Source organism: Parerythrobacter aestuarii (assembly GCF_030140925.1).
Taxonomy (GTDB): Bacteria; Pseudomonadota; Alphaproteobacteria; order Sphingomonadales; family Sphingomonadaceae; genus Parerythrobacter; species Parerythrobacter aestuarii.
On the sequence record NZ_JARBWD010000002.1, the window covers coordinates 168462 to 222328 of the forward strand.

58 protein-coding genes, 1 tRNA gene and 1 pseudogene (2 of these 60 cut by a window edge) are annotated in these 53867 nt (G+C 63.3%); 21 read left to right on the forward strand and 39 right to left on the reverse strand.

Going from position 1 to position 53867, the window contains the following annotated elements:
• The 3 genes in view from trpS to secB are tightly spaced (at most 31 nt apart) and all read right to left on the reverse strand, a layout consistent with a single transcriptional unit that may run on beyond the window.
• Window positions 1-620: the 5' portion of a tryptophan--tRNA ligase gene (trpS, locus tag QPW08_RS13900; protein WP_284126512.1), read on the reverse strand. 436 nt of this gene lie to the left of the window's left edge; the window shows 620 of its 1056 coding nt (coding positions 1-620); it begins with the start codon at window positions 618-620; the stop codon falls past the left edge of the window.
• A gap of 31 nt (window positions 621-651) precedes the next feature.
• Window positions 652-2223 (reverse strand): murein biosynthesis integral membrane protein MurJ, encoded by a 1572-nt coding sequence (gene murJ, locus QPW08_RS13905; protein ID WP_284126513.1) that lies wholly within the window; start codon window positions 2221-2223, stop codon window positions 652-654.
• 27 nt (window positions 2224-2250) lie between these two features.
• Window positions 2251-2787, reverse strand: a complete 537-nt coding sequence (gene secB / locus QPW08_RS13910) for a protein-export chaperone SecB (protein ID WP_284126514.1) — start codon at window positions 2785-2787, stop codon at window positions 2251-2253.
• 251 nt (window positions 2788-3038) lie between these two features.
• Between secB and QPW08_RS13915 the strand changes: the two genes are divergently transcribed.
• Genes QPW08_RS13915 through QPW08_RS13925 form a run of 3 tightly spaced genes read left to right on the forward strand, consistent with a single transcriptional unit; the run spans window position 3039 to window position 5490 of the window.
• Window positions 3039-3695, forward strand: coding sequence for a Tim44/TimA family putative adaptor protein (locus tag QPW08_RS13915; protein WP_284126515.1), 657 nt, complete (start codon window positions 3039-3041; stop codon window positions 3693-3695).
• A gap of 41 nt (window positions 3696-3736) precedes the next feature.
• Window positions 3737-4933 carry a murein transglycosylase A gene (gene mltA / locus QPW08_RS13920; protein ID WP_284126516.1) on the forward strand — a complete coding sequence of 399 codons (1197 nt, stop codon included), beginning with the start codon at window positions 3737-3739 and terminating at the stop codon, window positions 4931-4933.
• Window positions 4930-5490, forward strand: coding sequence for a Smr/MutS family protein (locus QPW08_RS13925; RefSeq protein ID WP_284126517.1), 561 nt, complete (start codon window positions 4930-4932; stop codon window positions 5488-5490). The genes mltA and QPW08_RS13925 overlap by 4 nt, the downstream gene beginning before the upstream one ends.
• Here the strand turns inward: QPW08_RS13925 and QPW08_RS13930 are convergent.
• Window positions 5474-6046 carry a DUF2306 domain-containing protein gene (locus QPW08_RS13930; protein ID WP_284126518.1) on the reverse strand — a complete coding sequence of 191 codons (573 nt, stop codon included), beginning with the start codon at window positions 6044-6046 and terminating at the stop codon, window positions 5474-5476. The two genes, QPW08_RS13925 and QPW08_RS13930, sit on opposite strands and share 17 nt — an antisense overlap.
• A 158-nt stretch (window positions 6047-6204) precedes the next feature.
• Between QPW08_RS13930 and QPW08_RS13935 the strand changes: the two genes are divergently transcribed.
• A complete protein-coding gene (locus QPW08_RS13935; protein ID WP_284126519.1) occupies window positions 6205-6993 on the forward strand; it encodes a LytTR family DNA-binding domain-containing protein in 789 nt (262 codons plus the stop codon).
• Here the strand turns inward: QPW08_RS13935 and QPW08_RS13940 are convergent.
• The 3 genes from QPW08_RS13940 to aroC all read right to left on the reverse strand — a co-directional run bounded on the left by QPW08_RS13940 (window position 6990) and on the right by aroC (window position 11179).
• Window positions 6990-7607, reverse strand: a complete 618-nt coding sequence (locus QPW08_RS13940) for a Pr6Pr family membrane protein (protein WP_284126520.1) — start codon at window positions 7605-7607, stop codon at window positions 6990-6992. The genes QPW08_RS13935 and QPW08_RS13940 overlap by 4 nt on opposite strands.
• Before the next feature lie 110 nt (window positions 7608-7717).
• Window positions 7718-9931, reverse strand: a complete 2214-nt coding sequence (gene katG, locus QPW08_RS13945; RefSeq protein WP_284126521.1) for a catalase/peroxidase HPI — start codon at window positions 9929-9931, stop codon at window positions 7718-7720.
• Between the two features lie 180 nt (window positions 9932-10111).
• The gene (gene aroC / locus QPW08_RS13950; protein WP_284126522.1) at window positions 10112-11179 is read right to left on the reverse strand and encodes a chorismate synthase; all 1068 of its coding nucleotides are present in this window, start codon (window positions 11177-11179) and stop codon (window positions 10112-10114) included.
• Window positions 11180-11257: 78 nt separating this feature from the next.
• Here aroC and ruvA point away from each other — a divergent pair, with 78 nt between their 5' ends.
• Genes ruvA through QPW08_RS13965 form a run of 3 tightly spaced genes read left to right on the forward strand, consistent with a single transcriptional unit; the run spans window position 11258 to window position 12788 of the window.
• Window positions 11258-11860, forward strand: coding sequence for a Holliday junction branch migration protein RuvA (gene ruvA, locus QPW08_RS13955; RefSeq protein ID WP_284126523.1), 603 nt, complete (start codon window positions 11258-11260; stop codon window positions 11858-11860).
• Window positions 11857-12240, forward strand: a complete 384-nt coding sequence (locus tag QPW08_RS13960) for a hypothetical protein (RefSeq protein WP_284126524.1) — start codon at window positions 11857-11859, stop codon at window positions 12238-12240. Before ruvA ends, QPW08_RS13960 begins: the two co-directional genes overlap by 4 nt.
• Entirely contained in the window at window positions 12237-12788 is a 552-nt protein-coding gene (locus tag QPW08_RS13965; RefSeq protein WP_326521314.1) for a DsrE family protein, read from the forward strand. Before QPW08_RS13960 ends, QPW08_RS13965 begins: the two co-directional genes overlap by 4 nt.
• Window positions 12789-12825: 37 nt before the next feature.
• Here QPW08_RS13965 and QPW08_RS13970 read toward each other — a convergent pair.
• A pseudogene (locus QPW08_RS13970) lies at window positions 12826-13206 on the reverse strand (GIY-YIG nuclease family protein).
• Between QPW08_RS13970 and ruvB the strand changes: the two are divergent.
• Together ruvB and QPW08_RS13980 are read left to right on the forward strand one after the other, a co-directional pair.
• Window positions 13182-14255 (forward strand): Holliday junction branch migration DNA helicase RuvB, encoded by a 1074-nt coding sequence (gene ruvB / locus QPW08_RS13975; RefSeq protein WP_407674571.1) that lies wholly within the window; start codon window positions 13182-13184, stop codon window positions 14253-14255. The pseudogene QPW08_RS13970 and the gene ruvB overlap by 25 nt on opposite strands.
• A gap of 230 nt (window positions 14256-14485) precedes the next feature.
• Window positions 14486-15679 carry a PEP-CTERM sorting domain-containing protein gene (locus QPW08_RS13980; RefSeq protein WP_284126526.1) on the forward strand — a complete coding sequence of 398 codons (1194 nt, stop codon included), beginning with the start codon at window positions 14486-14488 and terminating at the stop codon, window positions 15677-15679.
• A 78-nt stretch (window positions 15680-15757) separates the two neighbouring features.
• Here QPW08_RS13980 and QPW08_RS13985 read toward each other — a convergent pair whose 3' ends face one another.
• Complete coding sequence (locus tag QPW08_RS13985; RefSeq protein ID WP_284126527.1) at window positions 15758-16261, reverse strand: rhodanese-like domain-containing protein; 504 nt, start codon at window positions 16259-16261, stop codon at window positions 15758-15760.
• 80 nt (window positions 16262-16341) lie between these two features.
• Window positions 16342-19017, reverse strand: a complete 2676-nt coding sequence (gene acnA / locus QPW08_RS13990; RefSeq protein WP_284126528.1) for an aconitate hydratase AcnA — start codon at window positions 19015-19017, stop codon at window positions 16342-16344.
• Window positions 19018-19220: 203 nt separating this feature from the next.
• On the opposite strand from acnA, the gene QPW08_RS13995 reads away from it, so the two are divergent.
• Window positions 19221-19379, forward strand: coding sequence for a hypothetical protein (locus QPW08_RS13995; RefSeq protein ID WP_284126529.1), 159 nt, complete (start codon window positions 19221-19223; stop codon window positions 19377-19379).
• A gap of 138 nt (window positions 19380-19517) precedes the next feature.
• Here the strand turns inward: QPW08_RS13995 and QPW08_RS14000 are convergent, their stop codons facing one another.
• Window positions 19518-20402, reverse strand: a complete 885-nt coding sequence (locus QPW08_RS14000; protein WP_284126530.1) for a DMT family transporter — start codon at window positions 20400-20402, stop codon at window positions 19518-19520.
• Window positions 20403-20558: 156 nt separating this feature from the next.
• Between QPW08_RS14000 and QPW08_RS14005 the strand changes: the two genes are divergently transcribed.
• On the forward strand, window positions 20559-21959 hold the full coding sequence (locus QPW08_RS14005) for a L,D-transpeptidase family protein (protein WP_407674572.1): 1401 nt from the start codon (window positions 20559-20561) through the stop codon (window positions 21957-21959).
• 3 nt (window positions 21960-21962) lie between these two features.
• Here the strand turns inward: QPW08_RS14005 and QPW08_RS14010 are convergent, their stop codons facing one another.
• Genes QPW08_RS14010 through QPW08_RS14035 form a run of 6 tightly spaced genes read right to left on the reverse strand, consistent with a single transcriptional unit; the run spans window position 21963 to window position 26497 of the window.
• Window positions 21963-22679 (reverse strand): murein L,D-transpeptidase catalytic domain-containing protein, encoded by a 717-nt coding sequence (locus QPW08_RS14010; RefSeq protein WP_284126532.1) that lies wholly within the window; start codon window positions 22677-22679, stop codon window positions 21963-21965.
• A 13-nt stretch (window positions 22680-22692) separates the two neighbouring features.
• Window positions 22693-23610: a histone deacetylase family protein gene (locus QPW08_RS14015; RefSeq protein ID WP_284126533.1), complete on the reverse strand. Its 918-nt coding sequence runs from the start codon at window positions 23608-23610 to the stop codon at window positions 22693-22695.
• 33 nt (window positions 23611-23643) lie between these two features.
• Window positions 23644-24186: a thioredoxin family protein gene (locus QPW08_RS14020; protein WP_284126534.1), complete on the reverse strand. Its 543-nt coding sequence runs from the start codon at window positions 24184-24186 to the stop codon at window positions 23644-23646.
• Entirely contained in the window at window positions 24176-24442 is a 267-nt protein-coding gene (locus QPW08_RS14025; RefSeq protein ID WP_284126535.1) for a hypothetical protein, read from the reverse strand. Before QPW08_RS14025 ends, QPW08_RS14020 begins: the two co-directional genes overlap by 11 nt.
• 1 nt (window position 24443) lies before the next feature.
• On the reverse strand, window positions 24444-25592 hold the full coding sequence (gene ispG, locus QPW08_RS14030; RefSeq protein ID WP_284126536.1) for a flavodoxin-dependent (E)-4-hydroxy-3-methylbut-2-enyl-diphosphate synthase: 1149 nt from the start codon (window positions 25590-25592) through the stop codon (window positions 24444-24446).
• A 53-nt stretch (window positions 25593-25645) separates the two neighbouring features.
• Window positions 25646-26497 carry a LytTR family DNA-binding domain-containing protein gene (locus QPW08_RS14035; protein WP_284126537.1) on the reverse strand — a complete coding sequence of 284 codons (852 nt, stop codon included), beginning with the start codon at window positions 26495-26497 and terminating at the stop codon, window positions 25646-25648.
• A gap of 47 nt (window positions 26498-26544) precedes the next feature.
• On the opposite strand from QPW08_RS14035, the gene QPW08_RS14040 reads away from it, so the two are divergent.
• Window positions 26545-27780 carry an acyltransferase family protein gene (locus tag QPW08_RS14040; RefSeq protein ID WP_284126538.1) on the forward strand — a complete coding sequence of 412 codons (1236 nt, stop codon included), beginning with the start codon at window positions 26545-26547 and terminating at the stop codon, window positions 27778-27780.
• Here QPW08_RS14040 and QPW08_RS14045 read toward each other — a convergent pair.
• Complete coding sequence (locus QPW08_RS14045; RefSeq protein ID WP_284126539.1) at window positions 27755-29536, reverse strand: DUF885 domain-containing protein; 1782 nt, start codon at window positions 29534-29536, stop codon at window positions 27755-27757. The genes QPW08_RS14040 and QPW08_RS14045 overlap by 26 nt on opposite strands.
• 114 nt (window positions 29537-29650) lie before the next feature.
• On the opposite strand from QPW08_RS14045, the gene QPW08_RS14050 reads away from it, so the two are divergent.
• Window positions 29651-30658, forward strand: coding sequence for a CorA family divalent cation transporter (locus tag QPW08_RS14050; protein WP_284126540.1), 1008 nt, complete (start codon window positions 29651-29653; stop codon window positions 30656-30658).
• Window positions 30659-30670: 12 nt separating this feature from the next.
• Here the strand turns inward: QPW08_RS14050 and QPW08_RS14055 are convergent, their stop codons facing one another.
• Genes QPW08_RS14055 through QPW08_RS14070 form a run of 4 tightly spaced genes read right to left on the reverse strand, consistent with a single transcriptional unit; the run spans window position 30671 to window position 32626 of the window.
• Complete coding sequence (locus tag QPW08_RS14055) at window positions 30671-31312, reverse strand: DUF1109 domain-containing protein (protein ID WP_284126541.1); 642 nt, start codon at window positions 31310-31312, stop codon at window positions 30671-30673.
• Window position 31313: 1 nt separating this feature from the next.
• Window positions 31314-31844, reverse strand: a complete 531-nt coding sequence (locus QPW08_RS14060) for a sigma-70 family RNA polymerase sigma factor (protein ID WP_284126542.1) — start codon at window positions 31842-31844, stop codon at window positions 31314-31316.
• A gap of 24 nt (window positions 31845-31868) precedes the next feature.
• On the reverse strand, window positions 31869-32318 hold the full coding sequence (locus tag QPW08_RS14065; RefSeq protein WP_284126543.1) for a DoxX family protein: 450 nt from the start codon (window positions 32316-32318) through the stop codon (window positions 31869-31871).
• A 23-nt stretch (window positions 32319-32341) separates the two neighbouring features.
• Window positions 32342-32626, reverse strand: coding sequence for a BufA1 family periplasmic bufferin-type metallophore (locus QPW08_RS14070; protein WP_284126544.1), 285 nt, complete (start codon window positions 32624-32626; stop codon window positions 32342-32344).
• Between the two features lie 184 nt (window positions 32627-32810).
• On the opposite strand from QPW08_RS14070, the gene bufA2 reads away from it, so the two are divergent.
• From bufA2 to QPW08_RS14085, 3 genes are all read left to right on the forward strand, one after another.
• The gene (gene bufA2, locus QPW08_RS14075; RefSeq protein ID WP_284126545.1) at window positions 32811-33098 is read left to right on the forward strand and encodes a BufA2 family periplasmic bufferin-type metallophore; all 288 of its coding nucleotides are present in this window, start codon (window positions 32811-32813) and stop codon (window positions 33096-33098) included.
• 88 nt (window positions 33099-33186) lie between these two features.
• On the forward strand, window positions 33187-34029 hold the full coding sequence (gene bufB / locus QPW08_RS14080; RefSeq protein ID WP_284126546.1) for an MNIO family bufferin maturase: 843 nt from the start codon (window positions 33187-33189) through the stop codon (window positions 34027-34029).
• A complete protein-coding gene (locus tag QPW08_RS14085; RefSeq protein ID WP_284126547.1) occupies window positions 34026-34796 on the forward strand; it encodes a DNA-binding domain-containing protein in 771 nt (256 codons plus the stop codon). The genes bufB and QPW08_RS14085 overlap by 4 nt, the downstream gene beginning before the upstream one ends.
• On the opposite strand, the gene QPW08_RS14090 is transcribed toward QPW08_RS14085, so the two are convergent.
• From QPW08_RS14090 to QPW08_RS14100, 3 genes are read right to left on the reverse strand one after another with little or no spacing between them, the layout of a single operon-like run.
• Entirely contained in the window at window positions 34786-35754 is a 969-nt protein-coding gene (locus QPW08_RS14090) for an SDR family NAD(P)-dependent oxidoreductase (protein WP_284126548.1), read from the reverse strand. The two genes, QPW08_RS14085 and QPW08_RS14090, sit on opposite strands and share 11 nt — an antisense overlap.
• Window positions 35755-35777: 23 nt before the next feature.
• Window positions 35778-36302: a GNAT family N-acetyltransferase gene (locus QPW08_RS14095; RefSeq protein ID WP_284126549.1), complete on the reverse strand. Its 525-nt coding sequence runs from the start codon at window positions 36300-36302 to the stop codon at window positions 35778-35780.
• Window positions 36303-36341: 39 nt separating this feature from the next.
• Window positions 36342-37496 (reverse strand): mechanosensitive ion channel, encoded by a 1155-nt coding sequence (locus QPW08_RS14100; RefSeq protein ID WP_284126550.1) that lies wholly within the window; start codon window positions 37494-37496, stop codon window positions 36342-36344.
• Window positions 37497-37652: 156 nt separating this feature from the next.
• On the opposite strand from QPW08_RS14100, the gene QPW08_RS14105 reads away from it, so the two are divergent.
• Window positions 37653-38762, forward strand: a complete 1110-nt coding sequence (locus QPW08_RS14105) for an isoaspartyl peptidase/L-asparaginase family protein (protein ID WP_284126551.1) — start codon at window positions 37653-37655, stop codon at window positions 38760-38762.
• A gap of 7 nt (window positions 38763-38769) precedes the next feature.
• Here QPW08_RS14105 and QPW08_RS14110 read toward each other — a convergent pair whose 3' ends face one another.
• From QPW08_RS14110 to QPW08_RS14150, 9 genes are all read right to left on the reverse strand, one after another.
• Window positions 38770-39654: a fatty acid desaturase gene (locus tag QPW08_RS14110; protein WP_284126552.1), complete on the reverse strand. Its 885-nt coding sequence runs from the start codon at window positions 39652-39654 to the stop codon at window positions 38770-38772.
• Window positions 39651-40565, reverse strand: coding sequence for a fatty acid desaturase family protein (locus QPW08_RS14115; protein WP_284126553.1), 915 nt, complete (start codon window positions 40563-40565; stop codon window positions 39651-39653). The genes QPW08_RS14110 and QPW08_RS14115 overlap by 4 nt, the downstream gene beginning before the upstream one ends.
• 71 nt (window positions 40566-40636) lie before the next feature.
• Window positions 40637-41554 (reverse strand): RDD family protein, encoded by a 918-nt coding sequence (locus QPW08_RS14120; protein WP_284126554.1) that lies wholly within the window; start codon window positions 41552-41554, stop codon window positions 40637-40639.
• Window positions 41551-42615, reverse strand: a complete 1065-nt coding sequence (locus QPW08_RS14125) for a stage II sporulation protein M (protein ID WP_284126555.1) — start codon at window positions 42613-42615, stop codon at window positions 41551-41553. The genes QPW08_RS14120 and QPW08_RS14125 overlap by 4 nt, the downstream gene beginning before the upstream one ends.
• Window positions 42612-43940 (reverse strand): DUF58 domain-containing protein, encoded by a 1329-nt coding sequence (locus tag QPW08_RS14130; protein WP_284126556.1) that lies wholly within the window; start codon window positions 43938-43940, stop codon window positions 42612-42614. The genes QPW08_RS14125 and QPW08_RS14130 overlap by 4 nt, the downstream gene beginning before the upstream one ends.
• Before the next feature lie 9 nt (window positions 43941-43949).
• Entirely contained in the window at window positions 43950-44912 is a 963-nt protein-coding gene (locus QPW08_RS14135) for an AAA family ATPase (RefSeq protein WP_284126557.1), read from the reverse strand.
• On the reverse strand, window positions 44909-46315 hold the full coding sequence (locus QPW08_RS14140; protein WP_284126558.1) for a DUF4350 domain-containing protein: 1407 nt from the start codon (window positions 46313-46315) through the stop codon (window positions 44909-44911). The genes QPW08_RS14135 and QPW08_RS14140 overlap by 4 nt, the downstream gene beginning before the upstream one ends.
• A complete protein-coding gene (locus tag QPW08_RS14145; RefSeq protein WP_284126559.1) occupies window positions 46315-46944 on the reverse strand; it encodes a hypothetical protein in 630 nt (209 codons plus the stop codon). Before QPW08_RS14145 ends, QPW08_RS14140 begins: the two co-directional genes overlap by 1 nt.
• A 57-nt stretch (window positions 46945-47001) precedes the next feature.
• On the reverse strand, window positions 47002-47907 hold the full coding sequence (locus QPW08_RS14150; protein ID WP_284126560.1) for a prephenate dehydratase: 906 nt from the start codon (window positions 47905-47907) through the stop codon (window positions 47002-47004).
• A 177-nt stretch (window positions 47908-48084) separates the two neighbouring features.
• Between QPW08_RS14150 and QPW08_RS14155 the strand changes: the two genes are divergently transcribed.
• Window positions 48085-48762, forward strand: a complete 678-nt coding sequence (locus tag QPW08_RS14155; protein ID WP_284126561.1) for a c-type cytochrome — start codon at window positions 48085-48087, stop codon at window positions 48760-48762.
• A 25-nt stretch (window positions 48763-48787) separates the two neighbouring features.
• On the opposite strand, the gene QPW08_RS14160 is transcribed toward QPW08_RS14155, so the two are convergent.
• Window positions 48788-49450: an RlmE family RNA methyltransferase gene (locus QPW08_RS14160; protein ID WP_284126562.1), complete on the reverse strand. Its 663-nt coding sequence runs from the start codon at window positions 49448-49450 to the stop codon at window positions 48788-48790.
• Window positions 49447-50682: a Ppx/GppA phosphatase family protein gene (locus tag QPW08_RS14165; RefSeq protein ID WP_284126563.1), complete on the reverse strand. Its 1236-nt coding sequence runs from the start codon at window positions 50680-50682 to the stop codon at window positions 49447-49449. Before QPW08_RS14165 ends, QPW08_RS14160 begins: the two co-directional genes overlap by 4 nt.
• Window positions 50683-50881: 199 nt before the next feature.
• Here QPW08_RS14165 and QPW08_RS14170 point away from each other — a divergent pair.
• The 3 genes from QPW08_RS14170 to QPW08_RS14180 all read left to right on the forward strand — a co-directional run bounded on the left by QPW08_RS14170 (window position 50882) and on the right by QPW08_RS14180 (window position 52556).
• Window positions 50882-50955 (forward strand) — tRNA-Gln (locus tag QPW08_RS14170).
• Between the two features lie 113 nt (window positions 50956-51068).
• Window positions 51069-51626 (forward strand): PepSY domain-containing protein, encoded by a 558-nt coding sequence (locus QPW08_RS14175; RefSeq protein ID WP_284126564.1) that lies wholly within the window; start codon window positions 51069-51071, stop codon window positions 51624-51626.
• Window positions 51627-51674: 48 nt separating this feature from the next.
• Window positions 51675-52556, forward strand: a complete 882-nt coding sequence (locus tag QPW08_RS14180; RefSeq protein ID WP_284126565.1) for an LOG family protein — start codon at window positions 51675-51677, stop codon at window positions 52554-52556.
• A 6-nt stretch (window positions 52557-52562) separates the two neighbouring features.
• Here QPW08_RS14180 and thiD read toward each other — a convergent pair whose 3' ends face one another.
• The 3 genes in view from thiD to glmM are tightly spaced (each overlapping or abutting the next) and all read right to left on the reverse strand, a layout consistent with a single transcriptional unit that may run on beyond the window.
• Entirely contained in the window at window positions 52563-53324 is a 762-nt protein-coding gene (gene thiD, locus QPW08_RS14185) for a bifunctional hydroxymethylpyrimidine kinase/phosphomethylpyrimidine kinase (protein ID WP_284126566.1), read from the reverse strand.
• Complete coding sequence (locus QPW08_RS14190; protein WP_284126567.1) at window positions 53321-53545, reverse strand: DUF1272 domain-containing protein; 225 nt, start codon at window positions 53543-53545, stop codon at window positions 53321-53323. The genes thiD and QPW08_RS14190 overlap by 4 nt, the downstream gene beginning before the upstream one ends.
• Window positions 53545-53867, reverse strand: partial view of a phosphoglucosamine mutase gene (gene glmM, locus QPW08_RS14195; RefSeq protein ID WP_284126568.1) — the final stretch only. It continues 1015 nt past the right edge of the window; only the last 323 of its 1338 coding nucleotides appear in the window; the start codon falls outside the window, past its right edge; the stop codon is at window positions 53545-53547. Before glmM ends, QPW08_RS14190 begins: the two co-directional genes overlap by 1 nt.

Sequence of the window (53867 nt, forward strand, 5' to 3'; positions counted from 1 at the left end):
AGGCTCATGATCCGCGCGGCCTGCGGCGGGATGTAGGGATCGGGCAGGGTGAAGACGGGATCGTCTTCGCTGGCAAAGTCATTGTTGAACTTCTGCGCGATATCGCGCGCCAGCTCGAGATGCTGTTTCTGGTCCTCGCCCACGGGCACATGGGTGGCCTGGTACAACAGTACGTCGGCCGCCTGCAGCACCGGGTAGGTAAACAGCGCGACCGACTGGCCTTCACGGTTCTTGCCGGCCTTGTCTTTCCACTGCGTCATGCGGTTCAGCCAGCCCATCCGCGCAGTGCCGCCCAGCAGCCATTGCAGCTCGGCATGGGCGGGGACCTGGGCCTGGTTGAACAGGACGCTCTTGTCCGGGTCGATCCCGCAGGCGACCAGCGCTGCGGCCATTTCCAACGTGGCCTTCCTCAGCTCGACCGGATCATGCGGCATCGAGATCGCGTGAAGGTCGGCGAGGAAGAACAGGCATTCGCCCTTTTCTGCGCTACCGCCTGCCGCTGCTTGAGCGCTGGTATCGCTCTCCATCTCCTCCTGCATCCGCACCCAATTGCGGATCGCTCCCAGGTAATTGCCGAGGTGGAGATTGCCGGTGGGCTGGATGCCGGAAACGACGCGCATGATCTGTCCTGAAAGAATCGAAGAGGGAGAATTAGGCTTGGCGGCGCATTAGGCGCTGCACCGTTGCCTTGTCGAGCACGCCGAATACCACCGCCGCACCGCCATAGGCCAGTGCGCTGGTGCCGAGGATGGCAGCAATGCCCAGCGCCTTGTGGATCGCGCTGCCGGTGAACCACGGGTCGATTGCGCTCATCAGCCACCACAGCGCTGCGCCCATCACTGCCGATGCCACCGCCATGCGCAGCACGCGCGAGATTGTCAGGGCTGGCAGGCGGTAGTGCCCTTTGCGGGCCAGGATCGCCGTCAGCAGGATGACATTGGCCCAGGCCCCGACCGATCCCGCTACGGCTAGGCCCAGCACGCCGATCCGCGGCACGAGCACGATGTTGAGTCCGATAGTGACCACCAGCGAGACAGCGGCAGTGTAGACCGGGGTCCTGGTATCCTTGCGGGCGAAGTAGTTGGGGGTCAGCACCTTGACAAGCACATAGGCCGGCAGGCCGATGACGAGGCCGGAGACGACCGTGCCGGTCACCAGTGCATCCTCCACAGTGAAGGCCTGTCCGGCCATGAAGGCACGCACGAAAGCGCTGCCCGTAAAGAACAGCGCCACCGCGCAGGGCAGCGTCAGCAGCATCGCCAGCTCGATCGCATTTGATTGCAGCCGCGCGGCTTCCTCGCCTTCGTCGCGACCGAGGTAGCGCGAGAGCGCCGGCAGGATCGCCGTGCCCAGCGCAATCCCGATAATGCCCAGCGGCAGCTGGTTCCAGCGATCGGCCATGGCAAGGTAGGTGTAGCTGCCGACTTCCAGCGTGGAGAGGAAGAACAGGTCGACGAAGCGGCTGATCTGGTAGATCCCGGCGCCGAAAATGGCCGGGACAACGAGAATGCCCAATTCCTTGACTCCGCTCGTCACCCGCGGCGCGACGAGGCCGAGGCGGAATCCCGCGCGACGCATGAAGCCATAGAGCCACAGGACCTGGACCAACCCTGAAAGCGACAGGGCCCACGCCATCCATTGTGCCGTTTCACGCCGGGCTTCGAGCCCTTCGCCGAGCGTCAGGCCATAGGCGAGCGCCACAATGAGGCAGATGTTGAGCCAGATCGGGGCGGCGGCTGCAGCCGCGAAACGCGACAGCGAATTGAGCACAGCGGCGACCAGTGTCGCAAGGCTCATGAACAGCAGGTAGGGAAAGGTGACCCGTGCCATGAAGATGGCGATGTCCAGCGAGTCGCCGTTCTCCGCCAGACCTTCGGGCGCGAAATACTCCACCACCCACGGCATTACGATCAACGCCAGCGCGCCGAACACGATCAGGATCGGCAGCAGGATCGACAACACGCTCTCGGCGAATCTCCGCGCCTCGGAAATGTCGCCGTCTTCTTTCATCCGCCGATTGAACAGCGGCACGAAGGCGCTGGCGAAAGCGCCTTCGGCGAACAGCCTGCGGAAGATATTGGGCAGCATGAAGGCGAGCTGCCAGGCATCGCCCATGGCGGTTGCGCCCAGCACGCGCGCGATCAGAATGTCGCGCACGAAGCCGAACACGCGGCTGACGGCTGTCAGCCCGCCGATCGTTCCCACGTTCTTGAGCAGGCTCATCGTGCCTCGCCCGCTATCACGGAGTGCTTACGCGTCGCCTGCCGGGGCATCGCCGCCCTGTGCTGCCGCTTCTTCGGCGGCCTTCTGCTGCAGGCGCTGCATATAGAGGCCGTTGAAGTCGATCGGATCGAGCATCAGCGGCTGGAAGCCCAGGTCGCGGGTCGCATCGGCAATGACGCGGCGGGCGAAGGGGAACAGGATACGGGGCGCTTCGGCGTAGATGAACATGTGCGCCTGGTCTTCGGGCATGTTGCGGATACCGACGAGCCCGGCATAAACCAGCTCGATCAGGTACAGCGCGCCGCTGTCGGTCTTGGCCTCGACGTTGATCTTCAGCTCGACTTCGCTGACTTCTTCGTTGACCGCATTGGCCCCGATGTTGAACTGCAGATCGACCGCTGGCTGCTCGTTCCACTGGTACACGGCAGGGGCATTCGGGTTTTCGACCGACATGTCCTTGATGTATTGCGAGATGAAACCGGCGGTCGGGCGAGTGTCGGCGCCATTTGCCCCGGCAGCCGGGTCAAGATTGAGATCGGTGAGAACGTCGCCTTCGTCGGCCATGATGTTTACGTCTTTCGTCTAGCTTGTGAATAGGTGCCCGGATCTGCATCCGGTATCAGCGCGCGCGCCTAGCACTCGTGCGGCCTGCCCGCAACGCCGGTGACGCTCTGCGATAAAGCAGGGCTTGGCCTGACCGAGGCGGGGCGTTGTGGATTTGTAATGGGTCCCTATGTAGGGTTAGGGCGTTAAGCATGGGACTTGGGCAGCAAAGCATGCTAGGATCGCGACGCTGCAGATAGGTGAAACCACACGTGATTTTCGAGATTGTCATCCTCGCCATGATCGCCGCTTTCCTCGGCATGCGGCTCTATTCCGTTCTCGGCCAGCGCGCCGAGCATGAGGAAGAGGTGATTCCCAATCGGTTCGATTCCGGCGAACAAGCGCAACAGCAGGCGGAGGCACGTCCGCAGCCGACCGCGCAGGTGATTGACCTGCCGCGCAACCCGAACCTGCATCCTTCGGTCGAGCAGGGCGTGCGCGCGATTGCCGCAGCCGATCGCAGCTTCGACCTGCTGTCTTTCATCGAAGGGGCCAAGGGCGCCTATGCCATGGTGCTGGAAGCGTTTTGGAAAGGCGACAAGGAAACCCTGCGTGAACTGTGCGATCTCGACGTGTACCGGAGCTTCGCCGGTGCAATCGATGCCCGCGTGGAAGCCGGGCACACGCTCGACAACAAGTTGATCCGGATCGAGGATGCGACCGTTCGCGATGCCGAACTTGATGGCCGCACTGCGCGCGTCACCGTGCTGTTCGTATCTGACATCGCCGCCGTGACCCGCGATGCCGAGGGCAACCTCATTGCCGGTTCGCTCGACGACGCGATCGAAAGTCGCGACATCTGGACTTTCAGCCGCCAGGTCGATGCTGCAGGGCCCGACTGGATCCTCGACGAAACCGACGAAGGCTGAGCGGGGCCAGAGGGCCCAACGCTCAGCGCAAGGAGACAGCAATGCGCCGCTGTATCGTAGCCATAGCGGCGCTTGTGCTTCCTGCCTGCACCATCATTCCCGATACCAAGCCACCGAGCCCGCTTGAGCCGGTGCCGGAAGCGACCGTCGAAAGCGCTGCCTTCCTCGGGATTGAGCGTGGGCCGCGTATCGTTGACCTCAAGCTGCAGCCGCAGGATGCAAACCTGGCGCTCGCGGCATTTGTCGAGAGCTGCGACTGGCTGACGGTCAAGGATGACCGCAGCGGGCTGACCTTCCCTGCCGATTGGCAGGAGCCGTGCGACATTGCCCACGGCTGGCCCGCCACGCGCGGGGTCGATTTCTTCCTGCAAGTGTTCGAGACCGCCCGAATCGGCAGCGGCGAGGCTTTCGCCACTGGCTACTACGAGCCCGAAATTGCCGGCACCCGCGAGCAGCGCGCTGGCTACGCCGTCCCGGTGTATCGCGTGCCGGACGATCTGTTGCGCGGCTGGCCCGACGACGTCCCCGAAAGCGAGCGCACCGGGCGGGCACCGCTTGGCCGGATCGACGAAAACGGCAAGCACGTACCCTACTACTCGCGCGCCGAGATCGAGCGGGGGGCGCTGGCCGGGCGTGGGCTGGAGATCGCCTGGGCGGCGGACTACATCGACATGTTTTTCCTGCAGATCCAGGGCTCCGGCCTGCTGCGCCTGCCCGATGGGCAGGTGATGCGGATCGGCTACGCCGGGCAAAACGGGCGCGGCTATACCGGCATCGGCGGCGTCATGCGCGAACGCGGCCTGCTGGGCGATGGGCCGGGCCAGTATGCCGGGAGCATGCAGGGCATCGTCCGCTACCTGCGCGAGAATCCCGAGGATGGGGCCGACCTCATGCGCATGAACGAAAGCTGGATCTTCTTCCGTGAGCTGACGACCGATGGCCCGCTGGGATCGCTTGGCGTGCCGGTGCGGCGCGGCAGCAGCGTGGCGGTCGATCCGCGCTTCGTGCCTTATGGCGCGCCGGTCTGGCTCGATCTGGACCGCGACGTGGCTGACGGCCTTTGGATTGCACAGGATACCGGCGGCGCGATCAAGGGCGCCAACCGCTTCGACACCTTCTGGGGCAATGGCGGCGATGCGGCAGAGATTGCCGGCGGGATGAGCGGGCGCGGGCAGGCGCTGGTGCTGCTACCCATCGGAACGGTTGACCGCCTCTTGGCGGGCCGGCCGCAGCCATGACTCACCCTCGCGGCCTGAGCGAGGACGAAGCGGCGGCGTGGGAGAAACTCTCGGCGACGGTCGAGCCGCTGCACCATCGGCGGCCACCGATACGAAGCGTTGCTCCAACCCGCAGCCCGCCATCTGCGACACCGAAGCCAAGACACATGCCGACGCAGCCGCGCAACCCGGTTCAACCCTTACCGCCATCGGCTCGCAAGGTGGCTGCTCCCGGCAATCTCGATTCGCATTGGGATCGCCGCCTCAAGGCAGGCGATATCGCGCCGGACTTTTCGCTCGACCTGCACGACCATGGGACCGACGCCGCATATCAGCGCCTCATGAACGGGATGGAGCAGGCCCGAAGCGTCGGAGCACGCGTTGTGCTGGTGATCACAGGCCGATCGCGCCCGGTCGATCCGGCCGACCGGGCGACGCGGCGCGGTGTGATCCGGGCCAAGATCCTCGACTGGCTGGCAGCCAGCGAACATGGCGAAGCCATCGCTGCCATCCGCAAGGCGCACCGCCGCCACGGGGGTGAGGGCGCACTGTACATCGTGCTCAGGCGAAGCCGATAGGCCAGCCAAAGGTCCAGACATTCATCAGCCGGCCAGGCAAGAAGAATGCGAACAGGCCGGGGACCACCAGCGCCCCCAGGTACAGCCCGACGATCTCCTTGCGGTGTGTCGCCATGTCGCCGCGCCGGGCGGAAGCGACCACTTTCCACGAGGTCAACAACACCAGCGGCACGAACAGGTGAATCCAGCTGAAGCTGCCGCCGGGGCGGATGAACAGGGCGCACAGCGCTGTGATTGTCATCAGGCCGATCCAGATCCGACCGAGCAGCTTGTGCAGCGACGTGCCTTTGCGGGCGATCAGCAGGTAAGCACCCAGCGGAACGGTTGGCAGAACCGTCGCAACATGAATGGCAACGGCTAGGTGGCGGATATTGGGATGCGCGGGGGCGATGCCGGTTGCCCCTCGAATGGTTGCGTAACTGGCCAACAGGGTCATGCCGATCCCGGCGCACAGAATCACCATCCGCAGGACCGGTGGATATTCGACGGGGCCGGGCTTGGCCTTGGTGAAGGGCATGAGGAGGGCGAGGGTAGGCATGCTGGACAGGCTGGACATGGGTAAACTCCGTTTCTGTTCTATCGGGAGCCATGCTGGCGCTGTCCCATTCGCCGGCAAGTATGGTTGCGCGGGAGGGCACCAGGCTTCGTGAAAGGCGCGCAAACCTGCCTGCCTGACACTTTACGATGCGCGAACGGGCGCTAGTCTGACAGGCGATGGACACCGAGAAACCCAATCGACATCGGCCCGTGCTCCGCCGCATTGTGATCGACCTGGCGATCATGTCGGTCATCGGGATCGTGCTGGCGCTTATCGGGCCATTCGGCAGCTTCAACGATCCTTTGCCGATCCGGCTGATGGTGTGGCTGGGCTTCAGCTATTTGGGATATGCCCTTTACAGCCCGATGGGCTTCTTTGTGGACAAGCTGCACGCGTTGCTCGACCTCCCCCGCGCGGGGCTATGGGTCGCTGCGTGCATGGTTGCGACCATCCCAATGTCGCTGGCCGTATGGAGTCTCAACTTCGTCTTTCGCCCGTTCGAATGGCCAACGGCCGAGCAAGCGCTGGTCACTTACCTCTATGTGCTCGTAGTCGGCGGCGGCATCACTGTTCTGTTCCAGGTAATCGGGCATCACCAGGATCATCCGGGGCGGGGCGCAGCAGTTGCCGACAATGACGCACCGCGACAATCGCCCAGCCGGTTCCTTGATCGCCTGCCGCCCGCACTGGGGACCGACCTGCTCGCTCTTGAGATGGAAGATCACTATGTCCGCGTCCACACGGCGCTTGGATCGGATCTTGTCCTGCTGCGCCTGCGTGATGCGATTGCGGAGCTCGATGGGCTGGAGGGAATGCAGGTACATCGCAGCTGGTGGGTTGCCCGCCATGCGGTCGCCGATGTGAAGCGCGAAGGGCGCAATGTCCGGCTGATGCTGGAGGGCGGGCTGGAAGCGCCGGTCAGTCGCGCCAATGTCCAGCCGCTGAAAGACGCCGGCTGGTTCTAGCGGCCGCGCCAGATGGCCCTCTTGATGGCCACCAGCGTAGCTCCGAGCATACCGAAGAATGCCGCCAGCAGGGCATTGCTGATAAGGAAATTGACCCAGCCCATGCGCGGCAGGTCGAGGAAGAAGTAGGCGTAGAAGCCGGTGAATTCTCCGAGCAGGTACGCGAAAGCGCCATAGGCCAACGGCGGAACCATGATGGCTGGAACCATGGGCAGGATCGCCGGAGCTGGCTCAACGAAGCGGAACCACCAGACCAGCACTGCGACCGGCACAATGGTGTGAAAGACCTGGTTGGTATAGCGGTCCAGCCCGACCGGGTGATGGTCGGTTGCGAGCAGTGTCCAGTAGACCACTGCGACAACCGTCAGCGCCGTGACCAACGCAGCCAGTACGCCGCGCGGGATCGCCCGTCCGCTGGCTGCCAATGCCATCACGACAGCGGTTCCGATATTGCTCCAGATGGTGAAGAATCGCGCCAGGCCGGCGGCGTTTTCCGGCACGCTGCCATCGCCGAGCGTCGTCTGAACAGCGAGGGCGCCAAATGCGGTAAGCGCGACAATACCTGCCAACACACGCGGCTGCATCGGGTCTTGCGAAGGGGCGATGGTTATCATGCGCGCCCCTTGCCGCATTCAGCCGACGCTTGGCAAAGGAAAACCCCCGACATTGCTGCCGGGGGTTTCCTGCAACCAACAGGGCCAAGCGGCCCTGGTGCCCGAAGGACTTAGTGGTTGTACTTGGCGTAGCTGACGTCGAAGCGGTCGGCGTCCATGACCTTGGTCCAGGCCTTGACGAAGGTGTCGAGGAAGACCTGCTCGTTGCCGCTTTCCGCGAAGACTTCTGCCTGCGCGCGCAGCTGCGAGTTCGAACCGAAGATCAGGTCGGTGCGGGTACCGCGCCACTTCTCTTCACCGGTCTTGCGGTCGTGGCCGACATATTCTTCATCGCCGCTGCCATCGACCGGGGCCCACTTGGTGCCCATGTCGAGGAGGTTGGTGAAGAAGTCCGTGGTCAGTTGGCCCGGACGGTCGGTGAGCACGCCGTGGCCGGTGTTGCCGGTGACTGCGCCAAGGGCACGCATGCCGCCGACGAGGGCCGTCATTTCCGGCAGGCTCAGGCCCAGCAGGTGCGCCTTGTCGACCAGCATGTCTTCCGTCTTCACCGAAGCCTTGGTCTTCAGGTAGTTGCGGAAGCCATCGGCGAAGGGCTCAAGCGGTTCGAAGCTATCGACATCGGTCTGCTCTTCGGTCGCGTCGCCACGGCCGCCAGTGAAGGGCACGGTCACGTCGTAACCGGCATCCTTGGCGGCCTTCTCGATCGCTGCGACACCGCCCAGCACCACCATGTCGGCCATGGTGATGTTATGCCCGGTGCGGATGTCATCGAGCTTGGCCAGGACCTTGCCCAGCTCTTCCGGATCGTTGGCCGCCCAGTCCTTCTGCGGGGCGAGGCGGATGCGGCCGCCATTGGCGCCGCCGCGGTGGTCGGAGTTGCGGTAGGTAGAAGCCGAAGCCCAAGCCGCCTTGACCAGTTCGCTAACAGTCAGCCCGCTGTCGAGAATCGCTGCCTTCAGCTCACCCAGCTGGGCATCGCCAAGCGGCGGGAACTCGTTGGCGGCAACCGGATCCTGCCAGATCAGGTCTTCGCTCGGTACTTCCGGACCCTGGTAACGGACCTTCGGACCCATGTCGCGGTGGCACAGCTTGAACCATGCACGGGCGAATGCATCGTCGAGCTGTTCCGGGTTCTCCAGGAAGCGCTCCGAGATCTTGCGATATTCCGGATCCATCTTCAGCGCCATGTCGGCGGTGGTCATGATGGTCGGGACCTTCTTATTCGGGTCGCGTGCGTCCGGAGCCATGTCTTCCGGATCGGGGTTGACCGGGGTCCACATCTTGGCGCCGGCCGGGCTTTCCGTCAGTTCATAGTCGTATTTGAACAGCAGGCGGAAATAGTCGTGGCTCCACGAGGTCGGGTTGTTCGACCACGAACCTTCGATACCCGAAGTCGTGATGTTGCCCTTGGCAATTTCTTCCTCGTCATTGAGCCAGCCGAAACCCTGCAATTCCAGCACTTCGCCTTCCGGCGCGCTGCGGAATGTGTCCGACGGGGCAGCACCGTGCGCCTTGCCAAAGGCGTGGCCGCCAGCGGTGAGGGCGACGGTTTCCTCGTCGTTCATCGCCATCCGGTCGAAGGTTGTGCGCATGTCGCGAGCCGACTGCAGCGGGTCGGGGTTGCCGCCCGGGCCTTCAGGGTTGACGTAGATAAGGCCCATCTGGATTGCCGCGAGCGGGTTTTCCAGTGCCCATTCCTTGTCCGGCTGGATGCGGGTTTCCGCACCGGTGTCGACCCACAGTTCCTCAGTGCCCCAGTAGACGGTTTCCGGCTCGAAGACGTCGGCACGACCGCCGCCGAAGCCGAACACCGGGCCGCCCATCGATTCGATGGCGACATTACCGGCGAGGATGAACAAGTCGGCCCAGCTGATGTGCTTGCCGTACTTCTGCTTGATCGGCCACAGCAGGCGGCGAGCCTTGTCGAGATTGCCGTTATCCGGCCAGCTGTTGAGCGGGGCAAAGCGCTGCTGCCCGCTGCCTGCACCGCCGCGGCCGTCGCCAGTGCGATAGGTGCCGGCGGCGTGCCAGGCCATGCGGATGAAGAACGGACCGTAGTGGCCGTAGTCGGCCGGCCACCAGTCCTGGCTGTCGGTCATCAGCGCGGTGAGGTCAGCCTTCAGCGCATTGTAGTCGAGCGCGTTGAAGGCTTCGACATAGTCGAAGTCCTCGCCCATCGGGTCGGGGTTCTTGCCGCCCTGGACGAGCAGTTCGACGGCGGTCGTCTCCGGCCACCAGTCCCTGTTGGTCCGTCCGAACAGCGAACGGGTTGCGCCGTCGCCGTGGAACGGACAGCCGCTGATATCTCCAGTCTTAGCGTCCATGGTTGTCTCTCCTGCTAGTCAAAAAAGGAATCACTACGGGGGTAATGCACAAGTGCGATGGCGGTTTCTGGTTGATTAGTCCAATCGATTAATTGGCAGTGTTTGATCGGATTTGTGATAAAGCCAAAGCATCGACTGGCTCTGACCAATCGGGATAATTTTGTGCCATTTTATAGGGAGTTACCCGCACTGGCCTCGATGCAGGAGTTTGTGGTCAGCCAGCACTAGCGCCATCATTGCCTCGACCACCGGTGTCCCGCGAATGCCGACACAGGGATCGTGGCGACCCTTTGTGCGGATTTCGGTCGGATTGCCTTCCGAGTCGATGGTCTCGACCGGGGTCAGGATTGAACTGGTTGGCTTGAAAGCGACCCGGCAGGTCACTGGTTGGCCCGTGCTGATTCCGCCCGCGATCCCGCCGGCATGGTTGGCTTCGAAGCGGGGTCCTTCGTTTCCGGGGCGCATCGGGTCGGCGTTCTGCTCACCGGTGAGCCGTGCGGCGTCGAATCCGTCGCCGATCTCGACACCTTTCACGGCATTGATGCTCATCATGGCGGCGGCAAGGTCGCCGTCGAGCTTGGCATAGACTGGCGCACCCCAACCGGCCGGCACGCCTTCGGCCACGCATTCGACCACCGCGCCCAGCGACGACCCTGCCTTGCGCGCACCGTCGACCAGCGCTTCCCAGCGCTTCGCGGCTGTTGCGTCGGGACACCAGAAGGGATTGTTGCCGATCTCCGCTACGTCGAAATTGGCCGGGTCGATCCGGTCGCCGCCGATCTCGCAGACATAGGCGGTGATGGTGACTTCAGGGATCACCAGTCGCGCTACCGCGCCCGCTGCCACCCGCATGGCTGTTTCGCGCGCGCTCGAACGCCCGCCGCCGCGATAGTCGCGGAAGCCGTATTTGGCGTCGTAACTGTAATCGGCATGGCCCGGCCGATAGGCCTTGGCGACCTCGGAATAGTCCTTAGATCGCTGGTCGACGTTCTCGACTAACAGGCTGATGGGGGTGCCTGTGGTTTTGCCTTCGAACACGCCAGAGAGGATCTTCACCTGGTCCGGCTCCTGCCGCTGGGTCGTGAACTTGTTCTGCCCTGGGCGGCGGGCATCGAGGAACGGCTGGATGTCGGCTTCGCTCAGCTCCAGCTGCGGTGGGCAGCCGTCGACCACGGCTCCGATCGCCGGGCCATGGCTTTCGCCCCAGGTCGTAAAGCGCAGCACGCGTCCGAAGGTATTCCAGCTCATGCGCCTAGCCCTGCCGCAACTGTGCAAGCCTGTCCATATTTGCTGGACCTACAGTTTCTTGTGCCGCAAGAACAAACCATGATTGCCAAGCTGAAGGGCCTTCTCGACGAAACCGGCACCGACTGGGCGGTGATCGATGTGCAGGGCGTTGGCTACCTCGTGCACTGTTCCTCAAAGACGCTGGCCGCGCTGGGCGAACAAGGCGAGGGCTGCACGATCTACACCGACTTGCAGGTCAGCGAGAATGACATGCGCTTGCTTGGCTTTGCAGAAGCGAGCGAGCGCGACTGGTTTCGGCTGCTGACGCAGGTGCAGGGCGTTGGCAGCAAGGTCGGCCTGGCGATCCTTTCCGCGCTTTCGACCGGGGAACTGCAATCGGCCTGCGCCAATGGAGACGCAGCAATGGTCGCCCGCGCGCAGGGCGTCGGCCCCAAGCTCGCAGGCAGAATTGTCAATGAATTGAAAGACAAGGCGGGGAGCTTGCCTTCTGCGCCGGGTGCGGTAGCTATGGCCGCGAGCCCTGCCGGGAGCGTCAGCGCCGATGCGGTGAGCGCGCTTGAGAACCTGGGGTTCAAGCCGGTCGTTGCTGCGAGGGCAGTGGCGGCTGCGCACGGTGAACTGGGAGAGGGCGCGAGCGAGGGCGAGCTCATACGCGTCGCATTGAAAAAGGCTGCGCAATGAGTGCGGAAAAGAGAGATTGGCGTCGGTTTGTCCTGATCGCCTACGGCCTCGCGATCTTCGCGATTGTGGCGAGTTCAGGCCAGCCGGGCGATCCCGAATGGTGGCCACTGGCGATTGGCTATGTCGTGTTTGCAAGCGTACCGATCGGCGTGCTGTGCGTTGGCCCGAGCCAGGTAGGGCTCAAGACACTGGGCGCGGCTGCCATGGCGGTGAGCGGCATCTGGGCCTATTTCGATGCGACGCATGATCCGGGAGCGGGTTCGACCGCAGCGCTGATGTTCGTAATCCTGCCGTTTTACCAGATCCTGGCGGCGGTGGCGTTCCTGATCCTGCTGTGGCTGGTCAGGCGCTGGGGCGGTGACGAAGGAGAGAGCGAATGATGAAGGCAATGATCGCGGTCGCAGCGCTGGCGCTAGCGGCAACTCCGGCTGTCGCTCAGCAGGCCGATATGACAGCGTTCCAGACCGGGCCGGTGTTCGCCGATTTCGGTCCGCATGCCCCGGTCGCAGGGATCGATCAGCTGCCCGCCGATTCCCAGTTTGCCATCGCCTTCGACGTCGCCACCCCGGCGGCGGACGGCGGGCGCAACCGCGGCTTCGAAAGTGCGGCGCGCTTCATCAACATGCATGTCGCGCATGGCGTGCCGGAAGAAAACATCCGCATCGCCGTGGTGGTGCATGGCAAGGCGGTGATGGACCTGCTGCGCGACGGGGCTTGGACGGCGAAGGGCCTGGAAGGCACCAACGGATCAGGCGCGATGGTGCGTTCGATGCTCGACCACGACGTCCGCTTTATCGTCTGCGGCCAGAGCGCGGCAGCCTATGGCGTGACCCGCGACGACCTGATCCCCGGCGTGGAAATGGCGCTCAGCGCGATGACCGCGCACGCCGTGCTGCAGGGCGAAGGCTTTACGGTGAATCCGTTTTGAGTGGAGCAACTGTTTTGATCGTCATCCTGAACTCGTTTCAGGATCCATCGCTCCCCTCGTGCGGAGACAGCGGCTCAAAGCCCAACCCAATCGCCAGATCGATCCAATGCGGATTGTCGCCTTCGATGAGGTTGATCTTCCATTGACGGTGCCAGCGTTTCAACTACTTCTCGCGAAGGATCGCGCCTTCCATGTCACCGAAGAGCTCGTAGCGGACGAGGCGATTGACCCGGTAGCGCGAAGTAAAGCCGCCGGTGATACCTTCGCGATGTTGCCAAAGACGTTTCTCAAGGTCCGACGTGACGCCAATGTAAAGTGTGCCACGAGGCTGGCTCGCGAGGATATAGACGCAGGGATTGCGCTCAATCGGCATGTTCCGGTGATTGCCGCAGCATGGATGCTGAAACAAGTTCAGCATGGCGGTATAGGGCAACTGTGACCGACCCAATCCCCCTCCACACGCCTGACCGGCAACCGGAAGACCCGGACGCGGCGCTGCGGCCCAAATCGCTGGGCGAATTCGTCGGGCAGGCGGCGGCGAAGGGGAACCTGGCCGTCTTCATCGAGGCTGCCAAGTCGCGCGGCGAGGCGATGGACCATACGCTGTTCTTCGGCCCGCCCGGGCTCGGCAAGACAACGCTGGCGCAGATCATCGCCCGCGAGCTGGGCGTCGGATTCCGCGCCACCAGCGGCCCGGTGATTGCCAAGGCGGGCGACCTGGCCGCGCTGCTTACCAATCTCGAGCCGCACGATGTCCTCTTCATAGACGAGATCCACCGGCTCAACCCGGTGGTCGAGGAAGTGCTCTATCCGGCGATGGAGGATCGCGCGCTCGATATCATCATCGGCGAGGGGCCCAGCGCGCGCAGCGTGCGGATCGACTTGCCGCCCTTCACACTGATCGGCGCCACGACACGGCAGGGCCTGCTGACGACGCCGCTGCGCGACCGCTTCGGCATTCCGGTCCGGCTCAACTTCTACACCGAGGAAGAGCTGGAGAAGGTCGTTACCCGCGGGGCCGGGCTGATGGGCCTGCCGATCGAGCCCGCCGGCGCCCGCGAAATCGCACGGCGTTCGCGTGGCACGCCCCGGGTGGCCGGTCGTCTTCTGCGCCGCGTGCGCGATTTCGTCGAGGTCGAGAAGGCCGTCACCGTCACCGCGAAAATCGCCGATGCCGCGTTGACCCGGCTGGAGGTCGACGGGCTGGGCCTCGATGCCATGGACCGGCGCTATCTCACCATGATCGCCGATATCTACAAAGGCGGCCCGGTGGGGGTAGAGACGCTCGCAGCGGGCCTCGCCGAGCCGCGCGATACGATCGAGGAAGTGGTCGAACCCTACCTCATCCAGCTTGGCCTGGTGGCCCGCACGGCCCGCGGGCGCTGCCTCAATGATCGCGGCTGGGAACACCTGGAACGTACCCCGCCAGCCGGATCGCAGACGGGCCTGTTCGACGAGAATTCTTAACGCTGAGGCAATGATTTCCGCGATTTCGGTCCCATAGCGGGACAATCCGTCAGCTAACGCGCTGTCCGGTCCCAAAAAAACGAAGTGACACGTCGCTTTCATGGTTAACGCGATTGCGACGTTAACGCCCAGGCTGTTCCAAGGGCAGCACGGGGATACGCCCACGCCGGAGACGCCGGTTGTGAGGAAAGCCCCAGCAGGAACAAAAGAGTTTGCCCATGTCGGTAAAAATGGCCCTGGCGAAATTGTCCGCAACCGCTGCCGGCGGTGTGCTGCTGGCTGGCGGTGCGATCCACGTCGCCGAGCCGCAGGCGGCGACGGTCGGCTACAAGTCCACCAAATCGGTGAAGGCGCAGCCCGTCAAATACGTCAAGGAAAAGCGCGTCGTCAAGCGCAAGGTGCCGAAGAAGGTGAAGCGGAAGAAGCGCGTGATCGAACGCGTGGTCGACTGCGTCCCTGCCGGCGGCATGGGCGCAGGCGGCTATCCGATGGCGCATGGGCCGGCCGCTGCAGGTGCCCAGGGTGCCTATGGTGCGCAAGGTGGCTATGCCAGCGGCGCTTACGCCGGTGGAAGCTATGCCAATGGCTGCGGGACCATGGCGATGCCGATCATGTCGGTGGCACCGGCGGTGTTCCCGGTCGGTGGCGGCTTCTCGGGCGGCGGTGGCGGTGACGCCGGCGGCGTAACCGTGATCGGCGGTGGCGGCGGCTTCGGCGGCGGTTTCGGCGGCGGCTTCTTCGGCGGCTTCTTTGGTGGCGGCGGTTCGAGCGGCGGCAATGTGACCGTAACCTCGACCACCACTACCACTGGTGGCAGCAGCGGCGTTGCTTCGTCGACGTCCAGTTCGAGCTCCAGCTCCACATCTGGTGGTGAGAGCAGCTCGACCGGCGGCATCGTGATCGATATCGATATCGACAACTCCAGCTTCGGCGGCTCGACCTCGACATCGACTTCGACCGGGGGCAGCTCGACATCGACGGGTGGCAGCTCGACTTCCACATCGACCGGCGGCAGCTCCACCTCCACGTCCACGGGGGGGATCACTTCGACCACGACCAGTTCGACTGGTGGCAGCTCGTCTTCGGGTAACGTTTCGAGTTCTTCCTCGGGCAATGTTTCGTCGTCGTCCTCGACCTCGGGCAACGTTTCATCGTCGTCGTCCACATCGTCTTCGACATCAGGCAATGTTTCGACCTCGACGTCCAGCTCGGGCAACATCACCAGTTCGACCAGTTCGTCGTCATCGACCAGCTCGAGCACGTCATCGAGCACGTCCAGTTCGTCCAACGGCTCGACCAGCGGGATGAGCTCGACCACCAGCGGTACGCCGGTTCCGGCTCCGCCGATGGCGATCCTGTTCGGTCTGGGCGCCGCAGCCGTGTTCGGTCGCCGCAAGTTCGCGAAGGGCAAGAAGGCCGCGTAACGCCGCCTTCACATGACCCGAAAGCAAGGGGCGCGTTCCATGCCGGACCGCGCCCCTTCTTGTATCCGGAGGCGCAGGCTACGGCGCTGCGACCCAGTCGATATCGCCTGTCGCCACCACGTCGGCCAGTTCCCAGATGTTGGTGTAGCCATAGCCGTAGAGGTTGATGAAGGTCGGGATGTTGAGCGCCAGCGGGGCGCGCTTCGACACCACCGGGGCAGCGTTGTCCGAGAAATTGTTGTTGCAATAGATCAGGATCGGGCGGGAGGTGTCCTCCCCTAGCACTTTGCGCAGCTTGTCATCGGTGAAGTCGGAGAAAGGCAGGTTGATCGCCCCTGCCATGTGCCCGGCCGCGAAAGCGGCGGCACTCCGGGTGTCGAGGATGATCGCGCCCTCTTCCTGCGCCTTGGCGAGGAACTGGGCGAGAGGGATCCGCCGGCCCTCGCGAAAAGGCGCGACTTCCAACGTAAGCTCGGCAAAACCGGGATAGTCGATCAGCGGGTTTTCAGGTGCGTCCTGCGCAACAGCAGGCGTGGCAGTGGCGCATGCCGTGGCGGCCAGCAGAATGATGGATTGTCGCATCGATCCTCTCCTCTTCGGCACTCATAGTGCGCCGAAGAGGATGGATCGGTTATGAATGGGTCACAGCCCATACTACTGGTTCAGGCGGCCGCCAGCTTGCGGATGACGTATTGGAGGATGCCGCCGTTGCGGTAGTATTCCAGCTCGTTCTCCGTATCGATGCGCGATTTGGCATCGAATTCGAAGGTTGTGCCGTCCTCGCGTGTGACATGGACGATGATGTCCTGCCCCGGCTTCATGTCGGCAAGGCCCTTGATGGTAAAGGTGTCGGTCGCGCTGAGACCCAGCGTTTCGCGGGTGTCGCCATCCTTGAACTGTACCGGCAGCACACCCATGCCCACGAGGTTGGAGCGGTGGATACGCTCGAAGCTCTCAACGATCACAGCACGCACGCCCAGCAGGATGGTGCCCTTGGCGGCCCAGTCGCGGCTGGAGCCGGTGCCGTATTCCTTGCCGCCGATCACCACCAGCGGGGTACCGTCTTCCTTGTGCTTCATCGCGGCGTCGTAGATTGCCATCTGCTCGCCATTGTAGGTGGTAAAGCCGCCTTCGACGCCCGGGACCATCTCGTTCTTGATGCGGATATTGGCAAAGGTGCCGCGCATCATCACGTCATGGTTGCCGCGGCGCGAGCCGTAGGAGTTGAAGTCCGCCTTGGCGACCTGGTGATCGCGCAGGTAGTGGCCTGCCGGGCTGTCTTCCTTGATCGAACCGGCCGGGCTGATGTGGTCAGTAGTGACCGAATCGCCGAGGATCGCCAGCGGCTTGGCATCGGTGATGTCCTGCACCGGGGCCGGGGTCATCTCCATGCCTTCGAAAAACGGCGGGCTGGCGACATAGGTGCTGCCCGGCTGCCACTGATAGGTGTCGGACGCTTCGACCTTGATCGCCTGCCAGTGCTCGTCGCCCTTGTAGACATCGGCATAGCGGGTTTCGAACATGGTGCGATCGATGCTGCTGCTGCGCACATCGGCCACTTCCTGGTTGGACGGCCAGATATCCTTGAGGAACACGTCATTGCCGTCCTGGTCCTGCCCGATCGGAGTCGAGACGAAGTCTTCGGTGACGGTGCCCTTGAGTGCATAGGCTACCACCAGCGGCGGCGAGGCGAGGAAGTTGGCGCGCACATCGGGGCTCACGCGCCCTTCGAAGTTGCGGTTCCCCGAAAGGACCGAGGCAGCGACGATGTCATTGCCGTTGATGGCCTTGCTGATCGGCGGGGCGAGGGGACCCGAGTTACCGATGCAGGTGGTGCACCCGTAGCCGACCAGGTCGAAGCCGATCTGGTCGAGATAGTCCTGCAGGCCCGCCTTCTCGAGATAGTCGGTCACGACCTGCGAGCCCGGTGCGAGCGAAGTCTTGACCCACGGCTTGGGCTTGAGGCCCTTCTCGACCGCCTTCTTGGCGACGAGGCCGGCGGCGATCAGCACGTCCGGGTTGGAGGTGTTGGTGCAGCTGGTGATAGCCGCGATCACGACATCGCCATCGCCAATGTCGTGATCCTTGCCTTCAACCGGGACACGGGCCGGGGAAGACTTGCCGTAGACTTTCTGCAGGTCGCCGTTGAACAGTTCGTCCACCTCGGGGAGGATGACCTTGTCCTGCGGGCGCTTGGGACCGGCGAGGCTGGGGACGACCGCCGACATGTCGAGGTCCAGTGTCTTGGTGAAGACCGGCTCGTTGTCCGGCTCGAACCACATGCCCTGTTCGCGACAATAGGCTTCGACCAGCGCGATCTGCTCTTCGCTCCGGCCGGTAAGGCGCAGGTAATCGAGCGTCTTGTCGTCAACCCCGAAGAAGCCGCAGGTCGCGCCGTATTCGGGGGCCATGTTGGCAATGGTGGCGCGGTCGGCCAGGCTGAGGTTGGACACGCCCGGGCCGTAGAATTCAACGAACCTGCCGACGACACCGACTTCGCGCAGCATCTGCACGCAGGTCAGCACCAGGTCGGTGGCGGTGACGCCTTCCGCCATCGCCCCGGTCAGCTTGAAGCCGACGACTTCAGGGATCAGCATGGAGACCGGCTGGCCGAGCATGGCAGCTTCGGCCTCGATCCCGCCGACGCCCCAGCCGAGTACGCCAAGGCCGTTGATCATGGTGGTGTGGCTGTCGGTACCCACGCAGGTGTCGGGGTAAGCCACAGTCGCGCCGTCCTGGTCCTCGGTCGACCACACGCCGCGGCCGATGTGCTCGAGGTTGACCTGGTGGCAGATGCCGGTGCCAGGAGGCACGGCGGAGAAGTTCTGGAAGCTCTTGGAACCCCACTTGAGGAAGTCGTAACGCTCGGCATTGCGGGCGTATTCGAGCTCGACGTTCTTTTCGAACGCCTTGGGGTGGCCGAATTCGTCGACCATCACCGAGTGGTCGATGACGAGGTTGACCGGAACCTGCGGGTTGATCTTGGCGGTATCACCGCCGAGCGTCTTGATCGCATCACGCATGGCGGCAAGGTCAACGACGCACGGCACGCCGGTGAAGTCCTGCAACAGCACGCGTGCCGGGCGGTACTGGATCTCGCTGCCGGTGACCGGATTCTTCTGCCAGTCGGCAATGGCCTGGATGTCGTCGGTCGAAACAGTGAAGCCGCCGTCTTCGAAACGCAGCATGTTTTCCAGCAGGACTTTCATGCTGAACGGCAACCTGGAAACGTCACCGATGGTCGCTTCTGCCTTGGCGAAGGAGTAATAGGCGTAGTCCTTGCCGCCAACAGAGAGCGTGCTGCGGGTTCCAAGCGTGTCTTTGCCGACCTGGGTCATCCGGGATCCTTTCAGTGCGATAATGGAGGGGCGGCGCGGAGAGCGCGCTTCGCCCGTGATTTCGCCTGCGCACCTGCGCTTTTGCAGCGCTCAGGTCAAGGGGATCGAGGTGCAGAGACGTTACAAGTGTTTACTGGTGCGGATTTGTAAATTCCGTCATTAAGCATGCAACGCAATCGCTGTGAGACAGGGGGCGGCCGGGCGTGCGACAGGACGAAAAATCGACGCACACGCTGGGCAGCCTCAAGGCGGGTATTCTCTCCGCCGCGATGGTCGTTGCTGCAAGCTTTGCTGCAGCCATTGTCTTTTCGGGGACACCGCTTGAAGCCCAGCCCCACGAGGCTGAGCTCGGTTCCCGCTAAGGCCAATCCCAACAGGGGGCAAGCCGGGCACTTCGGGTCGCAAAACAGCCGTGTCGGCACGCGCCGGCATGACGTCGAGCCTGCCCGGTGGCCGCTCTCCATGGGGGTGGAGGGCGGCCTACAACAAGCCTGGGCCTTTCAGATCGTGCTTTGTTCAGTCGGCGCGCGGGCGGCGATCCAGCAGCCGATCACGATCAGCACGGTTCCGGCAATGGTCGGCATTGTCACAGCTTCGCGAAAGAACAGCCAGCCGAACAACGAAGCCCACAGGAAGCCGGAGTATTCGATCGGCACCAGCGCCTGGGCTTCCGCCCGGGCATAAGCCCACGCGAGCGCCATTGCGCCTCCTACCGTGAGCAGCGCGGACCAGCCGACGGCGATCATCACGTCTGTGCTTGGCAACACGAAGAACCAGGGTGCTGCCAGTCCCAGGATTACAGCAGAGACCCCGGAATGGAACGTCGCGACCTCGCGTGGCAAGGCGACCTGCGATTGCTGGCGTATCAGGATGAAGTTCCACGCATAGAGCAAGGCAGAAAAGATGATCGCGGCGAGGCCAAGCCACAAGTCGTTGTTCGGCGATTCGCTGCCGATCTTGCCGCCGATAATGACAATTGTCCCGGCAAAGCCAAGCACTGACGCCCAGATTGCTCTTCTCGACACAGTCTCGCCCAACAGGATCGCTGCAAGGTAGAGCGCAATCAGCGGAGCGATAAAGGAAATCGCGATGGCTTCCGCAATCGGCAGTTTGGTCAATGCATAGAAGAAGCTCAGCGCCATGAAGGTCGAGCTCGTGCCGCGCAGCAAGTGGAGCCTAAGGACATGGGGTTGCGGCCATTTGCCGCCGCCCGCAAGCCAGACCGGTGCGATGAGGAGCAGGCCAAGGCTCGAGCGCAGCACTGCCGCGCTATAGGCCCCGATTGCGAGCGAGGCGCCTTTCATGAAGGCGTCCATCAGCGATAGCATGCCGACCCCGGCAAGCGTGATGAGGAATGGCAACAGGGGATGGTCGCTGCGCGGCATGCTAGGCCTTTAGTCAGCCATTGCGTTCGCGTCACGTAGGCAGGCAATTCAGCTTTTCGAAAGCGTCGATGCTTGATGCAATTTGTCGAATGCGGCAAATTGCTGCTGTTGCTGGAGTGCTATCGTCCAGCGCATTAAATTTGGGGCTGAAAAATCATGCGAGTGCCGGTGCGTAAATCCATTCTCCTGCTCGGGGCGAGCGTGTTGTTGCCGATCGGCGCGGTGGCGCAGGAAAACCTCTTGCCGCCTGAACCGGCCTCGGCTCCTACGCCTGCTCCGGCGAGCACCCCAGCGGTGCAGGACTATGATGCGCCCACACAGGGAAGTGTGCAGGAAGCGTTCGACGATGAATTCCTGACTGTCCAGCCGGTCGATCCGGTGGTCCAGCCGTGGTCCGTGCAACTGGCACAGCAGCTGGCTGAGGTCATCGCCACGATCGATGGCGAAGGCCTGCGTCCGGCCGACTACGACCTTCCTGGCCTGCAGGCACTGATCGCCGCCGGTCCTGGTGAAGCGCTCGACAAGGGTGCCAGCCAGCGTTTCATCTGGCTGGTCGAGGACATGCGCGATGGCCGCACCCCCATGAACGGGCGCAAGCAGTGGTTCGTAATGGACCCGGATGCGGATCGCTATCGTTCGGCCAGCGTGCTCAAGGAAGCCATTGAATCGGGTGACATCGGTGGCGCGCTGGAGACAGTTGCCCCGCTTCACCCCGATTATGCCGTGCTGCGCACCGCTCTTGCCAAGGCGACCCCGGGCAGCGCGCGTTACAAGCAGATCCAGGCCAATATGGACCGCTGGCGCTGGCTTCCGCGCGATCTCGGCGGGCAGTACCTGATCACCAACGTGCCGGAATACCAGCTGCGCCTGACAGTGAACGACAAGATCGTCCGCACCTACAAGACCATCGTCGGCAAGCCGGGCCGCACTGCGACCCCGCAGCTGGCCGAACTGGTCGAAGGCGTAATTCTCAATCCGACATGGACGGTGCCGCAAAGTATCGTGAAGGGCGAAGGGCTGGGCGCGCGGGTGCTGGGTAATCCGGCATGGGCCAAGCGGGCCGGTTATACCGCCACACGCGGCGCGAATGGCTGGGTCACCGTGGTCCAGCAGCCCGGGCCCGGCAATTCGCTCGGCAAGATGAAGCTCGACATGCCCAACCGGCACGCGATCTTCCTGCACGACACGCCCAGCCGGGGCCTGTTCAACTCGACTGCGCGGGCGCTGAGCCATGGCTGCATTCGCACCGAGCGGGCCAGCGAACTGGCGTTGACGCTGGCAATCCTGCAGGCGGGCCTGACCGCCGACGAAGGGGTCGAGATGCTGGCCAGCGGCAAGTACACCCGCGTGCCGTTCGAGAAGAAGATGCCAGTCTACATCACCTACTTCACCATGGCGACCAACATCGATGGCGAGCTGTCCGGCTTCAACGACATCTATGGCCGTGATGGCGCGGTGCTGGCAGCGTTCGACGCACCGCGCGTTGCCAACCGGTCGCGCGTGACCGATGAGCAGGTGATCGTGATCGAAGACGACTTGCGCGACGCTGCGCCTTAGGGATCAGAAAACGCCCGGGTTGGTCCGGTCTTGGCCGGTCGCATCGTTCGGCGTGAGCAGCGCGAGATCGGGTTGTTGGCGGCCGGGTGCGGTGACAATCGAACCGTCTTCTGCCCAGCCCAGGCTATCGGCATAGAGCAGCCGGCCGCCCGAGAGGTTGAGCAAGGCGATGCGGAACTGCTCTTCGCCCATTGCGAAGCAGCCGTTGGACCGACCGAGGCGGCCCCAGCGCTCGATATGCTCTGGCTCGGCATAGGCCGCGCGGTGCATCACGATATAGCGGCGCAGCGCGTTGTCGTTGGTCTCGTCGAGCCCGCCGAGGCGCACCGAGGTGCCGTAGCGGCCCTTGTACCACTCCCACGTCACATAGGCGCCCTTGCTCGTCGCGTTGGAGCCTTCGACGTTGGAATAGCGGTTGAGCCAGCCGTCATGCTCGGGATCCGACCCGCTGCCGTGGCTGACGAGGTAGCTGGTCACTTCCTCGCGGTCGAGATTGACGAAATGGAAGCGGTTCTCGTCCGAGCGCAGGCCATAGTCGGCGATGCCCACGATGTCGCGCTTCCAGATGACGTCGCCAGCCTTGTCGAGCTGTTCCTTCGCCAGCGCGAAGAGCTTGCGATCACGGACCGAACCTGCCGCCGGCTGGGCAAACACGCGCGTCGGCAGCGCAGCGAGCGCCCCGGTGGCAAGCGTGGCTTTGATAAGATCGCGACGTTTCATGTTCTGCAGCCTACTATAGCGCAGCTGAAGCAATCGTAGAAGAGTCCGCACCAGGAGCGGTAAACCGTGCGTTTTCTGCGGCCATTGCCAGCATGGATCGAGCATGGCGGGCGGCAATGGCGTGTTGGTCGTCGCCATAACCGCCACCAAGCGCGCTGGCGACGGGGACGCCGCGTTGGCGAGCATGGCGGATCACGCAGCGGTCGCGGGCCTGCAAACCTTCGTCCGAGAGGGCAAGGCGCCCCAGCTTGTCGTCCCGGTGCGGGTCGACTCCAGCCTGGTAGAGCACGAGGTCGGGCTGTACCCGGTCGAGCAAGGACGGCAGGTGTTCCCCAAGGACGGCGAGGTAGTGGGCATCGCCAATCCCGTCGGGCAGGGCCACGTCGTGATCGGAGCGTGCCTTGCGCACCGGGAAGTTCTTCTCCGCATGCATGGAGAAGGTGACGATATCCTCGCGGCCGGCGGTGAGGCTGGCGGTGCCGTCTCCTTGGTGCACGTCGAGATCGATCACCAGGATGCGCCGGGCATCGCCCTCGGCGATCAGCCGGTTGGCCGCCACGGCCAGGTCATTGAATACGCAATAGCCTGCGCCAGTATCATGCAGCGCATGGTGGCTGCCCGCCGCGCTATTGGCGGCATAGCCGTGCTCGAAGGCAAGCTGCGCGGCCAACCACGTCCCGCCATTGGTATGCCGCACGCGGTCGCGAATATGCTCGGTGACGGGAAACCCGATCCGCCGCTCCTTCTCGCGCGGGACAGTGACGGAGAAGACTTGCTCGACGTAATCGGGGCAATGCACCGCTTCGAGCCATGGGCGCGGCATCGGCTCGGGTGCGTGCTCGGTGATCGCCGCGTCGCTTGCCCTCAGCGCTTCCATGACAAGGAAATACTTGTCGAACCGGAATGTCCCCCGCTCCGGGCGCGGGGCCATGTAATCGGCATGATGGACGACATGGAGCAGCGCCTATTCCCTCGCCATCTCGGTTGTGGCCATCAACGCCAACTCATCGTAAATCTCTTCGCCGCTGCGGCTGGCGGCATTGCGCCAGCTCTTGGCGGTGTCGGCGTTGAGCAGGCGGCCTTCGTTGTCGAGCAGCAGTAGGGTGGGGGTGTTCGTCACTTCCTCCTCCAGCCCGAAGCGCGCGGCGATGTCGAGGTTGCGGCCCTTGCCTTTCTGCGGGTGGCCGACATCGACATAGACCACTTCGTACCGGTCCTCGATCAAGCCAGCGAACCGTTCGCTTTGCAGCCACCCGGCCAGCGCGCGGCTGTCATGGCACCAGTTGGCACCGAGCACGATCATCACGAGCGCTCCGCGTTCGTTTGCGCGGACGAGCGCAGCATCGACATTGGCGGTGGCGTCTGCCTTCTTGTCGAAAGGGGTCGCTTCCGGGTGGTCCGGCGCGGCTGCTTCGGTCTCGCCAGCGAGCGATGCCGACGGACCGATCAGTGGCGCTGCCGCCAACACTGCAGCATAGGGTATCGCTTTCCTGATATTACGCATCATCGCCGTCGATCTCGAGTTTTCCGACGCGGAGCCGATCGATCCGGGCATCGCGGATGCGCAAGCGGCCTATTCCCATGCGGCCGACAGCGAGCGCGCCGATAGCGACGGCTCCCATCGCCAGCGCACCAAGGGCGAAAGCACCGGTTGCCATGGCGGTAATGGCGCGGGGACCCGCAGTGACAGAGGGCAGGCTATCCCTACTTGGCTCTGTGACCGGGGTTTCTTGAGGCGTGTCTATCCGCGCAGGTTCAGGCATCTCATTCCGCCGCTTCGGCCTGAGGCGCATGTGGGTCGAACGCCGTCGCTTCGCCAGCCTCGATCTTCGCGGCCTTTTCCTCGACCAGCTTGACGATGTGGTCGAGCATGTCCTCGCTCTCGATATGGTGGTCCTTGAGCCCTGAAAGATAGACCATGTGCTTGCCCGAGCCACCGCCGGTCAGGCCGATATCGGTCTCGCGCGCTTCGCCGGGGCCATTGACGACGCAGCCGAGCACCGAAAGGCTCATCGGCGTCTTGATATGCTCGAGCCGCTTCTCCAGCGCTTCGACCGTGCGGATCACATCGAAGCCCTGCCGCGAGCAGCTGGGGCAGGACACGACACGGACGCCGCGCGTGCGCAGGCCGAGCGCCTTGAGCATCTCGAAGCCGACTTTCACTTCCTGCTCGGGCTCGGCACTCAGCGACACGCGGATGGTGTCGCCGATCCCGGCCCACAGCAGGCTGCCGATGCCGATGGAGGATTTGACTGTCCCGCCGATCAGGCCACCCGCCTCGGTAATGCCGAGATGCAGCGGACAATCCACGGCATCGGCGAGGCCATGATAGGCGGCGACGGCAAGGAACACGTCGCTCGCCTTCACCGCCACCTTGTATTCGTGGAAATCGTGGTCTTGCAGCAGTTTGATGTGGTCGAGCGCGCTTTCGATCAGCGCTTCCGGGCAAGGTTCGCCGTATTTCTCCAGCAGGTCTTTCTCAAGGCTGCCGGCGTTGACCCCGATGCGAATGGCGCAGCCATTGGCCTTTGCCGCGCGCACGACCTCTGCGACGCGTTCCGACGAACCGATATTGCCGGGATTGATGCGCAGGCAAGCGGCACCGGCATCGGCGGCCTCCAGCGCGCGCTTGTAGTGGAAATGGATGTCGGCGACGATCGGCACCCGCGCTGCCTTGGTGATCTTGCCGAATGCTGCGCTGGCTTCGGCAGTCGGCACGGACACGCGGATGATGTCCGCTCCGGCGTCCTCGCAGCGGCGGATCTGGTTGATCGTCGCCACCGCGTCTTCGGTCGGCGTGTTGGTCATGGTCTGCACCGTGATCGGGGCATCCCCGCCAACGGGAACATCGCCGACCATGATCTGGCGGCATTGGCGGCGCTCGATTTCGCGCCAGGGGCGTACGCTGGACATGGCCCCTCTATAGGCGCGATGGATGGCGGGTTAAAGGCGCTTGGTTGCTGTCTCTAGTTGAGCGCGTCGCGATAGCGCCGACTTCCGCGTAGCAACGCTCCACTGGAAAGTGTGACTTCGAAATCGCCGCTGGAGACTGTTTCGACTTGTCGCACCGCTGCCTTGCGGACCAGTCGCGAGCGATGGATGCGGGCAAAGCCGTAGGGAGAAAGCTCGCCTTCGATGGCCTGCATCGTGGCTCGGTGGAGGATCGTGCGTTCGCCGGAGTGGATCTCGACATAGTTGCCGGCCGCTTCGACATGGTCGATTTCGTCATACGGCAGAGCAATCCGGCGCGCACCATCCACGGCGGTGAAGACCCGAGATTCGCCCGATGGCGCATAAGATTGTCCCAGATACCAGCGCGCTGCGGACAGGATCAGCACGAACAACAGGTAGTCGGGCAAATCCTTGCGTAGCTCGTAGGGCCAGCCGCCAATCCCTGAGGGGAAAACGTAGTCAACGCCCTTGGCTGCCCAGATCGCTTCGCGCAACCCAACCATCAGGCCAACATGCAGGGCCGAAGCCAGGAACGCTCCGGCAGCCAGCAAGGCCAGCGCCATCGGCCAGCTGCGCCGGGGCGGGAGGATGTGAGGCAAGGCCAGCCACAAGAGGGCAATCACGCAGGTCCAGCCGACTAGGCTCGAACCTTCCAGCGCCCAGATCATCCATGTGACCGGTTGACCGCCGCTGCGCTCGGTGTCGGCGATGATCGAGCTGACATTGGCGTAGACTTCCATGCCGCCATAGATGGCGAAGAGCAGGGCGATTGCGACGATGGCCAGTCGGCGGTTGCCGCTTGTCACGGACCGGCTGCCGCTCGTCCCAGCGCCTTCGCTTCCCGTCCCTGACGCATCGCCGCTCATGGCTTGGCGATAGCAGAGCTTGGCGGGCTGCGCCTAGCAGCAGGGTCATGGAACACACAGACACGCCTTCTCACTCCGCGACACCGCTCGCCGATCCCACAACGGGCCGCCATTACGGCATGGACTGGTTGCGCATCGCCGCCTTTGCCATGCTGATCTTCTACCATGTCGGCATGGGCTTCGTGCCATGGGACTGGCATGTCAAATGGACGGGGATCAGCGAGACCCTGCGGCTGCCGATGCTGGCGATGAACGGCTGGCGGCTGTCGCTGCTCTTCGTTGTCTCGGGCTATGCCAGCGCGGCACTGTTCGCCAAGATGACACCCGGTGCCTTCCTGCGTTCACGCAGTGCACGGCTGCTGATCCCGCTGGTTTTTGGTGCGGTGCTTATCATCCCGCCTCAAGTGTGGATCGACCTGATGTTCAACCATGGATATGCGCGCGGCTATCTCGCCTTCTGGGGCAGTGACTATTTCCGCTTCGGCGCGCTCGGCGGGATCATCATGCCGACCTGGCAGCACCTGTGGTTCGTGGTTTACCTGTTCGCTTACACGCTGGCGCTGATCGGCCTGCACCTGCTGCTCGGCGCGCGAGGCAGGGCGCTGGCTGCGAAGGCTGGATCGCTGCTGCTTGGCGGACCCTTGCTGTTGCTGGTGCCGGTTGCCTGGATCGTGGCTCGCTACACGCTGGTTTTTCCCGGGCTGAGTGACACCCACGCGCTGGTCGACGATTTCGCCGCGCATTGGATCTTCCTGCCGATGTTCCTGTTCGGCGTGCTGCTGCGGTATTCGGCTACGCTCTGGACGACCATACGCCAGTGGTGGGCAGGGCTGGCCCTTTCGGCACTGGCCAGCACTGCGGCGATGCTGCTTATCGCATGGCACATGACCGGTAACCCCGACTGGCCGATGTGGCTGGAGATCGGTTACACCGCCTTGCGCAGCACACAGTCATGGCTGGTAATCCTGGCGCTGATCGGCCTTTCCGACCGGTTCTGGAATCGCGACCATGCCAGCCGGGCCATGCTCAATGAAGCTGTGTTCCCGTTCTATATCATCCACCAGACCATCATCGTGGCGTTCATCTGGTATCTGCGCCCACTCGCCATGCCCATTGCGATGGCCTTCGTGTTGACCATGTTGGTCACCACACTGGGGTGCTGCTTGTTCTATCGGATCGGCCGCGAAGTGCCGGTGCTGCGGGTGCTGATCGGGCTGCGGGGGTGGCGCGTCCCGCCAGCCCCCAAGCCCGCAGCAATCAATCTTCCAGCTGCGACGGGATGAATTCCTCGCGCACGGCCTTGGCGATCAGTTCGAGCGGAATGATCCCCTGGCTCAGCAGGAAGTCGTTGAAGGCCTTCTTGTCGAACCTGTCGCCCAGCGCCAGCTCGGTCTCTACCCGCAGGTCGATCAGCTTGCGGTAGCCATAATAATAGCTGCCGGCCTGCCCCGGGGCGCGGAAGGTGTAGCGGTCGAGCTCCTGCTTCACCATGCCGGGCGAAAAGCCGACTTCTTCGCGCAGCACGCGCCCGGCCTCTTCGCGGGTAATAAGGCCGAGGTTGAGCATTGGGTCGAGCACTGCACGCGCCGCGCGCAGCTGGCGGAACTGCAGTGCGATCAGCTGGCCCTCGATCGGCTCGTGGGGCAACATTTCGGCCTCGGCGTAGAGTGCCCAGCCTTCGACATTCACGCTGTTGAAGGCGTAGAGCAGCCGCGCCAGCGACACGCCCTGCTCGACCAGCGCAGCGAACTGCATTTCATGGCCGGGCCGCGCTTCATGCGCGCTCAGTGTCCAGCTGGCGGCGGGGAAATTGAAATCGTCATAGGCATCCCCTTCACCGGCGGTCGGATTGCCGGCTGTCAGGATGAACTGGCCCTGCTCTCCGGTATTGCCGATAAGGCGCGGCGGCGACATGTGCGGAGCGGGCTGGGCCGCGGCTTCCGCCGGCGTCGCCAGCCGCATCTGCAGCGGGTACTCCGGCAGCGAGACAATGGCGTTGGCGCGGATCTTGTCTTCCAGCAAGCCATTCACATTGTGGTAGAAATCCTCGATTTCGTCGTTGGGGATGGTCTGCTGCTTGAGCCGACCCAGCACGCCGATGTAGTCGGTCTCCTCGAAGCCGAACTTCTGCGCGACTTCGGGTGCCAGCGCATCCATCTGCGCGCGTAATTCATAGTAGCCGCGTCGCGCCTGCGCCATGGCTTCGCGCGGATCGATATCGATACCTACCTGGCGCAGGCGGAGCGCATATAGCTCTTCCGGCAAACGGGCATTGTCGCGGGCCTTCGGCAGGACGGTCGCGGTTGTCCAGGAGCCATAATCGGCGAACTGGGCATCCATGGCGTCCAGCGCTTCTTCCGCACCGGTAACTTCGAACCGGGTGAACAGCTCGCGGATGCCGGCGGCATAGGTCGAGTACTTGGTAACCGCTTCGCTCACTTCGACGTTATACGGGCCCTTCTTGCCGTCACCCTGGCTGGCTTCCCAACGCGCCTTGGCAAGTTCGGCGAGCGACGTCGTGCCTTCGTAGGTCCCGACATAGCGCTGCAGCAGTTCAACCGCCTTTTGCTTGCGCTCTGGCGAAACGCGCTCGTCGAGCAGGCTGGAAACACCGCCGAAGATGGCTTCGGGCACATCGGTCCACTCCAGCATCAGCTTGCGGTTGAGTTCGATCCCTTCGATGCTTTCATCGAGCGAGCCGATCAGGATCGCGAGATCCTGCTTCACATAGGGATCGCTCTCCATTGCCATGGCCGCTTCGAACTCGGCTCTCAGCGCCGTCGCCCCGGCAAGATAGCGCTCGTCGCGATCAAGGGCGAGGTCGAAAGCGAGGCCGTCATATTGCTCGTAACCGGTTGCAGATGCGCCTTCAGGATAAAACCCGGCGTCGAAGGCGATCAGCTTCTGCGTGTAGCCGTTCGAGATATCCACCCAGCTGGGCGCTTCGGATGGAGCCTCCGCAGCTGCAGCGTCTTGCGCGTGTACTGGTATCGCAATGCTGGCGAAGGTCAGGGCTATGGCTGAAACGATGGGGCGCATGTGTTCTCTCCTCCGAAGAATTGCGCGCGGTGTGAGTGAATGCCGGGGCCTGCGCAAGGGGTGATCAGACCAACGACACTTGCGCACCGAGGAAATTCCGCCTTCAACCCTGATATGACGACTGCCGAATCCCCTGCAACCGATTGTATCGACGGCCCGCTGCTGTTTGCGCGGGTGCTTGATGGCGAGGGCGCAGGTCATCCGCTCGAGTGGGCCGAGGCAATGAACTGGCAGCCACAGCGCACAGGCGAAGTGCTGTGGGTCCACCTGTGCCGCAACGCGCCCGGCGTCGAAGCCTATCTCGAACATCTCGGCATCTCCGAGCCAACCCGCGAATTGCTCGTCAGCGACCGGACCCGACCGCGCGCATTTCGCGAAGGAGACACTCTCGTGGCGACGCTGCGGGGGATCAATTTCAATCCCGGGGCAGAGCCCGAAGACATGCTGTCGATGCAGCTGTGGTGCGATGGTATCCGGCTGCTCACCTTGCGCCGGATGCCGTTGCAGACCCCGCGCCATGTGCTCAAGATGATCGACCGGCGTGAGGCAGGGCCAAGCGACTGCGGGGCCCTGATTACCGAGCTGACCGAAGCCATGATCACTCGCATGAGCAGCGCGATCATTGACATGAACGATCATCTCGACGGACTCGAGGAACGCGATCCAGAGGATAATCCCGAGCAAGCGATGGCAATGATCTCCACGATCCGCCGCAATTGCCTGGGCCTGAAGCGTCATATGGGTCCGATGCACGAAGCGCTGGAAGCAATCAGCCGCTATGCCCCGCCGTGGTTCGAGGATCACGATCGGCGCGAGATCGCTGAATCGATCGACCGCTTGAAGCGGTATCTCGAGGATCTCGATATCAGCAAGGAGAGTGCGGTTGTCCTGATGGATGAGCTACGCGGCGGAGCGATCGCACGCAGCGAACAGGCCACCTACATGCTGACCATCGTGGCAGGCATTTTCCTGCCGCTGGGCTTCATTACCGGCCTGCTCGGCATCAATGTCGGCGGTATGCCGGGTGTCGACAGCGGCGATGCTTTCTGGATGGTGGTCGGGCTGTGCGGTGCGATCCTCGCCGCCCAGCTCTACTTGTTCTGGAAATGGAAGTGGCTGTGAGGGCCACCACGCCTACCAGCGAATGATCGGCGGCAGTATCACCCGGCCCAGCACGCCGCAGATCGCCACGGGCAGGACGTGCCACAGCCCCAGGTGCGAGACCCCATCGATCGGGCAACTGAGGCCATAGGCGAAAGCGCCGATCGCGCCGGCAGCGATCCCGGCGAACAGCCCGGCGGTTTCAGTCGAGACCGGTGCCCCGCGCCGCAGCCAGTAGGCCAGCACGAGGAAGGTCAGCGCGGACGCTGCCGTGCCTGAAAGCAGGCAATGGAGGCTATAGGGATCCATCAGCGCGCCCGGACCACGTCCGGCGGCGAATGTTGTTGCAAAGGCCGCCAGTGGCAGGATTGTGACCATAGCCAGCGCCCATTTCGGGCCATCCTGACGGTTCCCGACTGACGGGCTGGCGAGCGCAACCGCTGCAGATACTCCGGCGAGGCCCAAGAGCAGCAACAGGCCGTTGGTGACCAGGTAGAAGGCCGAAGCCTCACCCGTTATCATTCCGCTCCACAGGCCAGCCAGCAGCCACACCGACAGCACGGTAATGGCTCCTGCGACCGCAGCCAGCCACAGCCCATGTCGGGCCTTTATCACCCGCACGGGCTGCAAATCGTCGACCAGATCTGCAATCAATGCCTGGTTCGCCTTGTTCATTTCATTCCGCCTTCTCAATCAGCGTCGCGAGCTTCTTGAGCCCGCGATGGATATTCACTTTGACCAGGCTTTCGCTCTGGCCGGACTTGGCTGAGGCTTCCGCTATCGAAAGCCCTTCGATCTTCACAAGTTCGATTACTTGCGCCTGTTTCTCAGGCAGTTTCACGAACAGGCGCTCGAGGCTGAGCCGCGCCAGCACGGCTTCCTCGTTGCTTTCCTCCGCTGCATCCCAGTCTTCCAGCTGGTCGGCCTCGGTGCGATAGACCTTACGCAGGTGATCGACCCAGCGATAGCGCGCGATGGCTGCCAGCCACGGCAGGAATGCCCGACCGGCATCCCATGTGTCGCGCTTGCGGTGCAGCGCCAGCAGCACGTCCTGGACCAGGTCGTCGAGCTGGTGCGGTGGCACGCGCCGCCGGAAGTAGCGCTGCAGCCACATCGCGCACTCGTCCAGCAGCACGGTATAGGCGCGCTTGTCGCCTTGCTGCGACCTGCGCATCAGCTGGGCCAGCGTGGCTTCGTCTGCGATCACATCTCCTCTCCCATGGGCATGACCTTAGCGCCGACCGCGTGCAAGCACAGCGTCGAGTGATACCATTCCGCCGCCGCGGCTCACCAGCACCAGCGCCATCGCCGCCCACAGGCTGTGAGTCGGCCACCATGCATCGGGGAAGATCAGAAACTGGATCACCAGCGTCATGCCAAGCAGCGCCATCGCGGATAGCCGTGTCAGCAGCCCTAGCGCGACAAGGATCGGCAAGAGGAACTCGGCATAGGTCGTCACCGGCACCATGAGCTGGGGTGATAGAGGGAGGCGGAATTCCTCGAACAGGTAATACTGCGTTTCGTCGATGGTCAGCCAACTGCCATCGACCACCTTGGTCCTGCCTGAGCGCCAGAAGACGCCCGCAAGGGCAAGGCGGGTAAGCAGCAGCGCGCCGCTTTCGATCCAGCGGGACCCGAGCCACCGAGTGACGCGATCATAGGAAGAAAGGACACGCTGCACGCTTGCTCTCCTGCTTGACCGGCTCAGCGCTTGATCGGCTTGAGCGAGCCCTTGCCCTTGGGCGTTTCGATCTTTTCGCAGCTGCCTTTGGGCACCAGCTTCCACGCATTGCCCTGGTAATCGCGGGTGGAAGTCCCGGCGCAGCTGGTGCCGGGGCCGGCGGCGCAGTCGTTCTGGCCAGCCTTGGCGACGCCGTAGCATTTCTCCATCGGCTTGCTTTGCGCGGTTGCCGGGGACGCGGCGAGGCCGGCAGCGATCGTGGCGGTGAGGGCGAGCCCGGCAGCGCGGGCGAGAGGGGCATTGGTCATTGGTCTGTGCTCCACTTACTTGGGGGTCGGGGGTGACCGGCAGCGTTGCCGGGCTGGCTGTCGTTTCGCCGCGACAGAGCAGGACGTTACAGTCACTTGCTATTTTTTTGGCTGTAACCGGCGTGGCAGCGGCTGCGAATGAACCGATGCCTGCAAGGCGCAAACTCACTCAGGAGAGATGTCCATGAATGCCCCCAACAAGACCGCTTTTGCCGCTGCCGCTGCGATGATGGCCCTGTCCCACGCGAGCGCTTTCGCCGCCGAACCACCCGCTGGCAGCACCGGCGCTGCTATCAGCGCGGAGGATACCGTCCATTGCTACGGCATCCACAGCTGCAAGGGACAGGCCGACTGTGCCACGGCGGAGAACGCCTGCAAGGGCCAGAACAAATGCAAGGGTCATGGCTTCAAGGCCATGAAGGCCGGCGAATGCCTGACCAAGGGCGGCACGATCGGCGATATCTCGGCCTGATTGTTGTTGACCGGCAGGGTCCGGCGCGTCCCCCATCAGGACAGCTGCGCCGGGCCCTGTTTCCCAGCTTCCCGGGAGAAGTTCCGTCATGGCACCATCGATTGTTCCGTTCAGCGGCTTCGGCCTTGGCCTGCGCCGCAGCCACTACGCCGATTTCCTCGGTGGCGAGGTGCCCGTGGACTTCGTCGAAGTAATCTCGGAAAACTTCATGGTCGAAGGCGGACGCCCGCTGGTGACGCTGGAGCGAGTTCGGGAGAAACATCCGGTCATCCTGCATGGCGTCTCGATGTCGATCGGCTCGGCGCACGGTCTGGATGAGGACTACCTGCTGCGCCTGAGGGCACTGGCGGAGCGGATCGAACCGTTGTGGGTTTCGGACCATCTATGCTGGACCCGCACAAGCGCGCACAACAGCCACGATCTGTTGCCGCTACCCTATACACGGGAGGCACTGCAGGTGGTTTGCGACAATATCGACTGCGCGCAGGAAGCGCTGGGCCGGACCATAGCGTTCGAGAATCCGTCGAGCTATCTCACCTTTCCCGAAGACGAGATGCGTGAATGGGAGTTTTTCTCTGCCATGGCGCGACGTACCGGTTGCTCACTGCTCTTGGATGTAAACAACGCCTATGTCAGTGCCTGTAACCATGGCTTCTCGGCACGCGACTATATCGAGGGGTTGCCACTGGAGTGCGTGCAGCAAATCCACCTCGCGGGGCACACGCCCGGGGACATCATCATCGACACACATGACCGTGCGGTTTGCGATGCGGTGTGGGACCTCTACGGCTATGCGGTGGCCCGTCTTGGCCCAGTCGCAACCATGATCGAGCGCGATGACAATATCCCGCCGCTGGGTGAGCTGCTGGTCGAGCTGGATCGAGCGCGCACCATTGTTGCGGATGCCAAGGCTGCGAAGGAAGCGGCATGAGCCTCGCCGAACGCCAAGAGGCCTTTATGGCATCGGTGCTCGATGACGGGCAGACCTTGCTCGCGGGCTGGACTGAGCGCCACGTGGCTGGGCTCGATATCTATCGCAACAACTATCGCACGGCGCTGGTCGAAGCGCTGGCTTCAACCTTCGAACGCACGCAACGCTGGGTCGGGGCAGAGAGCTTCCACCGAGCTGCCGCGCACCATTTGATCACCCATCCGCCAACAAGCTGGACGCTCGATGACGCTGGCAAAGGCTTCGACGAAACGTTGGTGGAACTGTTCCCTGAAGACCCGGAAGTGGCCGAGCTTGCATGGCTCGAATGGGCCATGCACCGCGCATTCGTGGCGGCCGATCGCGAGAGCATAAGCGCGCGCGAATTTGCTGCCCAAACGACAGGGTTTACAGAGGAAGACTGGGCCGAATTGCGACTGCGATTCCTGCCCGGATTGGCGCTGCGAGCAGTCAACCACGATGTCGGCGTTCTCTGGAACTCGTTGGCCGATCAGCCGAATGGCACGGCTGACTTTATGCTCGCGCAGCCCCGCATGTTGCTGGTCTGGCGCGAACAGCTGCGCCCGACTTTCGCCTTGCTCGATCCGCTCGATGGTGAGGCGTTGACGTTCGCGCTCGGGGGCGCATGCTTCGGGGAGCTATGCGTCCTGCTGGTCGTGCGACTTGGCGAAGAAGCCGGCGTTGCCAGAGCCGGTGCCTTGCTTGGCCATTGGCTCGGTGAAGGGCTGGTCGCCTGCCTCAGGCGCTGAAGCTGGTCCCGGTCATCTCTTCCGACAAGGCCCACAGCCCCTCGGCGGTTTGCGGATCGAGAGCATAGCTTCGTACACCACCGGTGGGACTTTCATCGTCCACTTCGGCTACATGGCAATCCTCGCAATAGACTCCACCGTGACCCTGCAATTCCGGCGCGGTGGCGGCGAAGCAGGTGGTGGCGGCACCTTGCGGAATAGTCTTCCAGCCCGGTCCATTGTCCGATCCGCTGGTCTCCATCCGCTTGCGCAAATTGGCAATGTCCTCTTCGCTGAGATGGCGGCCAAGGTTAGTGACGATGCCACCGGGGTGGACTGCTACTGCCGTGATGCCCTTGTGTCCGAAGCGATTCTGCAGGCCGACGCTGAACAGGATATTGGCGGTCTTGGCCTGGCCGTAGCTGAGCCACTTGTCGTAGTCGCGGGACTTGAAATTGGGATCTTCGAGGTGGACCTGGTCCATGTGGTGCCCGCGGCTGGAAAGGTTGACAATGCGGGCGTCGTTGCCTCCTTCGGCGGCCTTTTCGACCAGTGGCATCAGTTCCCGTGTCAGCAGGAAGTGGCCAAGGTGGTTGGTTCCAAACTGCATTTCGAAGCCGTCGGCGGTTTCGGAATAGGGGCAAGCCATTACGCCGGCGTTGTTGATCAGCAGGTCGATCTTCTCGAACCGGTCGCGGGCTTCAGAACCGCAGGAACGCACGGCATCGAGCGAGCCCAGGTCGCACAGGATCGTCTCGACATGGGCGTCGTCGACTTCCTCGCGGATTTCCTGTGCTGCACCGTTGGCCTTTTCCATGTCGCGCCCGGCGATGATGACGTGCGCGCCCCTGGCTGCCATGGCCCGGGCGGTCTCCTTGCCGAGCCCGGAATAGCCGCCTGTCACAAAAGCGGTCTTCCCGCTCAGGTCCTTGTCTGCAAGCACGTCATCGGCGGTGCTGGAAAATCCGAAGTCAGCCATGTCTCTCTCCCTTGGCCTGCCTCTCAATCGAGGCGAAGCTCGTACAAGAATTCATCGTCCCTGTGCTCGCCGACATAGAAATCGATATCGGCGACCTTGGCGAACCCGTATCGCTGGTAGAACCGCTGTCCGCCAAGATTTTGGCTCCATACCGACAGCTGGATGGCATCATGGCCGCGCGCGCGCGCTTCGGCAATGGCCCATTCCATCAGCAACGCACCTATGCCGCGTCCGGTGGCGTCGGGCTGCGTGTATAGCTGGCCCAGGGCGATCGGATTCCTGATATCTTCAGTCGGCGAGTCTTCGGCATACCAGCTAGGCGCGCGCAGCTTCACGTAGCCAAGCATCCTCAGGTCATCATGCGCGACCTGGTGGATGCACTCGGGGCCTTCGACTTCCTCGCGCACGGCGGCATCTGAATAGACCATCTCGAGGAACGCACTCAGGTCCTTGTCGGAATAGAGATGGCCGAATGCAGCGATAAAACTCTCGCGTCCCAGCATGGCAAGAGCGGGGACATCGTCCAAAGAAACGGGGCGCAGGATCATGACCCTGCGCCCCTACATCTTGGCTTAAGTGTGGTCAGCCTATTTCTTGCTGTCCCACTCATCCAGCTTCTTCGCTGCCCAGTCGCGACCGCCCAGGCCGAAGGCGAGGGCGAAGGCAACGGCGAGGCCGGCAATGATCACCAGCAGCGCGTTGCCCGGCAGCATGCCGCCGATGCCGGTGTATTGCAGGCCCATGATCACGAAAAGCACGATTGTGATCCAGCGGACGATGGTGGCTGCAGTCGAACCTCCCTCGGCACCGCCCACCAGTCGCGCCAGCAGGTTGGCGATTAGGAAACCTGCCCCGATCACCGCTGCGCCAAAGACAACTCGACCGCCGAGTCCCAGCACCTCGTTGAGGATGTTGGTCAGTTCCGGGAAGCCGAGCAGGCGGGTGGCGGCGATGCCGATGGTCAGGATGATCGCCACCTGTACAATGCGGGCGATCACGGTCGAGGCCTGCGTGCCTTCGGGCAGGATCCCGGCTGCATCGAGCGAACGGTCGACCCCGAGGCCTTCCATCAGCTCGCGCAGGGTTTCCATCGCGAACTTGCTGATTAGGTAACCAAGACCCATCAGCACGCCTGCACCGATGATACGCGGAATGGCGTCGAAGATCAGCTGCAGCATGTTGCTGGCCGGCTGCGAGACGCTTTCGAGATTGAGCGCTTCGAGCGCCAAGATCGCTACCGGGATGATGATCAACACATAGACGACCGTACCGATGGTCTTGCTGATGGTGCTGTTACCGGTGACGGCATCTACACCGCCCTTGTTGGCCCATTTGTCGAAATCGACCGTTTGCAGTGTCGTGGTGACAATGTCGCGAACGATCCCGGCCACCATGGCACCAATGAAGAAGATCAGGCCGGCGCCCACGAGGTTGGGCACAAAGTCCATGATGTTGTTGAGCAGTTCGTCAATCGGCCCGGCGACTGCGCCGAGATGGAAGACGTTGAGGATGGCAATCAGGCCGAACAGCCAGATCAGCAGCGAGACGATCTTGCCGATCGCTTCACCGATCGAATGTCCGGCTGCGGTATCTTTCTGCAGCAGCGGCACGGCATCGACCAGCTTGGCGAAAGCCCATTTTGCGCCTTTGGCCAGCCCCCAGGTGACGATGAGAATGACCAGCGCATAACCGACATCGACGGCCAGCGTGGCTGCCTTGTCCTGGTCAAACCTTTCCAACATGGATTGCATTGCAGTTCCCCCTCTCTTGTGTTTCGCTTCTCCGAGCGAATAGGGCTGGATACCATGGCCTTGCTTGTGTCACCAAGGGCGCAAGACAAGTTTTGCTACGCTGTGTTCCAGCGCGAGCAGACCGATAACGTAGGGGAATTGGGGACTATGCGAGCGATTTTGGCCTTTGCGGCTGTGATTCTGGTGCTGGTTTCGCCGACCAGTTTGATGGCACAGGACGAAGAAGAATATGATCCCTTCGCGCCGCGTTGGTCATTCGCCATCCATGGCGGAGCGGGCACGATCGAGCGCGCCAATATGACACCGGAGCAGGACGCGGCCTATCGCGCCGCGCTGCAGCAAGCTCTCGATGCCGGGGCGAAAATCCTGGCTGAAGGTGGCAGCGCGATGGATGCGGTGATCGCCGCGATCACGCTGATGGAGGACGATCCCAAGTTCAATGCAGGCAAGGGCGCGGTGTTTACCTGGGAAGGAGCCAACGAGCTCGATGCAGCGCTGATGGACGGGCGCGACCGCAGCGCCGGCGCGGTGACCGGGGTCAAGACCGTGAAGAACCCGATCCTGCTGGCCCGCGAAGTCATGAAGGACGGGCGGCACGTTTTCCTGAGCGGCGCGGGGGCGGAGGAATTCGCCAGCGACAAGGGGCTGGAACTGGTCGATCCGGAATATTTCGCGACAGAGCCGCGTCGCCGTTCGCTGGAGCGGATGAAGGCGCAGCAGCTGTCCGCCATCGATGTCGATGTGAAATTTGGCACGGTCGGCGCTGTGGCGCTGGACCTTGAAGGCAACATGGTTGCCGGCACCTCGACCGGTGGGTTGACCGGCAAGCGCTGGGGTCGGATCGGCGACGTCCCGGTGATCGGGGCGGGTACCTATGCCGACAATCGCGATTGCGCTGTCTCCGCCACCGGGCAGGGCGAGTACTTCATTCGCGCCGCTGTCGGGCATTCGATCTGTCAGGGGCTGCGGTACAGCTGGCGCAAGATGCTTGACGATGCGCAAGCCTCCGTCCCGCTTGACGAAGATGGTAATCCGACCTTCATCGTCCATGCCAGCGAGATGTGGCTGGAGGAAAGCGATGTGCAGGCGGTGGCCGATGCAGTGATGGCGGATGTGAAGGACCTGGGCGGCACGGGCGGCGTGATCGTAGTTTCCCCGTTCGGCCCGGCAGTGTTCAGCTTCAACACGCCCGGCATGTATCGCGGTCGCGCCACCAGCGCGGGCGTTAGCGAAGTCGGCATTTACGGCGACGAGTAAGCGGGACCTACATCCCGAGCTTGACTCCGCGCGCCTCCAGGATCGGGCGCATGTCCCAATAGGCCGGCTTGGTCTTCAGCAGCGGGATATAGGGGTGCAGGTGGTGCACCACGTGATAGCCCATCCACATCGACAGCGGGTCGCCCAGTTTCGACTTCCAGCTTTTGGTGTCGCGATACTTGCCTTGCGCCATGCCCGGGCTGTGCGGGGCCCAGCTGAGGAAGAAGATGATGTAGGTCATCGCCAGCTGGTAGGGCAGCCACCACAGCAGGAAGGCTTCGATGGCGAGTCCGTTCCACGCCAGCGCGAACAGGCCGATGAAAAAGCCCAGCTTGTAGAGCGCGGTCAGCTTTATCAGGTCCTCGCGGCCTGCCCGCTCCAGGCTGGCGCGATAGTCCTGCGCCCGCTTGGCACTGGGCTGGCGCTGCAGGATCGACGCCCACACCGCGCCCCACGCGGTCTCGGCATGGGTGGTGATGTCACTGTCGAGTTCTTCATCGTTGGTGTGCCGATGGTGGTCCAGATGGGTCACCCGCAGGGTATTGAACGGCAACACCAGCATCCAGCTGGTCCAGTGGCCGAGGAATTCGTTGAGCCAGCGCCACCTGGTGCCCTGTCGCCCGATGATGTCATGCTGGGCATCATGGTTGGGGGCATAGGTGAACATCAGCGCCAGCGTGGAGATCACGAAGCCGGCCCACAGCGGGATGGTGCCGGTTAGTGCGAGTGCCCAGTTGGCAAGCCAGATCGGCGGGATCAGAAGACCCCAGGCAACCGTCTCCCACGGCACCTTGCCTGAATACTTGCGGGCGATGTCGCGCTCCAGCCGGGTCAGTTCGGCACTGGAAAGTTGCGACAGGTCCGCCGGCAGGACTGGTATATGCGCGTTCATGCCGCGACCGGATCGGCCTCGTCAGGGCGCGTGGCGCGGCGGAGCACGTCGGCGAAGCCATGGGCGATGCAGTCATGCTCCTTGTAATAGCCACGCTCGACCAGCATGCGGTGCAGCGCGGGCAGGCGATAGGGCGGGACGGCCGCGAAGATGTGATGCTCGAGATGGTAGTTCACATTGCACGGGCTGATGAACAAGCGCTCGACCATATTGGGGATGGTGGTTCCGGTGTTGAGCCGGGCATCGAGTACGTCGCGGTCGGGCACCACGCCATGTTCGGAAATCTGCCGCAGGCGGTGGATCGCCGGATAGACGAACAGGCGCGCGGCCCAGAACAGCAGGTAGGCCCAGGGCGCACCCAGCGCTGTCAGCGATCCGGCGAGCAGCAAGTGAAATACCAGCGTCGGCCCATTGCCTTCCCAGGTGAAGCCCTTGAGCTCGCGCATCAGGTCACGGATGCCGGTCTGCCCGGTGAAGTCGCGCACGAACTTGCGCTTGAGCGAGCTCTTGGTGACCGGGTAATTCTTGACCATCCACTTGTCGGGATCGTCGGGCGTCCCGGCGTAACGGTGGTGATTTAAGTGGTAGCGGCGATAGGCCTCAAGCGGGGTATGCGCCGGTCCGCCTATGATCCACTTGCCCATGAAATTGTTGAGCCACGGGGTCGCGAAGAACGCTCCATGCGCGCAGTCGTGGGTCATGACGCCGAAGGCCTGGATCCGTCCGCCCAGCAGCAGGATCGCCAGCACGATGGTGAGCGGGTTTGGCCACAGCATCGCCAGCGCGAAGGCAGCGGCGAAAAGCACCAGCTGCCAGCCCAGTGTGGCCCATGCGCGCAGGTCCGATTTCTCGGAGAATGCCGCGATTTCCGCGCGGCTGAGGTAGTTGTAGATTTCCGGCGCTTGTTTCATCGCTCATCCTTCCCGTACCGGCCAGCATACGCCAATGCAGCGAAGGCCGCAATTCGGTTGCGCGGTGAGACTTACCTCGCGTCGTGCCCGCCATCGTGCTTGTCGAGCTTGCGCTTGCCGAAGCGCATGTCGCCTTCGAGCTTGGCCCGCAGTGCCTGGTAGAAGGATTCGAGGAATTCGCGCTCGTGACCGGCACCGCCTTCCCAGCCGATCTTGCGCAGGATCGCCTGCTGGACCGCCGCCATCGCTGCATCGTCCCCGCGCCGCAGCACGTCCTCCAGTGTCTTGAGCTCGTGTTCGCCATAGACCGACAGCTCTGCATCGCCGAAAGTGTAGCGCGAAGCGGTATCGGCCTTGTCTTCGCCGACCGACATGGCATCGGCCAGCTTCACTCGCGGAGCTTCAACGACCCACGTTCCGGCGATGAGATCCCCGGCCCGCAATGAGTCGCGGTTGAGGAAAGGGAACAGCATGAAGATCGCGAACCACGCTGCACCGGCAACCCAGCCTAGCCCGCCTTCGCCGCTGCCGGCCATGTCGAGAAAACTGAGCGGCATGAAGATTTCTATCTGCCGCAGCAAGTTGCGCGCGACCACCGCTTCGGGTGTGAGCCTTCCGCCATCGCGCGCCGCGACGCGGATCTTCAGCAATCGTTTGCCCAGCGTCGCGCCGCGCGGCCCCATTTCCATGAAGATGAAGTAGCCGTTCCACAAAACGAACAGCACGATCATGAACACCACGAACAGGAATTCGACGATACCGTCTGTTTCGCTCTGGTTCTCCAGGTCGCTGAAGCTGACGCCCAGGAACAACAGGCCGAAGAACAGGAACAGCAGGCTGAAGGTGATGATCGCGTAATCGATCACCAGCGCGACGAAACGAGAACCGCGCGGCGCCAGCCTGACCGGCAAAGCGATACCTTCAGGCGTGATGAGTTCGCGCAGGCGCTTGTCTTGCCTGGTGGGGAAGGAGGGCGCGGTGGCGGTCACGGTCCAACCCTTCGTATCCGCTCGCGCCCCGCGAGCGTGAAATACACCGCCCAGAAGATCAGCATGAAGACGCCGATGATCGTGCGTGATTCACTGCCCGCCAGCTGCCGGGGAAAGGCCTCGAGGAGGGCAGCGAATATGAGCATGATCACGACACCGATCATGACAGAGGCGGTGCGCTGCCCGGCATCGGCTGCAGCTGCCAGAATGCTGCGGTCGCCCGGGAAAGCCATCCGGCGCCCGATGTGCAACCCGGCTGCCCCTGCCAGAAGGATGGCGGTAAATTCGGTCGTACCATGTACGGCCAGCCAGGCGAGGAAATCGGGCAGCAGCCCGGCGGAGTGGAACAGCCACATCATTGCCCCGAGCAGCGCCATATTGTGCACTAGCAGCAACAGGCTGGGTATCCCGAAGGCGAACCCCGTTGCAAAGACCATGATGGAGACGCTGGCGTTATTGTAGAACAAGTATGCGGCAAAGGCCGACAAGCCACCGGACTCGTTCTCGACGGCGAGCGATTGTTGCAGCACTTCGCGGCTGGCACCGGGCACGCGAGTATCGGCCATCCCGGTGGGGACCAGTGCGTAGTACCAGTCCTGGTTCTGGGCCACGAGCAGCCAGCCGGCAATCGTCCCTGCCACCATCACAGCCAGCGCAATGCATATATCAAGCCAGATATCGCGCACCGCGCGCGACCAGCCGCCGGCGAGGAACTGCCGCATCCACGCGATGAAGCCGCGCCGCGGGCCATAGACCTGGTACCACGCGCGCTGGACCAGGCTCTCGAGATAGGTCAGCGTGGCCTTGTCGAGAGAGGTCTCGCGCGCAACAGCGAGGCTGGAGGCGGCAGTGCGATAGAGGGCGGGCAAGGCGGCGATTTCCTCATCGTCGATCCCGCGCAGCCGACCCTTCTCAAGGCGGCTGACGATATCCTCCAGCCGTCGCCATTCCCATTCGCGTTCCAGCCGGAACCGATCCGACCGCAACGCGGCTGCCTCGATCCCAGGCGGTGGAGTGATCTCCTTCTTGCCGAACAGGCCGGTGAGGGTTGGTGCCTTCATCCTGCGATCGCCTCGCTGCGACGGATGCGAAGATAGCGGTCGATCACGGCAAAGCCGACCTTGTCGTGTGGCGCTTCGATGATGTCGACTCCCATGCGGCGCAATCGCTCGTGCACCAGCTGGCGTTGCTGCGCGAGGCTTTCAGCAGTGACGGCCCCGGCGATGGCTGCGAGGCTGTCAGGCTCGGTCGATTGCAGCGCTTCCAGCTCGGCATCTTCGAAGGTCACGAACAAGACGATATGCTTTTCGACCAGGCGAGCGATGCTTTCGATCATCATTTCAGCGCTGGTCGGGTCCGTGAATTCCGAGAACAGCACGATCAGCGAACGGCGGCGAAGTTGGGCGGAAAGCGTCGCCAGCCCAAGCGTGAAGTTCGGCTCTTCGGCCTGGTAGTCGAGCGTGGCGGCGGCCTCCTGCAGTTTCGGAAAGGCACGTGCTTCGGCGATGAAAGGGGTGATCACTTCAGGGCGGCGGGCAAAGCCGAACAGCATCGAACGGTCGCCGCCTTTGAGCGCGACATAGGCGGCGGTCAGCCCTGCGGTTACCGCCCGGTCGATCCGCGGTACCCCTTCCAGCGGTTCGCACATCGCCTTGCCGCAATCGAAAGCGAAGACAATCTGGTTGTTGCGCTCGCTCTCGTTCTCGCGGGCCAGCAGCTTGGTGTGGCGGGCGCTGGCCTTCCAGTCGATCCGGCGGCGGTCCATTCCGGCGTCGTATTCCGCCAGTGCTTCGAACTGCGTGCCTTCACCGCGCTGGCGGCGGGCGATCATGCCGATCTCGGAATCGCGCAAGTAGGCTTCGAGCGTCTTGGAGCGGATCGGCGCCAGGTCTGGCCAGATGCGGACCACGCTGGTCACCGACTGGCTGATCTGGCGCGCACCGAGACCCAGCGGCCCTTGCCAATTGAGCCAGATCCGATCGAATTCTCCTGTCCCCCGCCGGTTCGCTGCAACTTCCGTTTCGCCGTGCCAATGCATGCGGTCGGCATCGAGCGTGATATCCAGCCGTCCACCAAGGGCCAGCCGTGGATCGCATAGCAACGATGCCGCGACACTTCCCGGTGCCCCGCCGGCAATTTCCGCTAGCACGGAGACTGTGAACGGTTCGCCCACCTCGACATCGGCGGGCGCATGGAACCGCCACTCAACCAGTTTCCCCGCGAGCGCGCCATCGGCCAACACCGCAACGATCAGCGCCGCTCCGGCGATGGGCGCCACCAGCCACGCCTGCGGCGCGATCAGCGCGACCAGCAGCGCGACGGGTGCGGCGAGGGCCGCCAGCCACACCGCACGCGCAGTCGGGACAAGGGGGAATGCGATCCGCATCGAACAGCCCTAGCGTGGGGCTTCCGTCCCGGTGACGAGTTCATCGACAATGCTCTCGACCGCACGACCTTCGATCTCTGCCGCAGCCGTCAAAGTGAGGCGGTGGCGCAGCACCGCGGTCGCAAGTTGCTTGATATCGTCTGGTACGACGTAGTTCCTGCCATCCAGCGCGGCACGGGCACGCGCGGCATTGGCCAGCAGCACCGCAGCTCGCGGGCTCGCCCCGGTCATCAGGTCGCCGTGTTCGCGCGTGGCGCGCACTAGTCGCACGACATAATCGACATTGTCCTGTGCCAGGGTAACATCCTTGGTCGCTGCGATCGCGGTGCGGAGGGCCTCGATCTCCGTTACCGGCTCGATCCCGAAATTCTCCGGTCGGGTGGGCCCTTGCTCGACAGAGAAGCGAGCGACGATCTTCGCTTCCTCGGCTTCGTCGGGATAGGGCACCAGCAACTTGAACAGGAAGCGGTCGAGCTGCGCTTCAGGCAACGGGTAGACGCCCTGGTTCTCGATCGGGTTCTGCGTTGCCACCACCATGAAGTGATCGCCGAGCTGGTGGGTTTCACCGTCCAGAGTAACGCGGCGTTCCTGCATGGCTTCGAGCAGGGCCGCCTGCGTCTTCGGCGGCGTGCGGTTGATCTCGTCCGCCAGCAGCAGCTCGGTGAAGATTGGCCCGCGGGTGAGCGTGAAGGTGCTGGTCTGGAAGTTGAACAGGTTGGAGCCGAGGATGTCGCCCGGCAGCAGGTCGGGCGTGAACTGGATACGCCCGAAATCGAGCCCGGTGGCGCGGGCGAAGCATTGCGCGAGGAAGGTCTTGGCCGTCCCCGGCGGGCCTTCCATCAGCACGTGCCCTTCGCTCATCAGCGCGATCAGCAAGTGGTCGACCAGCTCGTCCTGCCCGACGATGGCCTTGCCGACTTCAGCGCGCACGGCATTGGCCAGCTGGCGCAGGGTGTCGAGGGATTCAGTCATCGGGAAATGGTCCTTTCAAGCGAATGCAATGCGCGCGATGCGCGAATTATGTCGTGGCTGTGGCGGGCTTTCTCGAGCGCGACGAGGAGCGGCGACAGCGGCTCGAGCCCGCGTTTCTCCAGGGTTTCGTCGATTGCCGCCCGATCGGTCCGGCGCAGGCCCAGCTTGCGGGCAATGCGGGCTTCCATCTGTGCGGCATAGGGCCGGGTCAACAACTGCATGCGCCCGGTCCGCTGGATCACCCCTGCACCGTTCTCGACCAGCTGGCCCTTGCCGAAGGCAAAGGCCTGGCTTTCGACCAGCGCCGGGCCAAAGCGGCGGAAGGCGCGCCAACCGACGAGGAACAGCGCCATGATCAGGCATAACGTGGCGGCGAGGAACGGTGGCTCGAAGGCAAGGCTGAGAAGGTTGCGGGAGGATCCAAGACCGTTGAGTGTGAGGTCGAACACAACTGGCAGGTCAACGTCGTCAGCTGCCGCATCGATGATCCGGTGTGCCATCTGCGCGCGGGACGCATCGGCCATGCCCCAGTTGTTCATCAGGTCGGGCTCAGCGACAATCGTGACTGGCCACTGGTCTTCATCGGCCGGCACATATGTGCCGGCCTCGTCGTAATAGTAGTCCTCGGCCTCGGTGTCGTAGGACTGGAAATTGCCGTCTTCGTCGTAATAGCCGACGTCGTCGGAAGCGACGACCTGGGGCGCCGATGCTTCGTTGCTCGCGGTCTCCGACGCTCGTTCGAAAGTCGCGGCCAGCAAGGCGTTGCCCGACTTGACCAAGGCCAGGCTACCCTTCGCGGATTCCGAGGTGAAAAACTGCATAGCCTCGCTCTCAGGCAGCTTTCCGTCGAGCGCATCGTTGCCTGTGGCGCTCCAGCCACGCGATTTCAATTCCTCGCCATTGACGAGATCGACTTCGATCTCCTGCTCCGCAACGACTGTATTCCAAAGGGGCGATTGCGCGCCGAGGATCTGGACCCAACCCGACTTCGCCTCGTCATTATTCGACCGCCCAGCGTACCACTTGGGCAGGATCACCAAAGTCGGCCCCTGCCAGCGGCGGTTTTCTATGATCGAGGCAAGTTCCTCCTGGTCCATCATGGCAGGAGGGGTAAGCACCAGCAGCGCGTAGTCATCGAAGGCTGCTTCGCTGCGCGAGACGGAGACATCGTGGTCTTCCCCCTCCAACAAGCGCACCAGTCCGGCGTAGCCCGTCAGCCCGTTCGAGGCGGCATGCGCCTGCCCGTTGTTGGCCGGGCCGGTCAGTTGCCCGGCTCCGATCAGGTAAAGGAATGCGATGAAAGCGATCGTTCCGAACAGCACCATCGCCAGCACACCGCCCTTGCCGAAGGCCTGTGGACGCGCGGCAAGGCCGCGCCGGACAGGGGAGGCGACGCTCGCCATCAGTCAAGCCGCTCCAGCGCGAAATCGGCATAAGCACAGCGCGCCTGCTGCCAGTCGTCGCGGCCCAGTGCCTGAAGCGCGAACAGGCTACGTTCTACGCTGGTGGCGATGACACCGAATGCAGAACGCGCCTTGCCGGGCAGGCTCGGTTGCCCTGCCAGCTCGCGGGCGGTGCTACTGGGAATGACAAGGTCGGGGCGAGCCTCGGCGATCTGGCCAACACTGCGGTGCAGCAACAGGTGCACGGCCCCGGCATAGTCTCCGGCTTCGGCCAGGCGATCGGCTTCTTCCAGCAAGGCCAGGGCTTCGCGGCGCTCGGGCTGCCATTCAGGTGTTTCGCTGTCGGAACCGGCAGGCCGTTCGAAATAGGGGGAGACAAGCCGCCAGACGAGATAAGCGAGCATTGCAATCGCCAAGCCCAGCAAAACCCATTTCAAGACCGGCCACGCCGCTGCGATGGCCAGCGCTACGGGCTCGAACAGGTCGGCGAGTGCTTCGCCGAGCTGCTTGAGCCATTCTGGCGTTTCCGGTGGCGGGGTCGGTTCGAGCGGTTCGAACTGGATATCGGAATCGTCGCGGACACGCTCCCACGCACTTGCACTATCCGTACTGACCGACCCCGTTGTCACGCCAGCCTAGGTGGCATGGTGAGCATGGCGGTGCAAGCCGTGATCTCGGCTATGACCTCAGTCTTCGACCTGGCCGCGTGCGCGCGCCATGCGATAGGAACCCAGCATGCGCAACTTGGCGCAATGGAAGTCGAGTTCTTCCAGGGCCCGGTCGACGGCCGGGTCGCCGGGCGCGCCGACGATATCGGCGTAAAAGGTCGTCGCGGAGAAGCTCGCACCCTGCTGGTAGCTTTCCAGCTTGGTCATGTTGACGCCATTGGTCGCGAAACCGCCCATGGCCTTGTAGAGCGCGGCAGGGATGTTCTTCACGGTGAAGACGAAGGTGGTCATCGCCGGTTCGCCGTCCAGCGTGGCAGGATCGAGGCCTTCTTTCGCCAGCACGACAAATCGCGTGGTGTTGTCATGCGCGTCCTCGACATTCTGCTCGACGATCTGCAGCCCGTAGAGTTCGGCTGCCAGCGCGGGGGCAATGGCGGCGAACTTGCGTTCCTGCAGCTCCGCGACATGCGCTGCGGCACCAGCGGTGTCGGCAAAGCTGAGCGGCATCATGCCGCGCTCGCGAATGAACTCGCGCGACTGGCCTAGCGCTTGCGGGTGCGAATACACCGCTTCGAACGGGCCCGGGCCGAGGCCCATAAGCGCATGTTCGATCCGCATGAAGTGTTCGCCGACAATCTGCAGTCCGCTGCCCGGAAGCAGGAAATGGATGTCGGCGACGCGGCCGTGCTGGCTGTTCTCGATCGGGATGATGGCGCAGCCCGCCTGGCCCGTTTGCACTGCTTCGATGGCATCTTCGAAGCTGAAACAGGGTAGCGGCAGCAGCTCGGGCGCATATTCCTGCGCTGCGCGATGTGAATTGGCGCCGGGCGCACCTTGCAAGGCGATCGCGCGCGCCGGATCGGCGCCGGCAGCTGTTCGCATCTGCTCGACCATGGCGAGCGCCGGGGCGGGAAAGCTCAACATCAGGGCAGCGCGGGTAGCGCCGGGCGAGTTGCGCGGCAAGCAATTCCCGTTTCCGACAATGCACCGATAGCGTGAAAAGGGCGGTGCAAGCGACGCATATGGCCTTGCGAAACCCGGGCAGGCTGACTAGAGCGCGGCCACAACACCATTGGCTAGCTTTGCGCGGATTCTCATCGCATGACTGATAATCGCAATACCATCTTCGGCTGGATCCTGTTCTCCGGCATCGTCGCTCTCGGCGTCTCGATCCTGGCCGGCAAGTATTTCCATGCCGACAGCCCCGAGCATCTCGAAGAGGGCGAATCCGGATTCTACATCGCCAGCGCGGACGGCGCTGAAGGCGGCGCTGCTGCCGAGATGACCATGGCAGCGGCTCTTAACATGGAAAGCGTTACCGCCAGCGCCGGTGAGCAGATTTTCGCCAAGTGCGTTGCCTGCCATACCATCGAGCAGGGAGGTGCCAACGGTATCGGCCCGAACCTGTGGGGCATCATGGGCCAGCCGATCGGCAAGCACGCTGCCGGTTTCGCCTACTCCAGTGCGCTCTCCGGGAAGGGTGGCAACTGGGATTGGGACACCATGAACGAGTGGCTCAAGAGCCCGCGTGCCTTCGCCAACGGGACCAAGATGAGCTTTGCCGGCCTGTCCAAGATCGAAGATCGCGCAGCCGTGGCACTGTACATGAACTCGATGGGTTCAAACGTGCCGGTGCCGGAATATGTCGAAGCCGTTGCGGCCGAGGCTGATGGCACCGCTGTCGAAGGTGCAGGCGTGGAAGGCGGCGACATTGATCCGGTTGAAGCTGCTGGCGGTGCTGCCGACGCGGTCCCGGTGCCGGCCGAAGCCGCCGAATAAGACGGCTGCAAGAAGGGCCGCTGTCCTAGCGGCCCTTGAATCCCTGAGCGACAACATACCACTCCGACGAGCCTTTGCGGCTGGCCGGAGGTTTGGCGTGCTTGACGGTCCTGAAGTGCTTTTTCAGAAGCGCCAGCAGTTCGCTGTCGGTCCCGCCCGCCAGTACCTTGGCGAGAAATGTCCCGCCTTCCTCCAAAGTCTCGATGGCGAAGTGAGCGGCGGTTTCGACTAGCCCCATGGTACGCAAATGATCGGTCTGCTTGTGACCGACGGTGTTGGCCGCCATGTCGCTCATCACTAGGTTGGGCGGCCCGTCGAGTGTCTCTTCCAGCGCAGCGGGTGCTTCATCGGCCATGAAATCCATCTGGAAGATTGTCACGCCTTCGATCGGCTCGGTTTCCAGCAGGTCGATGCCGACCACTGCTGCCTTGGGCCTGACCTTGCGCACCACCTGGCTCCAGCCGCCCGGAGCGATGCCGAGGTCGACCACGCGCGACGCGTTCTTTAGCAGACCGAATTTCTCGTCCAGTTCGATCAGCTTGTAGGCTGCGCGACTGCGATAGCCTTCGGCCTTGGCCTGTTTGACATAGGGATCGTTGAGCTGGCGCTCGAGCCAGCGGGTCGAAGAAGCGGTGCGCCCCCGGGCGGTCTTGACCCGTTTGCCCGCGTCACGGCCAGACCGGCTCATCGGCGGGCCTCACGCTGCTCGCGAGGCGTCGACAGCTCGTCGGCCATCAGGCTGCGCAGGATTCCTTCGCGAATACCGCGATCGGCTACGCCCAGTTGTCGCGCCGGCCACAGATCGAGGATAGCTTCGAGGATCGCGCAACCGGCCACGACCAGTTCAGCGCGGTCCTGACCGATGCAGGGAAGGGTGCAGCGTTCCTCCACGCTCATGCCGGACAGGCGAGAGGAGATGTCGCGCATGGCGGCGGATTCGACGATCAGGCCGTCGACCGCACCGCGATCGTATTGCGGCAGGCCGAGGTGCAGGCTGGCGAGCGTCGTGACCGTGCCACTGGTACCAAGCAGGCGGATATCGTCGGCCCTCGCGGCGTTGGTCACACGTTCGGCAAAAGGAGCAAAGCTCTCGCTCACCACCCGGCGCATTTCGGCATAGCGGGCCAGCCGCGCTTCCTCGCCCCGGCCCTGGCGGGTGACCATGTCGGTCAACGAGACCACGCCCCACGGCACGCTCTGCCAGTCGAGGATGCGCGGCACGGCGCGCCCGTCGGGTTCGATCAATACCAGCTCGGTCGAGCCGCCGCCGATGTCGAAGATCACTGCGCGTCCTTCGCCGGGTTCGAGCAGGATATGACAGCCCAGCACCGCCAGCCGCGCTTCCTCTTGCGCGGTGATGATATCGAGCGCGATGCCGGTTTCCTCGCGCACGCGGGCGATGAATTCCTCGCCGTTGGACGCCCGGCGACAGGCCTCGGTAGCGACCGAGCGGGCGAGGAAGACCTTGCGCCTCTGGAGCTTTTCCGAGCAGATCTTCAGCGCGCCCAACGCCCGGTCCATCGCTTCGTCGGACAGCTGCCCGCTATGGGCCAGCCCTTCGCCGAGCTTCACCACCCGGCTGAAGGCATCAATGACGGTGAAGTTCTCGCCTGAGGGGCGCGCGATCAGCAGGCGGCAGTTGTTGGTGCCGAGATCGAGCGCGGCATAAGCCTGGCGGAAATGGGGTCTGTGTTGCCCGGGGCGGCCCTTCTTGGCGCTTTGGTGGTTCGCCTGATGGTTGGGACGCGCACCATTGGCAGACGGCCTGCGCGCGCGGCCATCCCTGCCAGTGCGGCGATCGGATGCAGTATCTTCGGGCGGCGGGGAACTCTTGTAGCGAAAATCGGCTACCTTGCCGGACCTTTTGTTCCCTTTGCGGCCTGCCCTCCCTTTCCTGTCCGGCGGAGACAAATCCGCCATAATATCAACGTCTCTTTCTTCCTCTCGCACGCACTTGGCACGAGGACCTGGGGCAGAAGTTAGTGGCAACAACGGCTTACGGCAAGAGGATCGCTGCGGCGGTGCTCTCAGCGGCCTTGACGCAGGGCAGGCAGCAACCTAAATGCGCCGCCTCTCCAGCAGCCCGGACGCGATTCTGCCCGGCGCTCGCTGCGACTGATGCCCCGTCGTCTAATGGTAAGACTACGGACTCTGACTCCGTCAATTGAGGTTCGAATCCTCACGGGGCATCCATTCTCTCTCGATTGCGACATCCTGCAACGATTCTTCGTTTGACTCGCTGAGCCTGTATCTCCAAGGGCTTATTGCAAGTGATTTGCATTAGTGTTTGAAGGATCGTTCACCCCATGGGCAAAGCCAAGACCCGCAATTTCCTCGTCAAATGCCATTTGTGGGCCGCAGGCCTGCTGGCTCCGCTGTTTATCCTTGTTGCCTACACCGGCGGGGCTTACCTGCTCGACTACAAGGGCGAGGTAGTCGAGACACCCATCACCGTGCCGGAAGGGACATTGCTCGATCCGGACAGCGCGAGCATCGAAGAGGATGTCCATGCGGTGCTGGCCGCAAACGATCTCGACATCGGGTTCGACTACCTGCGCATGCGACCGGGCTCGATCATGACCCGCCCGACCAGCCGCGATTACGTGGTCCTGTCGCAGGGTGAAGACGGCGCCTGGACCGGCACCTTCAACCAACCGGACCTGCAATATTCCCTGATCGAACTGCACAAGGGTCATGGACCGCAGCTCTATCGCTATTACCAGATCCTTGCCGCGATAGTGCTGTTCCTGGTCGTGCTGGGCGGGCTCATCGTTGGCTGGATGGCTCCGGGTTATCGCCGGGCGACGACCATTGGCCTTGGCAGCGGAACCGTGGTGTTTGCGATGCTGGCATTCGTCCTCTGACCGCGCGCAGTCTTGCCCCGGTCACGGCTTGGCCTTAGGGCCGGGGCAATGAAAGATAAGAACGACCGCAAGTTGAGCGACCGCCGGTTTTACCGTGCGGAACAGGAAGCCCGCTTTTCCGAAAGCAGCCCCACCGACACTCCGCAAACTCGCCACCCGGCCTATCGGCTGGCTTTCCAGGACACCGAGTTCCTGCTGCGCGAAGAACTGCGCCCGGTGCGTTTCCAATTGGAGCTGCTCAAGCCGGAGATGCTGCTGGAGGAAGCCGGTGTGGGGTCAACGCTGGTGATGTATGGCTCTGCGCGGATCCCCTCGCCGGAAGACGCCGAGGCCAAGATCGAAGCGGCCAAGGGGCGCGATGAATACGAGCAGAAGGTCGCCGCCAACCTCGCCGCCAAGGCCAAGTATTATGCCGAAGCCTACAAGCTGGCGCGGATGGTCAGTGAAAAGGCCATTGTCGAAGACGGCAAGCGCCAATTCGTGATCTGTTCGGGTGGTGGCCCCTCGATCATGGAGGCGGCCAATCGCGGGGCCAGCGATGCCGGCGCGGAATCGGTCGGGCTCAACATCATCCTGCCGCACGAACAGGCACCCAATCAGTATGTGACGCCCTATCTTTCGCTCAACTTCCATTATTTCGCGCTGCGCAAGATGCACTTCCTGCTGCGGGCGAAGGCGGTGGCGGTATTCCCCGGCGGCTTCGGCACCTTTGACGAATTCTTCGAGCTGCTGACGTTGATCCAGACCGGCAAGATGAAAGCGATGCCGATCCTGCTGTTCGGGCGCGATTTCTGGACCCGGGTGGTCAATTTCGAAGCCATTGCCGAAGAAGGGACTATCTCCAAGCGGGATCTCGACCTGATTACCTGGTGCGAGACTGCCGAGGAGGCATGGGCGCACATTGCCGAGTTTTACGACATCCCTGCCTAGCGGCCATTAGTCATCCAGCCGGACCGCCTGGTGCCCGAGCGGGCCTGATCCCTTGCCGTAACCAGGGGCATTGGCGATCGCTTCACGTACGAAGCGACGACCGAGGCGCACAGCGTGTTCCAGCGACTGGCCATGGCCAAGCAGCGTGGCGATAGCGCTGGAGAGTGTGCAGCCCGTGCCATGGGTATGGCGGGTATCGATCCGGGCATCGTCGAAGCTCGCGTGCCTGTTGGCCGGGTCGAAGAGCGTGTCGACAATGCGGCTGCCATCGCCATGCCCGCCCTTGGCGAGATAGGCTATTCCGCGCCGTTCCATCGCCTCATGCCCACCCAGCGCCGCCAGCTCGGGCAGGTTGGGCGTGGTCAGCGTGGCGATTTCCATCAGCCACTCGAACATCTCGATGGTCGCAGCATCGGCCAGCACTGCGCCGCTGGTCGCAACCATGACAGGATCGAACACGATCGGGCAGCCAAGGTCTTCCAGCCTGTCGGCCACGACTTCGGCTATGTCGGCATTGCCCAACATGCCGATCTTGATGGCGTCCACGCCAATATCGTCCACGCAGGCGTCAATCTGCGCAGCAACGAGGTCGGGTGCGAGAGTTTCCACCGCGGCCACGCCTAAGGTGTTTTGCGCAGTCACGGCGGTGATCGCTGTCATGGCATAGCCGCCGAGCATGGTGATGGTCTTGATATCGGCCTGGATCCCGGCACCGCCTGAACTGTCGGAGCCTGCAATGGCGAGAATGCGGGGTGGCGCAGTCTTCAACCCTTGAACTTCCGCTCTTGGCTGGGCGGAAATTTTTCGTGCAGCGCCTTGGCGCGGGTCGGGCGATCCATCAGTTCGCCGCCGCAATTGGGGCAGCGATCGTCGAGGTCCTCGGCGCATTCTGCACAATAGGTGCACTCGAAGCTGCAGATGAACGCGCCGGGGGCTTCGGCGGGCAAATCAGTGCCGCAGCGTTCGCAGTCGGGGCGCATCTGCAGCATCAGCCCACCGCCTTCACAGCATCGCAGATCCGGTCGACTACGGCTTCAACCTGTGCCCCGTCGTCACCTTCGGCCATCACCCGGATGACCGGCTCGGTGCCGGAAGGACGGATTACCAGCCGACCTTTGCCCGCTAGCTCGGCTTCGGCATCGGCGATCACTGACTTGACGTCGACATCCTCCAGCGGCGTGCCTCCGGCAAAGCGCACGTTCTTAAGCAGTTGCGGCACCGGGTCGAACACATGCAGCACTTCGCTCGCAGGCTTACGGAAATGCACCAGGCTGGAGAGCACCCGCAGCGCGGCCACCGTGCCGTCGCCGG

Excerpts from the sequence above, each read along its gene's own strand:
- murJ (WP_284126513.1), bottom strand. The coding sequence starts at position 2,223 with ATGAGCCTGCTCAAGAACGTGGGAACGATCGGCGGGCTGACAGCCGTC.
- secB (WP_284126514.1), bottom strand. The coding sequence starts at position 2,787 with ATGGCCGACGAAGGCGACGTTCTCACCGATCTCAATCTTGACCCGGCT.
- mltA (WP_284126516.1), top strand. The coding sequence starts at position 3,737 with ATGCGCCGCTGTATCGTAGCCATAGCGGCGCTTGTGCTTCCTGCCTGC.
- QPW08_RS13925 (WP_284126517.1), top strand. The coding sequence starts at position 4,930 with ATGACTCACCCTCGCGGCCTGAGCGAGGACGAAGCGGCGGCGTGGGAG.
- QPW08_RS13930 (WP_284126518.1), bottom strand. The coding sequence starts at position 6,046 with ATGTCCAGCCTGTCCAGCATGCCTACCCTCGCCCTCCTCATGCCCTTC.
- QPW08_RS13935 (WP_284126519.1), top strand. The coding sequence starts at position 6,205 with ATGGACACCGAGAAACCCAATCGACATCGGCCCGTGCTCCGCCGCATT.
- QPW08_RS13940 (WP_284126520.1), bottom strand. The coding sequence starts at position 7,607 with ATGATAACCATCGCCCCTTCGCAAGACCCGATGCAGCCGCGTGTGTTG.
- katG (WP_284126521.1), bottom strand. The coding sequence starts at position 9,931 with ATGGACGCTAAGACTGGAGATATCAGCGGCTGTCCGTTCCACGGCGAC.
- aroC (WP_284126522.1), bottom strand. The coding sequence starts at position 11,179 with ATGAGCTGGAATACCTTCGGACGCGTGCTGCGCTTTACGACCTGGGGC.
- ruvA (WP_284126523.1), top strand. The coding sequence starts at position 11,258 with ATGATTGCCAAGCTGAAGGGCCTTCTCGACGAAACCGGCACCGACTGG.
- QPW08_RS13960 (WP_284126524.1), top strand. The coding sequence starts at position 11,857 with ATGAGTGCGGAAAAGAGAGATTGGCGTCGGTTTGTCCTGATCGCCTAC.
- QPW08_RS13965 (WP_326521314.1), top strand. The coding sequence starts at position 12,237 with ATGATGAAGGCAATGATCGCGGTCGCAGCGCTGGCGCTAGCGGCAACT.
- ruvB (WP_407674571.1), top strand. The coding sequence starts at position 13,182 with ATGGATGCTGAAACAAGTTCAGCATGGCGGTATAGGGCAACTGTGACC.
- QPW08_RS13980 (WP_284126526.1), top strand. The coding sequence starts at position 14,486 with ATGGCCCTGGCGAAATTGTCCGCAACCGCTGCCGGCGGTGTGCTGCTG.
- QPW08_RS13985 (WP_284126527.1), bottom strand. The coding sequence starts at position 16,261 with ATGCGACAATCCATCATTCTGCTGGCCGCCACGGCATGCGCCACTGCC.
- acnA (WP_284126528.1), bottom strand. The coding sequence starts at position 19,017 with ATGACCCAGGTCGGCAAAGACACGCTTGGAACCCGCAGCACGCTCTCT.
- QPW08_RS14000 (WP_284126530.1), bottom strand. The coding sequence starts at position 20,402 with ATGCCGCGCAGCGACCATCCCCTGTTGCCATTCCTCATCACGCTTGCC.
- QPW08_RS14005 (WP_407674572.1), top strand. The coding sequence starts at position 20,559 with ATGCGAGTGCCGGTGCGTAAATCCATTCTCCTGCTCGGGGCGAGCGTG.
- QPW08_RS14010 (WP_284126532.1), bottom strand. The coding sequence starts at position 22,679 with ATGAAACGTCGCGATCTTATCAAAGCCACGCTTGCCACCGGGGCGCTC.
- QPW08_RS14015 (WP_284126533.1), bottom strand. The coding sequence starts at position 23,610 with ATGGCCCCGCGCCCGGAGCGGGGGACATTCCGGTTCGACAAGTATTTC.
- QPW08_RS14020 (WP_284126534.1), bottom strand. The coding sequence starts at position 24,186 with ATGATGCGTAATATCAGGAAAGCGATACCCTATGCTGCAGTGTTGGCG.
- QPW08_RS14025 (WP_284126535.1), bottom strand. The coding sequence starts at position 24,442 with ATGCCTGAACCTGCGCGGATAGACACGCCTCAAGAAACCCCGGTCACA.
- ispG (WP_284126536.1), bottom strand. The coding sequence starts at position 25,592 with ATGTCCAGCGTACGCCCCTGGCGCGAAATCGAGCGCCGCCAATGCCGC.
- QPW08_RS14035 (WP_284126537.1), bottom strand. The coding sequence starts at position 26,497 with ATGAGCGGCGATGCGTCAGGGACGGGAAGCGAAGGCGCTGGGACGAGC.
- QPW08_RS14040 (WP_284126538.1), top strand. The coding sequence starts at position 26,545 with ATGGAACACACAGACACGCCTTCTCACTCCGCGACACCGCTCGCCGAT.
- QPW08_RS14045 (WP_284126539.1), bottom strand. The coding sequence starts at position 29,536 with ATGCGCCCCATCGTTTCAGCCATAGCCCTGACCTTCGCCAGCATTGCG.
- QPW08_RS14050 (WP_284126540.1), top strand. The coding sequence starts at position 29,651 with ATGACGACTGCCGAATCCCCTGCAACCGATTGTATCGACGGCCCGCTG.
- QPW08_RS14055 (WP_284126541.1), bottom strand. The coding sequence starts at position 31,312 with ATGAACAAGGCGAACCAGGCATTGATTGCAGATCTGGTCGACGATTTG.
- QPW08_RS14070 (WP_284126544.1), bottom strand. The coding sequence starts at position 32,626 with ATGACCAATGCCCCTCTCGCCCGCGCTGCCGGGCTCGCCCTCACCGCC.
- bufA2 (WP_284126545.1), top strand. The coding sequence starts at position 32,811 with ATGAATGCCCCCAACAAGACCGCTTTTGCCGCTGCCGCTGCGATGATG.
- bufB (WP_284126546.1), top strand. The coding sequence starts at position 33,187 with ATGGCACCATCGATTGTTCCGTTCAGCGGCTTCGGCCTTGGCCTGCGC.
- QPW08_RS14085 (WP_284126547.1), top strand. The coding sequence starts at position 34,026 with ATGAGCCTCGCCGAACGCCAAGAGGCCTTTATGGCATCGGTGCTCGAT.
- QPW08_RS14090 (WP_284126548.1), bottom strand. The coding sequence starts at position 35,754 with ATGGCTGACTTCGGATTTTCCAGCACCGCCGATGACGTGCTTGCAGAC.
- QPW08_RS14095 (WP_284126549.1), bottom strand. The coding sequence starts at position 36,302 with ATGATCCTGCGCCCCGTTTCTTTGGACGATGTCCCCGCTCTTGCCATG.
- QPW08_RS14100 (WP_284126550.1), bottom strand. The coding sequence starts at position 37,496 with ATGTTGGAAAGGTTTGACCAGGACAAGGCAGCCACGCTGGCCGTCGAT.
- QPW08_RS14105 (WP_284126551.1), top strand. The coding sequence starts at position 37,653 with ATGCGAGCGATTTTGGCCTTTGCGGCTGTGATTCTGGTGCTGGTTTCG.
- QPW08_RS14110 (WP_284126552.1), bottom strand. The coding sequence starts at position 39,654 with ATGAACGCGCATATACCAGTCCTGCCGGCGGACCTGTCGCAACTTTCC.
- QPW08_RS14115 (WP_284126553.1), bottom strand. The coding sequence starts at position 40,565 with ATGAAACAAGCGCCGGAAATCTACAACTACCTCAGCCGCGCGGAAATC.
- QPW08_RS14125 (WP_284126555.1), bottom strand. The coding sequence starts at position 42,615 with ATGAAGGCACCAACCCTCACCGGCCTGTTCGGCAAGAAGGAGATCACT.
- QPW08_RS14130 (WP_284126556.1), bottom strand. The coding sequence starts at position 43,940 with ATGCGGATCGCATTCCCCCTTGTCCCGACTGCGCGTGCGGTGTGGCTG.
- QPW08_RS14135 (WP_284126557.1), bottom strand. The coding sequence starts at position 44,912 with ATGACTGAATCCCTCGACACCCTGCGCCAGCTGGCCAATGCCGTGCGC.
- QPW08_RS14140 (WP_284126558.1), bottom strand. The coding sequence starts at position 46,315 with ATGGCGAGCGTCGCCTCCCCTGTCCGGCGCGGCCTTGCCGCGCGTCCA.
- QPW08_RS14150 (WP_284126560.1), bottom strand. The coding sequence starts at position 47,907 with ATGTTGAGCTTTCCCGCCCCGGCGCTCGCCATGGTCGAGCAGATGCGA.
- QPW08_RS14155 (WP_284126561.1), top strand. The coding sequence starts at position 48,085 with ATGACTGATAATCGCAATACCATCTTCGGCTGGATCCTGTTCTCCGGC.
- QPW08_RS14160 (WP_284126562.1), bottom strand. The coding sequence starts at position 49,450 with ATGAGCCGGTCTGGCCGTGACGCGGGCAAACGGGTCAAGACCGCCCGG.
- QPW08_RS14165 (WP_284126563.1), bottom strand. The coding sequence starts at position 50,682 with ATGGCGGATTTGTCTCCGCCGGACAGGAAAGGGAGGGCAGGCCGCAAA.
- QPW08_RS14175 (WP_284126564.1), top strand. The coding sequence starts at position 51,069 with ATGGGCAAAGCCAAGACCCGCAATTTCCTCGTCAAATGCCATTTGTGG.
- QPW08_RS14180 (WP_284126565.1), top strand. The coding sequence starts at position 51,675 with ATGAAAGATAAGAACGACCGCAAGTTGAGCGACCGCCGGTTTTACCGT.
- QPW08_RS14190 (WP_284126567.1), bottom strand. The coding sequence starts at position 53,545 with ATGCTGCAGATGCGCCCCGACTGCGAACGCTGCGGCACTGATTTGCCC.